The sequence below is a fragment of the Amycolatopsis halotolerans genome, assembly GCF_042647905.1.
Classification (GTDB): domain Bacteria; phylum Actinomycetota; class Actinomycetes; order Mycobacteriales; family Pseudonocardiaceae; genus Amycolatopsis; species Amycolatopsis halotolerans.
Window position 1 is genome coordinate 1 of record NZ_JBHRWI010000016.1, and the last position, 52127, is coordinate 52127.

81 protein-coding genes and 1 tRNA gene (1 of these 82 running past the window's edge) are annotated in these 52127 nt (G+C 68.2%); 69 read left to right on the plus strand and 13 right to left on the minus strand.

Translation table 11 applies throughout. The features are described from left to right. Positions 1–109: 109 nt before the first annotated feature. The gene (locus tag ACFORO_RS12170; RefSeq protein WP_377870047.1) at positions 110–1522 is read right to left on the minus strand and encodes an amidase; all 1413 of its coding nucleotides are present in this window, start codon (positions 1520–1522) and stop codon (positions 110–112) included. A gap of 111 nt (positions 1523–1633) precedes the next feature. Between ACFORO_RS12170 and ACFORO_RS12175 the strand changes: the two genes are divergently transcribed. Further along, complete coding sequence (locus ACFORO_RS12175) at positions 1634–2599, plus strand: Lrp/AsnC family transcriptional regulator (RefSeq protein ID WP_377870046.1); 966 nt, start codon at positions 1634–1636, stop codon at positions 2597–2599. A 3-nt stretch (positions 2600–2602) separates the two neighbouring features. Here the strand turns inward: ACFORO_RS12175 and helR are convergent, their stop codons facing one another. Further along, positions 2603–4783 carry an RNA polymerase recycling motor ATPase HelR gene (gene helR / locus ACFORO_RS12180; protein WP_377870045.1) on the minus strand — a complete coding sequence of 727 codons (2181 nt, stop codon included), beginning with the start codon at positions 4781–4783 and terminating at the stop codon, positions 2603–2605. A 254-nt stretch (positions 4784–5037) separates the two neighbouring features. Between helR and ACFORO_RS12185 the strand changes: the two genes are divergently transcribed. Next, complete coding sequence (locus ACFORO_RS12185; protein WP_377896551.1) at positions 5038–5340, plus strand: hypothetical protein; 303 nt, start codon at positions 5038–5040, stop codon at positions 5338–5340. 412 nt (positions 5341–5752) lie between these two features. Here ACFORO_RS12185 and ACFORO_RS12190 read toward each other — a convergent pair whose 3' ends face one another. Continuing rightward, entirely contained in the window at positions 5753–6853 is a 1101-nt protein-coding gene (locus tag ACFORO_RS12190; RefSeq protein WP_377870043.1) for an aldo/keto reductase, read from the minus strand. 427 nt (positions 6854–7280) lie between these two features. Here ACFORO_RS12190 and ACFORO_RS12195 point away from each other — a divergent pair, with 427 nt between their 5' ends. Then, a complete protein-coding gene (locus ACFORO_RS12195) occupies positions 7281–9533 on the plus strand; it encodes an ATP-binding cassette domain-containing protein (RefSeq protein WP_377870042.1) in 2253 nt (750 codons plus the stop codon). A gap of 249 nt (positions 9534–9782) precedes the next feature. On the opposite strand, the gene soxR is transcribed toward ACFORO_RS12195, so the two are convergent. Further along, on the minus strand, positions 9783–10235 hold the full coding sequence (gene soxR / locus ACFORO_RS12200; protein ID WP_344284167.1) for a redox-sensitive transcriptional activator SoxR: 453 nt from the start codon (positions 10233–10235) through the stop codon (positions 9783–9785). A 17-nt stretch (positions 10236–10252) separates the two neighbouring features. Here soxR and ACFORO_RS12205 point away from each other — a divergent pair, with 17 nt between their 5' ends. The 3 genes from ACFORO_RS12205 (at position 10253) to infA (ending at position 12022) form a co-directional block, all read left to right on the plus strand. After that, entirely contained in the window at positions 10253–10897 is a 645-nt protein-coding gene (locus ACFORO_RS12205) for a DsbA family oxidoreductase (RefSeq protein WP_377870041.1), read from the plus strand. A gap of 131 nt (positions 10898–11028) precedes the next feature. Beyond that, positions 11029–11811, plus strand: coding sequence for a GNAT family N-acetyltransferase (locus tag ACFORO_RS12210; RefSeq protein WP_377870040.1), 783 nt, complete (start codon positions 11029–11031; stop codon positions 11809–11811). Further along, a complete protein-coding gene (infA, locus tag ACFORO_RS12215) occupies positions 11801–12022 on the plus strand; it encodes a translation initiation factor IF-1 (protein ID WP_116202922.1) in 222 nt (73 codons plus the stop codon). Before ACFORO_RS12210 ends, infA begins: the two co-directional genes overlap by 11 nt. Before the next feature lie 42 nt (positions 12023–12064). Here the strand turns inward: infA and ACFORO_RS12220 are convergent, their stop codons facing one another. Beyond that, positions 12065–12514, minus strand: a complete 450-nt coding sequence (locus tag ACFORO_RS12220) for an SRPBCC family protein (RefSeq protein WP_377870039.1) — start codon at positions 12512–12514, stop codon at positions 12065–12067. 45 nt (positions 12515–12559) lie between these two features. Here ACFORO_RS12220 and ACFORO_RS12225 point away from each other — a divergent pair, with 45 nt between their 5' ends. Continuing rightward, complete coding sequence (locus ACFORO_RS12225) at positions 12560–13150, plus strand: TetR/AcrR family transcriptional regulator (RefSeq protein ID WP_377870038.1); 591 nt, start codon at positions 12560–12562, stop codon at positions 13148–13150. Positions 13151–13181: 31 nt separating this feature from the next. Here the strand turns inward: ACFORO_RS12225 and ACFORO_RS12230 are convergent, their stop codons facing one another. Beyond that, positions 13182–13442: a hypothetical protein gene (locus ACFORO_RS12230; RefSeq protein WP_377870037.1), complete on the minus strand. Its 261-nt coding sequence runs from the start codon at positions 13440–13442 to the stop codon at positions 13182–13184. A 154-nt stretch (positions 13443–13596) separates the two neighbouring features. Between ACFORO_RS12230 and ACFORO_RS12235 the strand changes: the two genes are divergently transcribed. Together ACFORO_RS12235 and ACFORO_RS12240 are read left to right on the plus strand one after the other, a co-directional pair. After that, positions 13597–13670: transfer RNA gene (locus tag ACFORO_RS12235), tRNA-Ile, on the plus strand. Beyond that, the gene (locus tag ACFORO_RS12240; protein WP_377870036.1) at positions 13640–14707 is read left to right on the plus strand and encodes a tyrosine-type recombinase/integrase; all 1068 of its coding nucleotides are present in this window, start codon (positions 13640–13642) and stop codon (positions 14705–14707) included. The genes ACFORO_RS12235 and ACFORO_RS12240 overlap by 31 nt, the downstream gene beginning before the upstream one ends. A 107-nt stretch (positions 14708–14814) precedes the next feature. Here the strand turns inward: ACFORO_RS12240 and ACFORO_RS12245 are convergent, their stop codons facing one another. Both ACFORO_RS12245 and ACFORO_RS12250 read right to left on the minus strand, forming a co-directional pair. Continuing rightward, complete coding sequence (locus tag ACFORO_RS12245; RefSeq protein WP_377870035.1) at positions 14815–15510, minus strand: hypothetical protein; 696 nt, start codon at positions 15508–15510, stop codon at positions 14815–14817. Between the two features lie 83 nt (positions 15511–15593). Then, positions 15594–16040 (minus strand): hypothetical protein, encoded by a 447-nt coding sequence (locus ACFORO_RS12250; protein ID WP_377870033.1) that lies wholly within the window; start codon positions 16038–16040, stop codon positions 15594–15596. A 188-nt stretch (positions 16041–16228) separates the two neighbouring features. Here ACFORO_RS12250 and ACFORO_RS12255 point away from each other — a divergent pair, with 188 nt between their 5' ends. The 38 genes from ACFORO_RS12255 to ACFORO_RS12440 all read left to right on the plus strand — a co-directional run bounded on the left by ACFORO_RS12255 (position 16229) and on the right by ACFORO_RS12440 (position 34476). Continuing rightward, positions 16229–16552, plus strand: coding sequence for a helix-turn-helix transcriptional regulator (locus ACFORO_RS12255; protein WP_377870031.1), 324 nt, complete (start codon positions 16229–16231; stop codon positions 16550–16552). Then, positions 16549–16800, plus strand: coding sequence for a hypothetical protein (locus ACFORO_RS12260; protein WP_377870030.1), 252 nt, complete (start codon positions 16549–16551; stop codon positions 16798–16800). The genes ACFORO_RS12255 and ACFORO_RS12260 overlap by 4 nt, the downstream gene beginning before the upstream one ends. Positions 16801–16871: 71 nt before the next feature. Then, positions 16872–17456: a hypothetical protein gene (locus tag ACFORO_RS12265; protein ID WP_377870029.1), complete on the plus strand. Its 585-nt coding sequence runs from the start codon at positions 16872–16874 to the stop codon at positions 17454–17456. Continuing rightward, the gene (locus ACFORO_RS12270; protein ID WP_377870028.1) at positions 17453–17821 is read left to right on the plus strand and encodes a hypothetical protein; all 369 of its coding nucleotides are present in this window, start codon (positions 17453–17455) and stop codon (positions 17819–17821) included. Before ACFORO_RS12265 ends, ACFORO_RS12270 begins: the two co-directional genes overlap by 4 nt. Next, complete coding sequence (locus tag ACFORO_RS12275; RefSeq protein WP_377870026.1) at positions 17821–18108, plus strand: hypothetical protein; 288 nt, start codon at positions 17821–17823, stop codon at positions 18106–18108. Before ACFORO_RS12270 ends, ACFORO_RS12275 begins: the two co-directional genes overlap by 1 nt. Next, the gene (locus ACFORO_RS12280) at positions 18105–18572 is read left to right on the plus strand and encodes a hypothetical protein (RefSeq protein ID WP_377870025.1); all 468 of its coding nucleotides are present in this window, start codon (positions 18105–18107) and stop codon (positions 18570–18572) included. Before ACFORO_RS12275 ends, ACFORO_RS12280 begins: the two co-directional genes overlap by 4 nt. Continuing rightward, positions 18569–19249, plus strand: coding sequence for a lambda exonuclease family protein (locus ACFORO_RS12285; RefSeq protein ID WP_377870024.1), 681 nt, complete (start codon positions 18569–18571; stop codon positions 19247–19249). The genes ACFORO_RS12280 and ACFORO_RS12285 overlap by 4 nt, the downstream gene beginning before the upstream one ends. Continuing rightward, complete coding sequence (locus ACFORO_RS12290; protein ID WP_377870023.1) at positions 19249–19875, plus strand: hypothetical protein; 627 nt, start codon at positions 19249–19251, stop codon at positions 19873–19875. The genes ACFORO_RS12285 and ACFORO_RS12290 overlap by 1 nt, the downstream gene beginning before the upstream one ends. Further along, positions 19872–20576, plus strand: coding sequence for a 3'-5' exonuclease (locus tag ACFORO_RS12295; RefSeq protein WP_377870022.1), 705 nt, complete (start codon positions 19872–19874; stop codon positions 20574–20576). The genes ACFORO_RS12290 and ACFORO_RS12295 overlap by 4 nt, the downstream gene beginning before the upstream one ends. Then, a complete protein-coding gene (locus ACFORO_RS12300; RefSeq protein ID WP_377870021.1) occupies positions 20573–20956 on the plus strand; it encodes an SsgA family sporulation/cell division regulator in 384 nt (127 codons plus the stop codon). Before ACFORO_RS12295 ends, ACFORO_RS12300 begins: the two co-directional genes overlap by 4 nt. Then, a complete protein-coding gene (locus ACFORO_RS12305) occupies positions 20953–21150 on the plus strand; it encodes a hypothetical protein (protein ID WP_377870020.1) in 198 nt (65 codons plus the stop codon). The genes ACFORO_RS12300 and ACFORO_RS12305 overlap by 4 nt, the downstream gene beginning before the upstream one ends. After that, positions 21147–21338 carry a hypothetical protein gene (locus ACFORO_RS12310; protein WP_377870019.1) on the plus strand — a complete coding sequence of 64 codons (192 nt, stop codon included), beginning with the start codon at positions 21147–21149 and terminating at the stop codon, positions 21336–21338. Before ACFORO_RS12305 ends, ACFORO_RS12310 begins: the two co-directional genes overlap by 4 nt. Continuing rightward, a complete protein-coding gene (locus ACFORO_RS12315; RefSeq protein WP_377870018.1) occupies positions 21338–21991 on the plus strand; it encodes a hypothetical protein in 654 nt (217 codons plus the stop codon). The genes ACFORO_RS12310 and ACFORO_RS12315 overlap by 1 nt, the downstream gene beginning before the upstream one ends. Beyond that, the gene (locus ACFORO_RS12320) at positions 21988–22344 is read left to right on the plus strand and encodes a response regulator transcription factor (RefSeq protein WP_377870017.1); all 357 of its coding nucleotides are present in this window, start codon (positions 21988–21990) and stop codon (positions 22342–22344) included. The genes ACFORO_RS12315 and ACFORO_RS12320 overlap by 4 nt, the downstream gene beginning before the upstream one ends. Continuing rightward, entirely contained in the window at positions 22341–23330 is a 990-nt protein-coding gene (locus tag ACFORO_RS12325) for a DUF6011 domain-containing protein (RefSeq protein ID WP_377870016.1), read from the plus strand. The genes ACFORO_RS12320 and ACFORO_RS12325 overlap by 4 nt, the downstream gene beginning before the upstream one ends. Continuing rightward, positions 23327–23650, plus strand: coding sequence for a hypothetical protein (locus tag ACFORO_RS12330; protein ID WP_377870015.1), 324 nt, complete (start codon positions 23327–23329; stop codon positions 23648–23650). The genes ACFORO_RS12325 and ACFORO_RS12330 overlap by 4 nt, the downstream gene beginning before the upstream one ends. 84 nt (positions 23651–23734) lie before the next feature. Beyond that, positions 23735–24058, plus strand: coding sequence for a hypothetical protein (locus tag ACFORO_RS12335; RefSeq protein WP_377870014.1), 324 nt, complete (start codon positions 23735–23737; stop codon positions 24056–24058). Positions 24059–24132: 74 nt separating this feature from the next. After that, positions 24133–24927 (plus strand): hypothetical protein, encoded by a 795-nt coding sequence (locus ACFORO_RS12340; protein ID WP_377870013.1) that lies wholly within the window; start codon positions 24133–24135, stop codon positions 24925–24927. After that, positions 24927–25262 (plus strand): hypothetical protein, encoded by a 336-nt coding sequence (locus ACFORO_RS12345; protein WP_377870012.1) that lies wholly within the window; start codon positions 24927–24929, stop codon positions 25260–25262. The genes ACFORO_RS12340 and ACFORO_RS12345 overlap by 1 nt, the downstream gene beginning before the upstream one ends. Then, positions 25259–25777: a hypothetical protein gene (locus ACFORO_RS12350; RefSeq protein WP_377870011.1), complete on the plus strand. Its 519-nt coding sequence runs from the start codon at positions 25259–25261 to the stop codon at positions 25775–25777. Before ACFORO_RS12345 ends, ACFORO_RS12350 begins: the two co-directional genes overlap by 4 nt. Next, positions 25770–27476 (plus strand): hypothetical protein, encoded by a 1707-nt coding sequence (locus tag ACFORO_RS12355; protein WP_377870010.1) that lies wholly within the window; start codon positions 25770–25772, stop codon positions 27474–27476. Before ACFORO_RS12350 ends, ACFORO_RS12355 begins: the two co-directional genes overlap by 8 nt. Next, the gene (locus tag ACFORO_RS12360) at positions 27473–27661 is read left to right on the plus strand and encodes a hypothetical protein (RefSeq protein WP_377870009.1); all 189 of its coding nucleotides are present in this window, start codon (positions 27473–27475) and stop codon (positions 27659–27661) included. Before ACFORO_RS12355 ends, ACFORO_RS12360 begins: the two co-directional genes overlap by 4 nt. After that, on the plus strand, positions 27658–28359 hold the full coding sequence (locus tag ACFORO_RS12365) for a DNA methyltransferase (RefSeq protein ID WP_377870008.1): 702 nt from the start codon (positions 27658–27660) through the stop codon (positions 28357–28359). Before ACFORO_RS12360 ends, ACFORO_RS12365 begins: the two co-directional genes overlap by 4 nt. Further along, positions 28356–29468, plus strand: a complete 1113-nt coding sequence (locus ACFORO_RS12370) for a hypothetical protein (RefSeq protein ID WP_377870007.1) — start codon at positions 28356–28358, stop codon at positions 29466–29468. Before ACFORO_RS12365 ends, ACFORO_RS12370 begins: the two co-directional genes overlap by 4 nt. Then, positions 29465–29629 (plus strand): hypothetical protein, encoded by a 165-nt coding sequence (locus ACFORO_RS12375; protein ID WP_377870006.1) that lies wholly within the window; start codon positions 29465–29467, stop codon positions 29627–29629. Before ACFORO_RS12370 ends, ACFORO_RS12375 begins: the two co-directional genes overlap by 4 nt. Continuing rightward, positions 29622–29894, plus strand: coding sequence for a hypothetical protein (locus tag ACFORO_RS12380; RefSeq protein ID WP_377870005.1), 273 nt, complete (start codon positions 29622–29624; stop codon positions 29892–29894). Before ACFORO_RS12375 ends, ACFORO_RS12380 begins: the two co-directional genes overlap by 8 nt. Further along, a complete protein-coding gene (locus ACFORO_RS12385; RefSeq protein ID WP_377870004.1) occupies positions 29887–30270 on the plus strand; it encodes a hypothetical protein in 384 nt (127 codons plus the stop codon). The genes ACFORO_RS12380 and ACFORO_RS12385 overlap by 8 nt, the downstream gene beginning before the upstream one ends. Before the next feature lie 2 nt (positions 30271–30272). Then, positions 30273–30521 (plus strand): hypothetical protein, encoded by a 249-nt coding sequence (locus ACFORO_RS12390; protein ID WP_377870003.1) that lies wholly within the window; start codon positions 30273–30275, stop codon positions 30519–30521. 2 nt (positions 30522–30523) lie between these two features. Further along, positions 30524–30748 (plus strand): hypothetical protein, encoded by a 225-nt coding sequence (locus ACFORO_RS12395; RefSeq protein ID WP_377870002.1) that lies wholly within the window; start codon positions 30524–30526, stop codon positions 30746–30748. Next, positions 30748–31104, plus strand: coding sequence for a hypothetical protein (locus tag ACFORO_RS12400; RefSeq protein WP_377870001.1), 357 nt, complete (start codon positions 30748–30750; stop codon positions 31102–31104). The genes ACFORO_RS12395 and ACFORO_RS12400 overlap by 1 nt, the downstream gene beginning before the upstream one ends. After that, on the plus strand, positions 31101–31280 hold the full coding sequence (locus ACFORO_RS12405; RefSeq protein WP_377870000.1) for a hypothetical protein: 180 nt from the start codon (positions 31101–31103) through the stop codon (positions 31278–31280). The genes ACFORO_RS12400 and ACFORO_RS12405 overlap by 4 nt, the downstream gene beginning before the upstream one ends. Before the next feature lie 75 nt (positions 31281–31355). After that, a complete protein-coding gene (locus tag ACFORO_RS12410; protein WP_377869999.1) occupies positions 31356–31589 on the plus strand; it encodes a hypothetical protein in 234 nt (77 codons plus the stop codon). Further along, positions 31586–32110: a hypothetical protein gene (locus tag ACFORO_RS12415; RefSeq protein WP_377869998.1), complete on the plus strand. Its 525-nt coding sequence runs from the start codon at positions 31586–31588 to the stop codon at positions 32108–32110. The genes ACFORO_RS12410 and ACFORO_RS12415 overlap by 4 nt, the downstream gene beginning before the upstream one ends. Beyond that, positions 32107–32544, plus strand: coding sequence for a hypothetical protein (locus ACFORO_RS12420; RefSeq protein WP_377869997.1), 438 nt, complete (start codon positions 32107–32109; stop codon positions 32542–32544). Before ACFORO_RS12415 ends, ACFORO_RS12420 begins: the two co-directional genes overlap by 4 nt. Before the next feature lie 106 nt (positions 32545–32650). Beyond that, positions 32651–32860 (plus strand): hypothetical protein, encoded by a 210-nt coding sequence (locus tag ACFORO_RS12425; RefSeq protein ID WP_377869996.1) that lies wholly within the window; start codon positions 32651–32653, stop codon positions 32858–32860. Next, on the plus strand, positions 32857–33726 hold the full coding sequence (locus tag ACFORO_RS12430) for a hypothetical protein (RefSeq protein WP_377869995.1): 870 nt from the start codon (positions 32857–32859) through the stop codon (positions 33724–33726). The genes ACFORO_RS12425 and ACFORO_RS12430 overlap by 4 nt, the downstream gene beginning before the upstream one ends. A 5-nt stretch (positions 33727–33731) precedes the next feature. Beyond that, positions 33732–34061, plus strand: a complete 330-nt coding sequence (locus ACFORO_RS12435; RefSeq protein WP_377869994.1) for a hypothetical protein — start codon at positions 33732–33734, stop codon at positions 34059–34061. Next, positions 34054–34476, plus strand: a complete 423-nt coding sequence (locus tag ACFORO_RS12440) for a DUF6221 family protein (protein ID WP_377869993.1) — start codon at positions 34054–34056, stop codon at positions 34474–34476. Before ACFORO_RS12435 ends, ACFORO_RS12440 begins: the two co-directional genes overlap by 8 nt. Before the next feature lie 86 nt (positions 34477–34562). Here the strand turns inward: ACFORO_RS12440 and ACFORO_RS12445 are convergent, their stop codons facing one another. The 4 genes from ACFORO_RS12445 to ACFORO_RS12460 form a co-directional block, all read right to left on the minus strand. After that, the gene (locus ACFORO_RS12445) at positions 34563–34715 is read right to left on the minus strand and encodes a hypothetical protein (RefSeq protein WP_377869992.1); all 153 of its coding nucleotides are present in this window, start codon (positions 34713–34715) and stop codon (positions 34563–34565) included. A 65-nt stretch (positions 34716–34780) separates the two neighbouring features. Continuing rightward, positions 34781–34963: a hypothetical protein gene (locus ACFORO_RS12450; RefSeq protein WP_377869991.1), complete on the minus strand. Its 183-nt coding sequence runs from the start codon at positions 34961–34963 to the stop codon at positions 34781–34783. A 112-nt stretch (positions 34964–35075) separates the two neighbouring features. Continuing rightward, positions 35076–35294: a helix-turn-helix transcriptional regulator gene (locus ACFORO_RS12455; protein WP_377869990.1), complete on the minus strand. Its 219-nt coding sequence runs from the start codon at positions 35292–35294 to the stop codon at positions 35076–35078. Continuing rightward, entirely contained in the window at positions 35291–35524 is a 234-nt protein-coding gene (locus ACFORO_RS12460; RefSeq protein ID WP_377869989.1) for a hypothetical protein, read from the minus strand. Before ACFORO_RS12460 ends, ACFORO_RS12455 begins: the two co-directional genes overlap by 4 nt. A 664-nt stretch (positions 35525–36188) precedes the next feature. On the opposite strand from ACFORO_RS12460, the gene ACFORO_RS12465 reads away from it, so the two are divergent. From ACFORO_RS12465 to ACFORO_RS12505, 9 genes are all read left to right on the plus strand, one after another. Then, the gene (locus ACFORO_RS12465) at positions 36189–36431 is read left to right on the plus strand and encodes a hypothetical protein (RefSeq protein WP_377869988.1); all 243 of its coding nucleotides are present in this window, start codon (positions 36189–36191) and stop codon (positions 36429–36431) included. A gap of 10 nt (positions 36432–36441) precedes the next feature. Further along, on the plus strand, positions 36442–36819 hold the full coding sequence (locus ACFORO_RS12470; RefSeq protein ID WP_377869987.1) for a hypothetical protein: 378 nt from the start codon (positions 36442–36444) through the stop codon (positions 36817–36819). Continuing rightward, positions 36816–37067, plus strand: a complete 252-nt coding sequence (locus ACFORO_RS12475; protein WP_377869986.1) for a hypothetical protein — start codon at positions 36816–36818, stop codon at positions 37065–37067. The genes ACFORO_RS12470 and ACFORO_RS12475 overlap by 4 nt, the downstream gene beginning before the upstream one ends. Before the next feature lie 2 nt (positions 37068–37069). Next, on the plus strand, positions 37070–37246 hold the full coding sequence (locus ACFORO_RS12480; protein WP_377869985.1) for a hypothetical protein: 177 nt from the start codon (positions 37070–37072) through the stop codon (positions 37244–37246). A gap of 3 nt (positions 37247–37249) precedes the next feature. After that, the gene (locus tag ACFORO_RS12485) at positions 37250–37897 is read left to right on the plus strand and encodes a hypothetical protein (RefSeq protein WP_377869984.1); all 648 of its coding nucleotides are present in this window, start codon (positions 37250–37252) and stop codon (positions 37895–37897) included. Further along, on the plus strand, positions 37854–39449 hold the full coding sequence (locus tag ACFORO_RS12490) for a hypothetical protein (RefSeq protein ID WP_377869983.1): 1596 nt from the start codon (positions 37854–37856) through the stop codon (positions 39447–39449). The genes ACFORO_RS12485 and ACFORO_RS12490 overlap by 44 nt, the downstream gene beginning before the upstream one ends. Continuing rightward, a complete protein-coding gene (locus ACFORO_RS12495; RefSeq protein ID WP_377896552.1) occupies positions 39446–41062 on the plus strand; it encodes a phage portal protein in 1617 nt (538 codons plus the stop codon). The genes ACFORO_RS12490 and ACFORO_RS12495 overlap by 4 nt, the downstream gene beginning before the upstream one ends. Continuing rightward, complete coding sequence (locus tag ACFORO_RS12500) at positions 41062–41343, plus strand: hypothetical protein (RefSeq protein WP_377869980.1); 282 nt, start codon at positions 41062–41064, stop codon at positions 41341–41343. The genes ACFORO_RS12495 and ACFORO_RS12500 overlap by 1 nt, the downstream gene beginning before the upstream one ends. A 71-nt stretch (positions 41344–41414) precedes the next feature. Then, positions 41415–41570: a hypothetical protein gene (locus tag ACFORO_RS12505; RefSeq protein ID WP_377869979.1), complete on the plus strand. Its 156-nt coding sequence runs from the start codon at positions 41415–41417 to the stop codon at positions 41568–41570. Here ACFORO_RS12505 and ACFORO_RS12510 read toward each other — a convergent pair. Then, the gene (locus tag ACFORO_RS12510) at positions 41567–41866 is read right to left on the minus strand and encodes a hypothetical protein (RefSeq protein ID WP_377869978.1); all 300 of its coding nucleotides are present in this window, start codon (positions 41864–41866) and stop codon (positions 41567–41569) included. The genes ACFORO_RS12505 and ACFORO_RS12510 overlap by 4 nt on opposite strands. A 53-nt stretch (positions 41867–41919) precedes the next feature. Here ACFORO_RS12510 and ACFORO_RS12515 point away from each other — a divergent pair, with 53 nt between their 5' ends. From ACFORO_RS12515 to ACFORO_RS12575, 13 genes are all read left to right on the plus strand, one after another. Further along, the gene (locus ACFORO_RS12515; RefSeq protein ID WP_377869977.1) at positions 41920–42921 is read left to right on the plus strand and encodes a hypothetical protein; all 1002 of its coding nucleotides are present in this window, start codon (positions 41920–41922) and stop codon (positions 42919–42921) included. Continuing rightward, positions 42921–44627 (plus strand): DUF6582 domain-containing protein, encoded by a 1707-nt coding sequence (locus ACFORO_RS12520; RefSeq protein ID WP_377869976.1) that lies wholly within the window; start codon positions 42921–42923, stop codon positions 44625–44627. Before ACFORO_RS12515 ends, ACFORO_RS12520 begins: the two co-directional genes overlap by 1 nt. A 73-nt stretch (positions 44628–44700) precedes the next feature. Beyond that, on the plus strand, positions 44701–46104 hold the full coding sequence (locus tag ACFORO_RS12525) for a hypothetical protein (RefSeq protein ID WP_377869975.1): 1404 nt from the start codon (positions 44701–44703) through the stop codon (positions 46102–46104). A 75-nt stretch (positions 46105–46179) separates the two neighbouring features. Further along, positions 46180–46539: a hypothetical protein gene (locus ACFORO_RS12530; protein ID WP_377869974.1), complete on the plus strand. Its 360-nt coding sequence runs from the start codon at positions 46180–46182 to the stop codon at positions 46537–46539. Between the two features lie 4 nt (positions 46540–46543). Beyond that, positions 46544–47206, plus strand: a complete 663-nt coding sequence (locus ACFORO_RS12535; protein ID WP_377869973.1) for a hypothetical protein — start codon at positions 46544–46546, stop codon at positions 47204–47206. 3 nt (positions 47207–47209) lie between these two features. Next, positions 47210–47827 carry an NUMOD3 domain-containing DNA-binding protein gene (locus ACFORO_RS12540; protein ID WP_377869972.1) on the plus strand — a complete coding sequence of 206 codons (618 nt, stop codon included), beginning with the start codon at positions 47210–47212 and terminating at the stop codon, positions 47825–47827. 3 nt (positions 47828–47830) lie between these two features. After that, the gene (locus ACFORO_RS12545; RefSeq protein WP_377869971.1) at positions 47831–48322 is read left to right on the plus strand and encodes a hypothetical protein; all 492 of its coding nucleotides are present in this window, start codon (positions 47831–47833) and stop codon (positions 48320–48322) included. Positions 48323–48331: 9 nt separating this feature from the next. Next, positions 48332–48571 carry a hypothetical protein gene (locus tag ACFORO_RS12550; RefSeq protein WP_377869970.1) on the plus strand — a complete coding sequence of 80 codons (240 nt, stop codon included), beginning with the start codon at positions 48332–48334 and terminating at the stop codon, positions 48569–48571. Further along, the gene (locus ACFORO_RS12555) at positions 48568–49725 is read left to right on the plus strand and encodes a phage tail tube protein (RefSeq protein WP_377869969.1); all 1158 of its coding nucleotides are present in this window, start codon (positions 48568–48570) and stop codon (positions 49723–49725) included. The genes ACFORO_RS12550 and ACFORO_RS12555 overlap by 4 nt, the downstream gene beginning before the upstream one ends. Positions 49726–49732: 7 nt before the next feature. Continuing rightward, complete coding sequence (locus tag ACFORO_RS12560; protein ID WP_377869968.1) at positions 49733–50098, plus strand: hypothetical protein; 366 nt, start codon at positions 49733–49735, stop codon at positions 50096–50098. Positions 50099–50139: 41 nt separating this feature from the next. After that, entirely contained in the window at positions 50140–50340 is a 201-nt protein-coding gene (locus ACFORO_RS12565) for a hypothetical protein (protein WP_377869967.1), read from the plus strand. Then, positions 50330–50824 carry a hypothetical protein gene (locus tag ACFORO_RS12570; RefSeq protein WP_377869966.1) on the plus strand — a complete coding sequence of 165 codons (495 nt, stop codon included), beginning with the start codon at positions 50330–50332 and terminating at the stop codon, positions 50822–50824. Before ACFORO_RS12565 ends, ACFORO_RS12570 begins: the two co-directional genes overlap by 11 nt. Positions 50825–50855: 31 nt before the next feature. Further along, positions 50856–52127 carry the start of a phage tail tape measure protein gene (locus ACFORO_RS12575; RefSeq protein WP_377869965.1) on the plus strand. Its footprint extends 1833 nt past the window's final position, so the window shows 1272 of its 3105 coding nt (coding positions 1–1272); the start codon lies at positions 50856–50858; the stop codon falls past the right edge of the window.

Genomic DNA, 52127 nt, shown 5'->3' on the forward strand with positions numbered 1-52127 from the left:
GCACCGTCAACGACTACGACAGATTTGAGTTACGGATCAATAAGTCCCTGGCATTGGAATCTAATTCCCGGAAGGAGCCCTTCACGGACCTTGGCTCGAGCTGGGCGGCTCAGAAGACCGGCCGCCGATTCCCGTGCCCGGTGGCCTGCTCGAAAGCGTGCGCGGCGCGCAACAGTCCTAGCTCGCCCCGCATTGGCGCGATGATCTGCAGACCGACCGGACGTCCGTCGCCGGTGAACCCCGCGGGCACCGACAGCGCCGGGCAGCCGGTCGCCGAGATCGAATACGCCGAGCGCATCCACTCCAGGTAGTCGTGCATCGGTTGCCCGGCAACGGTTTCCGGATACTCCCACTCCACCGGGAACGACGGCACCTGGCTCACCGGCGCGAGCAGCAGGTCGTACTGGGTGAAGAACTCCTGCATCCCGCTGATGAGCTGCAGCTGCCGTGTCTGTGCGGTCGCGATGTCCGCGCCGGAAAGCGTTGCGCCGAAAGCGATGTTGTCCTTGAGAGTCTGCTTCATCTTGTCGGGATGCTCTTCGAGCAGGCCGCTGAACCCGGCGTGGAAAAGCCATCCTCGCAAGGTGCGGAACACCTCGTCGGCGGAGGCGAGGTCCGGGCAGGCCGGTTCGACGCGGCAGCCGAGATCCGCGAACACCTTCACCGCCGGTTCCAGCACAGCGGTGACCGCGGGGTCGACCGGCAGGCCGCCCAGATCCGGCGACCACGCCACCCGCAGACCCGCGAGGTCGGCGTCGAGCGATCCGGCGAACGGCGCGGCGGGCTGGTCGAGCGAGATCGGGTTGCGCTCGTCGTGCCCGGCGATCACGGACAGCAGCAGCGCGACGTCCGCGACTGTCCGCCCCATCGGCCCCTGCACGCCCAGCGCCTCCCACGGCAGCGTCGCCGGCCAGGTCGGCACGCGTCCCGGTGACGGACGCAGGCCGACGACGTTGCAGAACGACGCCGGATTGCGCAGCGAACCGCCCATGTCGCTGCCCTCGGCGAGCGGCTGCAGGCCCGCGGCCAGCGCCGCCGCCGCGCCGCCACTGCTGCCGCCAGCGGACAGATCCCGCCGATACGGGTTGCGCGTGGCCCCGAAGACCGGGTTCATCGTGTGCGAACCGGCCCCGAACTCCGGCGCGTTCGTCTTGCCGAGCGTGATCGCGCCGGCGTTGCGGATCCGCTCGACGACGAGCGTGTCGCTGTCCGGCACGTGGTCGGCGAAAATGGGGGAGCCGTAGGTGGTGCGGACCCCGGCGACGTCGTGCGTGTCCTTGTGCGCCACCGGAATCCCGTGCAGCGGACCGACCTCCTCGCCGTGCGCGAGACGTTCGTCGGCGGCCGCGGCCTCGCTCTGCGCACGCTCGGCGGTGAGCGTGACGATGGCGTTGATCTGGGGGTTGACCTGCTCGATCCGGTCGAGATGCGCCTGCAGGACCTCGCGGGCGGACACCTCGCGGGTGCGCAGCCGCCGGGCCAGTTCGCGGGCGGGCAGGTAACAGATCTCCTCGGCGCTCACTGGCTTCCCTTCCTGACCCCGGTGTCCGTTCGCGACGTCAGCTTCGCGCGTACTGCCGGGGTCGGACAAGAGCTGCTCGACAAATGACGGAATCAGCCACAGTGTTGGCTGATGACCGCACGGCTGGACCCCCTCGACCGCCGGATCGCCGGTGCGCTGCAAGTCGACGGCCGCGCGTCCTGGCGGCGGATCGCCGAGGTGCTGGACGCGCCGGAGCGCACGGTGGCCCGTCGCGGGACGCACCTGCTGCGCACCGGCGTCGTGACGGTTGTCGCCGTTTCGCCGCACGGCGTGCCGCTGCTGGTCCGCGGCCGTTGCCGGGCCGGGCTCGGCCGTCCGGCGGGCACCGCGCTCGCGGGACGGCCGGAGACGAGCTTCTGCTACCTGATCACCGGACAGGGCGAACTGGTCGCCGAGGTCTTCTGCGACCGCAACCGGCTGCCGACCTTCATGTTCGACGAGATGGCGGCAATCCCCGGCCTGCTCGATCTGACGGCCGATACCGTCACCCGCTACTACCGCACCATCCACGAATGGCAGCCCGGCCTGCTCAGCCCTTCCGAGACGTCGGCGATCTCCTCGCTGCCGCAGCCGACCCCGCAGCCCCGGCAGCCCGACGGCGTCGACTTCAGCAGCGACGAACGCGCCATCGTGCGCGCGCTGCGCGAGGACGGCCGGCGGACCCACGAGGAGCTCGCCCGCGCCGCCGGGATCTCGGAATCGACCGTCCGCCGCCGGCTGGAAGCGTTGCGGCGGGAGGAAAAGGTCTTCATCCGAGCGGTGGTGGAGCCGGCCGTGCTCGGGCTGCCGGTCGAGGCGCTGCTGTGGATCCGGTGCCGCCCGCACGACGTCGACGACATCGGCCGGGCGTTGCTGGCCTCGCCGTACGTGCGGTACGCGGCGGCGATGACGGGCGAGTATCAGCTGCTGGCTGACGTGACCTTGCCCGACATCGCCGCGTTGCACGAGTTCGTCGGCAGCTCCGGATGGTCCCGGCAGGCGGATTCGGTGCATACCGGGGTGGTGCTGAAGGCGTTGAAGCGCAGCAGCGTCCTCGCTCCCGAGCTGCGCTCCTGACGGTTACACCCTCTCCGCCAACCCGTTCAGCACCGACGGCAACGCGCCGCGGTGCAGCACGCCGAGCCGTTGCGTCGCACGGGTAAGCGCGACATACAGCTCGGCCGCGCCGCGCGGACCGTCCGCCAGAATCCGGTCCGGGTCCACGAGAAGCACGGCGTCGTACTCCAGCCCCTTCGTCTCCGACGCCTGCACCGCACCCGGCACGTCGGGCGGCCCGATCACGACGCTGGTCCCTTCCCGGCCTGCCTCGTCGCGGACGAATTCCTCCACCGCGGCAGGCAATTCGCCGTCGGTGACCTTCCTCGACCACGGCCGGACCCCGCACGCGCGAACCGATTCCGGCGGCTCGACCCCCGGCGCGAACTCCGCCAGCACCGCGCCCGCGACGGCCATGATTTCCGCCGGGGTGCGGTAGTTGACGGTGAGCGACCGGTAGGCCCAGCGGCCCGGGACATACGGATCCAGCATCGTGCCCCAGTCCGTCGCCCCCGCCGCCGACCGGCGCTGCGCCAGGTCGCCGACCACGGTGAACGACCGGCTCGGACAGCGCCGCATGAGGACCCGCCAGTCCATTTCGGACAGTTCCTGGGCCTCGTCGACGACGACGTGCCGGTAGGTCCAGTCCCGGTCCGCGGCGGCGCGTTCGGCGAGGTCGCGGGTGTCGTACTCGACGAACCGCTCGGCCAGATCGGTGTCGTAGAGCAGGTGCTCCGCGGACAGGCCGATGTCCTCGTCCATCTCCTCGCGGTCGAGCCGCATGATGTCCAGCACACCGGCCGCGTACTCGGCCTCCGCCTCGCGTTCGGCCTTGTCCTCCTTCTGTTTCGCCCGGTCCGGTGCCTTGCCGAGGAGGTCGATCAGCTCGTCCAGGAGCGGGACGTCCGACACCGTCCAGGCGTCTCCCCGCTCGCGCAGCAGCGCCGGGCTGGCACCGGCCGCGTCGAGCCGGGCGGGGGAGGAATACAGCGTGGCCAGCAGGCTTTCCGGGGTGAGGATCGGCCAGAGCCGGTCGATCGCCTTGACGAACGCCTTGTCGGAGAGAAGTTCCTTGACGAGCGTGGAACGGAGGTCCTCCCACTCCTCCTTGTCGTCGCGAGTGAGCCAACCGCGCCCGATGCGGGCCATGGCGCGTTCGGTGAGCACGTACGTGACGATCTCGACGAACACCGCCCGCACCTCGTTGTGCGGCCGTCCGCTCTGCCTCGCCTCGTCGCGAGCCCACTCGGCCGTTGCCGCGTCAATCCGGACCGTGGTGTCGCGAAGTTCGATCAGGATCGGCTCCGGCGGCAGCTCCTGCCGGTCCGCGACCGCCGCGTTGAGGACGTCGAGCATCCGCAGAGACCCCTTGAACTGCGCGATTTCCGGCTCGTCCTCGACGTGCGTTCGCAGCCCCGGAAGCAGCCCGCCCGGAGTGGTGAACACCACGTCGGACTCGCCGAGCGACGGCAGCACGCGGCCGATGTGGTTCAGGAACGACGGATTCGGCCCGAGAACGAGGACGCCGTGGCGCTCCATCCGCTCGCGCTGCGTGTAGAGCAGATACGCGACGCGGTGGAGCGCCACGACCGTTTTCCCGGTTCCCGGCCCTCCCTCGATGACCAGGACGCCGGGATGGTCGAGCCGGATGATGCGGTCCTGCTCGGCCTGGATCGTCGCGACGATGTCCCGCATCCCCTCGCCGCGGGGCGCGTTGACCGCGGCGAGCAGCGCGGCGTCGGCGTCGTTCTCCTCGTCGCTGCCGGGCCGCCCGAAGACCTCGTCGGTGAAAGACGTGACTTGGCGGCCATGCGTGTGGAACTGCCTCCGCCGCCGCATGTCCTCGGGCGTGGCGGCGGTAGCGGTGTAAAACGCGCTCGACGCCGGAGCGCGCCAGTCGAGAAGAACGGGTTTGTACTCGTCGTCCTGATCGAAAAGCCCGACCCGGCCGATGTAGGAATGGCCGCCTCCGAGCGAGTCGAGTCGCCCGAAACACAACCCGGAGTCGGCGAACGCCAACCGCCGCTTTTCGCGCGTAAGGGCGCGCACCTCGACCTCGCGCTCGCCCGGAGTCCCGTCGTTTCGCTTGAGGGCAGCGGTGTAACGCCCATCGGCCCGCTCGCGCTCGTCGTCGAGCCGCCGGTACAGCCCGGCGACGTAGTCCTGTTCGGACCGCAGTTCTTCTTCGTACCCCTGAGTTGACACGTGCCCCTCGCTGCTGTTATTCTGAACCCAGATTCGGCGCGAACTTCTGATTTCCTGGTGAAGACGCGTCGATTTTTTATTGTCCACCTTCTGTCAAGTGGCGTGGTGGGCTGGTTGCTTTTCCGGCTTTGTCTCGCGGCGGGTTGCGGTGGCTGGTCAAGCCGCTTCGGGTGCACCAGCGTTATGAAGCGACTGAAGGAGCTTTGGGCCGCGACGAGCTAAGCATCCAGTTTCGGCGGCCTGGCCCTGGCGTGGTGCTCGCCTGGCGATGGCGGGTCGGGCCATGGCGGGCGGCTTGGGGCACCGCGATCGGGCCAGCCAAGTCGGGCGAGGAGGGGCAGGCGAGCCAGGCCGGGCAGCCGAGCTGGGCCGGGCAGGCGAGCCGAGCTGGGCTGGGCAGGCGAGCCGAGCTGGGCTGGGCAGGCGAGTCGAGCTGGGCTGGGCAGGCGAGTCGAGCTGGGCTGGGCAGGCGAGTCGAGCTGGGCTGGGCAGGCGAGTCGAGCTGGGCTGGGCAGGCGAGCTGGGCTGGGCCGGGCGAGCCGAGCTGGGCCGGGTGAGGCGGCGGAGGCGAGTCGGGCGGAACGAGCTGGGCCAGGTCGAGCCGGGCGGACTCAGCATTGCCGGGAAGGGCTCGCTGCGGCTCCGGCTCGCTTGCGGAGTCGTACGCCAGTCATCGATGGCGTGCGGCCGTGCGGTCACCCCGTTCGGCGCGAGAGTCCTTAAGGAGCCGCGCGAACGCGCCCTCGGCGGTCGCATCGGGCCCATCGCTGCCGACGCGGCTTTCCCGCACACCCCAAGCCCTGAACCTGCCCGCAACAATCGCACGTTCGCTCCCGGCAGCCCGAATTGCATGGTCGAGCAGCGATTCTGCGGCATCCCCCGGGGCTTGCGGCAAGCCCCGGGGTGCGCTATATCTTAGAAAGGGCGAGGGAAATCAATTTTTCACCAGTGCGCGGAATCCCGCGCGGTTCACGGCTGCTTCGCCGGCACCCAGTTGCGCACCACCGGCCGATAGCCATCCGGCTTGTCGCCCACCTTCGCGCCCGGGTTGATCAGCCACGACTGGTAGTCCGGCGTGAACATCCGGTACGGCCCGGCCGGCGGCACCTCGCTCGCGCGGTCCAGGGCGTCGCGCAGGTCGGCGGGCAGGGTGAAGTCGAGCGCGTGCATCGTCGCGTCCAGTTGGCCGGCGCTGCTCGCCCCGACGATCGCCGACGCGATGCCCGGCTGCGTCGCCACCCAGTTGATCGCGACCTGCGCCATCGTCACGTTCAGCTCGTCGGCGACAGTCTCGAGCGTCTTCAGCAGTTCCCACTGTTGCGCGCTCCAAGCCTCGGCCGCACCCGTCAACCGTCCTTCGCCGCTGAGGCCAGCCGATGAGCTGCGGTATTTGCCGCTCAGAAACCCGCTTCCGAGCGGGCTCCACGCGGTGATTCCCAGTCCTAGCTCCTGACCCGCCGGGACGTGCTCGGTCTCGATCGTCCGCTCGATCAGCGAGTACGGCAGCTGAAGACTGATCATCGGCGGCAGCGAATGCGAGTCGGCGAGTGTCTGCGCGCGGCTCGCGTACCACGCGGGCACGTCGGACAGCCCGGCGTACCGGATCTTCCCCGCCCGCACCAGATCGTCGAACGTCCGCAGCACCTCCTCGACCGGCGTGATCCGGTCCCACGTGTGCAGCAGGAACAGGTCGAGATAATCGGTGCCCAGCCGCCGCAGGGACGCCTCCACCGACCGGATCATGTGCTTGCGGCCGTTGCCGCCCGCGTTCGGGTCGCCCGGGTCGACGCTGTTGGTGAACTTCGACGTCAGCACCAGCCGATCCCGCTCGCCCGTCTCGGCGATGAACTTTCCGAGCAGCCGCTCGCTCTCGCCCGCGGTGTAAAAGTCCGCTGTGTCTATGAAATTGCCGCCTTCCTCGACGTACTTGCGGAAGATCGGCCGCGCCTCCTCCTCGGATTTCCCGTAGGCCGCGTGGAACCCGTCGGTGCCGAAATTCATCGTGCCGAGCGCGAGCCTGCTGACCCGCAATCCGGACCGGCCGAGCAGGTAATACTGGTCAAGAGACATCGGGGTCATCGCTCCGTTCCCGAAAACACGCGCGGGCCGTGCCCGCCTGGCTCGGCCAGGGTGCCCTCGGAAAAATGGACCAGCAAGTCCAGAAGCTGGGGGAGTGCCGAGCAGGATGGGGCGGCCAGCGGAGCCCAGCCCGGACCCGCTGAGTCACAAGCGGCCCAGTCGCAGCCCGTCGAGACTGCAACCGGCCGAGCAACGGCCTGCCGACCCCGCCCCGCTCAGCCGCTCCAGCCGCAGCCCGCCGAACTGCAACTCGGTCCGGCAGCGACCGCCGGTCCGCCCAGCCGAGCGTCCCTCTGCCCGCCAGCCGCGAGCCGCCGACCCGTACAGCCGAACTTCGCCAGCCGCAGCCAGGCTCACCCCATCCCGCCCGGCTCAACCCGTCCCACCCGAACCCCCGCCGGGACGTACGCTGCAGTACATGCCGTCGAACATGATCAGCCTCCGCGGTGTGCGCACGCACAACCTCGCCGACGTGGACGTCGACATTCCGAAGCATCAGCTGGTCGCGGTCACCGGTGTTTCCGGGTCCGGCAAGTCGTCGCTGGCGTTCGCGACGCTGGCGGCCGAGTCGCGGCGGCAGCTGTACTCGACGATGCCCGCGTTCGTCCGGACCAAACTGCCGCACGATCCGGCTCCCGAAGCCAGTTCGCTGAGCGGGCTGACCACCGTCGTCGTAGTGGACCAACGGCCGCTCGGCACGAATTCGCGGTCGACGGTCGGCACCGCGACCGAGGTGTGGACGATGCTGCGGATGTTGTTCTCCCGCCTGGGCGAACCGTCCGCGGGGTACTCGCCCGCCTACTCCTTCAACGATCCGTCCGGCATGTGCCCGGCGTGCGCGGGGCTCGGCACGGTCACCGACATCGACGGCGAGCGGATGATCGACCGCGGCCGTTCGCTCAACGACGGCGCGATGGTCTTCCCCAGTTTCGCGATCGACAGCTGGATCTGGAAGCGCTATGTCTACTCGGGATTCTTCGACAACGATCTGCCGTTGCGAGAGTGGCCTGAGGAACTGGTGCAGTTCCTGCTGCACGGACCGACGCAGAAGCCGCCGAATCCGCTGCCCCGCTTCCCGGCCAGCGCGAAATACCAGTCGATGGTGCCGCGGATCCGGCGCCTGCTGGTCGAACGCGAGGCCAAGATGGGGCCGGCGGTGCGGGCGGCGCTGGCCGACGTGACCCGGCAGCGGCCGTGCCCGGACTGCGGCGGCAGCAGGCTCGCCCCGGCCGCTCGGGAGAGCCGGGTCAACGGTCTGTCCATTGTGGACCTCGGATACCGCGACGCGGCCGGACTGCTCGAATTCTGCGCCGGAGTCGAGCACGAGTGGGCGCGTCCGCTGGTGGCGGCGCTGCGGTTGCGGCTGGAATCGATGATCACGCTCGGCCTCGGGCATCTGCACTGTTACCGCGCGACGCCGACGTTGTCCGGCGGCGAATCGCAGCGGCTGAAACTGGTGCGGCACTTGGGATCGAGCCTCACCGACCTCACGTACGTGCTCGACGAACCGACGGACGGGCTGCATCCGGCCGACGTCGCGTCCCTCGTCGACGTACTGCGACGGTTGCGTGATCACGGCAACACAGTGCTCGTGGTGGACCACCACGAAGCGGTGATGGTGGCCGCGGACCACGTGATCGACTTGGGTCCTGGAGCGGGGGAAGCGGGCGGGCGCGTGGTGTTTCACGGTCCGCCGGCGGAATTGCGGAATGCGGACACGACGACCGCGCGGGCGCTGCGCACGGGTGTCCGGCTCAAGGACACGCTGCGGGAACCGACCGGCTGGCTGCCGTTGCGCGGGCTGGGCCGACACACCCTGCGCGACATCGACGTCGATGTGCCGACGGGCGTGCTCACGGTGATCACCGGGGTAGCAGGGTCCGGGAAGTCGACACTGGCGGGCGAGCTCGCCGAGCGGCACCCGCGGTTCACGGTGGTCGACCAGAGCCAGATCGTCGCGACGTCGCGGTCGACGGTCGGCACCTGGCTCGGGCTGGCGGAGCCGGTGCAGCGCGCGTTCGCCGAGGTGAGCGGCGAGTCGCCGAAGCTGTTCAACCCGCGTTCGCAGGGCGGGTGCCCGGCCTGTCGCGGCACCGGTGTCCGGCGGACCGATCTGGCGTTCCTGGAGGACGTCGACACGCCGTGCGAGGAGTGCAACGCGACCGGATTCCGTCCGGAGGCACTGGAAACGCGGCTCGAAGGACGGACTGTGCTGGAGGTCCTGGGCACGCCGGTGTCGGCGCTGGCGCGGTATGTGCCGCATCCGGACGTGGTCCGGCTGGCCGCGCTGCTCGGCGAGCTGGGACTCGGGCACCTGGCGAGCGGCCGCACGCTCGACACCCTCTCCGGCGGCGAGCGGCAGCGACTGAAACTCGCCCGCCAGCTCGACTCGACCAGCGACGACCTGCTCGTCGACGAACCGACCGCGGGCCTGCATCCCAGCGACACCACGCGGATGGTGGCGCTGCTGGACCGGCTCGTCGACGAGGGCCGGACGCTCGTCGTGGTCGAGCATTCGCTGCACGTGGTCGCCGCCGCGGACTGGGTGCTCGACCTCGGCCCCGGCGCGGGCGAGAACGGCGGCCAGGTGCTCTACACCGGCACGCCGAAGGGACTCGCCGAGCACGACGGCGCGACGGGACGGTACTTCCGGGCGGCGCTCGGCGGATAGCGGTGGCCCCTCCGGCGCGCGGGGCCGTTCCACCCGCGCTGCCCGGCTTGCTGATTCCGTGAGGGCCACCTTCACGGCAGTTCGGGTCCGTGAGGGGAACCCGCACGGACTCTGAGTCCCTCAAGGTGGCCCTCACGACCCGCCGACGTCCGTGAGGGCCACCTTCACGGACCAAAGTTCCCCTCACGACCCGCGCTCCGTGAGGCGAGAGGCGCGGGAAGCCGTGCGGCACGGGGAGCGCGCGGGAACCTAATGCGGGAACCGCCGCGCCCCCGCGCCGCCCTGTCCGAGGACGTCGTCCGGATTCGAGTACGGGCAGGATTTCAGCGACAGGCAACCGCAGCCGATGCAGTCGGTGAAGCGGTCGCGCAGCGCGGTCAGCTCCTCGATCCGGGCGGTGAGGCGGTCGTGCCAGCGGCGGGAGATGCGCTCCCAGTCGCGTTTGGTGGGGATGCGCTGGTCCGGCAGTTCGGCGAGCGCGTCCTTGATCTCTTCCAGCGACACCCCGACGCGCTGCGCGGTCCGGATGAACGCGATCATGCGCAGCGTGTCGCGGCGGTACTCGCGCCGGTTGCCGCTCGTGCGCCTGCTCGCGATGAGCCCTCGGCTCTCGTAATAGTGCAGCGTCGGGACGCTCACGCCGGCGCGTTCGGCGATCTGTCCCGGCTTCAGCCAGACGACCTCGCGCGTGATCTGGGGCATGGCAGCTCTTTCCGTGCTTGACATCAAGTCCGCTTGATGAAGTCCACTGTAAGCACCGCCCGGATGGCGGCGGTTGTCCCGGCGAGGTCGCCGCGGTCGAATGGGGGATCAGCGAGGCGGAATGGGGACACCGCCGAGACCGGATCGAGCAGGCGGGGCGCGCGGACGGGCTGACGATTCGCATGGACACCGCCTGGGCGCTCGATTCCCGGCCCGCGCATCGGGTGCTCAAGCTCGCCGTCGCACGGGGACTCGCCGAAACTCTTGCGTGGGAAGCGATGTTCGCCGCGCATCTGCGGGACAACCTCGATCTCGCGGAGTGGAATGTGCTGGCGGACTTGAAGACCGGATTGGAGCGCGACGAGGTGCTCGCGCTCGGCGAGAACGAGGACTGCGCGGCGGAAGTGTTGGCAGATCACGAAGAAGGACAGTCGCGCGGGATCCATTCTGTGCCGACCGTGGTGCATGGCGACCGTCTTCTCGCCGGGGCACGCAGCGTCGCGGAACTGACGGAATTCGTCCGGTCGGCAGCTAAGGCGAAATCGACCGAGCGCCCATCGCGAGGTGGCCGTCGGACACGGTCGCGGCAAGGTGGTGCTGAGGACGAATTAAATCGGTGGACGGGGTCATCAGGCCGCCGTTATGGTTCGCCACGACCGTGACTCGACACCGGGAGGTGAGCCCCATGAACGCTGTTTCGATGTGGGTGCTCCCCGTGTCGTCACGGTCGGGCGACTGACGTAGGGGTTGCCAGGAGCGCCTTGAGCAGAAGGCACTCCGAAAGGTGACCATCATGGACACTGTGCGTTTCACCGAGGGCGAGCCCGCGGTGAGCATCACCCGGGCCGAACCCGGACTGTGGCAGGCGCTGGACGACGGCAGGCTGGCCGGTCGCGGCGAGGCCACCACCCGCCCCGACGGACGGGTTTTCCTGAGCATCGACGCCTGGCACCGCTCCGTCTTCGACCAGCTCGCCCGCGAAATGCTGGCCGCGCTGCCGGGCCCCGTCCACACCGTGGTCGACGAGACCGACCACGAACTGCTGGACGGCTGGCAACAGGCCGGTCTGACGATCCACCGGCGCGAGTGGGAGTACGTCGTGCCCACAGACCCGGGCCCGGTTGTCCCGCCGCCGGGTATCACGTTCGTGCCCGCCGGATCCGCTGAAGAGGGCCTGTTGCGCGAGCTCGACCGCGTCGTCCGCGCCGAGGTCGAGGCGACCGTCGGCTGGTCGGAAATGCCAGCTGAGGTCCTGCCGCACCCGGCTGGCGACACTGTCGTGGATCCGTCGAAGTACGCCGTCGCTGTCGAAGGCGGCGAATACGTGGGTCTGATCCGCGTGGTTCAGGTGACACGCCTGCCCCGGATCGGGCTCATCGCCGTCCGGGCGGATCGGCAACGCCGGGGCATCGCGCGCGGGTTGTTGCTTCACGCACTCGACGTCCTGCACCGAGCAGGGATCAAGACGGCGTCGGCCGAGGTGAACGAGGCGAATGCGGCGGCGACGGCCCTGTTCGAGGGCGTCGGCGCGCGGCGGGCGAACAGCACGGTGGAGCTGATGCGCCATGGCCGGTAAGGGCGGGATCGAAGTCGAGGGAACCGTGGTCGAGTGCCTGCGCGACGCCCGGTTCACCGTCGAGCTGGCGAACGGGCACCACGTGCTGGCCCACATCAGCGGCAAGATCAGGAAGAACTTCATCAAGATCGTGCCGTATGACCGGGTTTTGGTGGAGTTGAGCCCGTACGACCTCGACCGGGGCCGGATCCTGTTCCGGTACCGGAACTAGTCCGGTCCGCCCTTGCGGTCCCGGCTGGGACCGCAAGGGCGGTCAGCTCGTTTTCGCGGTGGCGAGCCGGGTCAGCGCGTCGCATTTCCGGCCGAAGTTCGCCACGACGTCGGCGCCGATGATCCGCACCATCACCGCCCGCAGCGGGGTGTCGAGGACGATGCGCTGGGTCAGCTCGGCCCCGCCGGGGACGGCCGCGACGCTCAGCCGGAGGTCCATCCGCCCGAGCGGGACGGGCTGGCAGAGCGTGAACTCGTGTCCGGGCCGCCAGCTCGTGAAGGTGAAGTCCTTCGCGATCTTCGCGTGCACGCCGCCGCGGAATCCGCCGCTGGGGTAAAGGAATCCGGTCGATCCGGCAGCGACCGGCCCGTGCAGGACGACGCGCGCGACGTCCGGGTCCCAGCGCGGCCAGTTCTCGACGTCGGCGAGGACGTCCCAGAGCGCGGCCGGGTCAACGGCGAGGGTCCGGGTGGAGGTTTTGTCCCAGGTCATGCCCCCGAAGATATACGGAACTGGCAGTCTCGTAAACTGTGCGCTATGACGCACAACCGGCGCGGACGGCCGCGGGAGCAGGGGATCGACGAGGCGGTGCGCGCCGCGGTCAACGAACTGCTGGAGGAGGTCGGCTACCAGCGGTGCACGGTCGACGCGATCGCCGCGCGCGCCGGGGTCGGCAAGGCGGCGCTCTACCGGCGCTGGAAGTCGAAAGCGGAACTCGTGTTCGCGGCCGTCGTGCACGACGACGCACTGGCGCCGCCGCCCGACACCGGCACCCTGCGCGGTGACGTGGCAGGCGTTCTCGCCGACATTCAGTCCGCTTTGGATGGACCGCAAGTGCGAAACGCCTTGCCCGGCTTGCTCGCCGACCTCCGCACCGAAAACGCCCCCACCGCCCGACTCGGCGAACTGTTCCTGATCCGGGAACGTGCCTACCTGGTGGAGGTGCTAGACCGCGCGATCGCCCGCGGCGAACTCGCCCGGCGACCCGAAGTGCCCGCAGTGCACGCGATGCTGCTCGGCTCAGTTTTCGCGTGGCTGCACCTTCTGCGCGAAGCAGTGCCACCGGGCGGCCTCGCCGACGCACTCGCTCCCGGCTTGTACGGTGCCATTGTCGCGCTAGGAAAGTGATTTTCCCCCACGGCCGCAACGGATCCCGCGCTCACCGCCGAGGTCGCGGCGACGGCTTGCGACGGGACAGCTCGTCCGCGATTATCGCGCCCAGGCGGCTGTTCGCACTGCGAAGCGCGCGGTATCCCCGGTATGCCACGACGATTACCGCAGCAACGACGACCGCGGCGATCGACAGGACCGGCCCGTGCGAAATCAGGGTGTCCCGGTAGACGCGAGCGAGATACCCCAGCCCGAGCCCGGCGGCGAGAGCGTCGAGAAGCGCGAGCGGAACCCGTCCTGGGATGGGCATGGCGGTCTCCTCTCGGGACCCGACCCCAGCAATCTAGGCGACCGAAGGCTCTCGCGAGGGCTCCCGACCCGATCGGCCTACACTCCCCGGCCCGCGCGGACCCTGTGCTAAGTTGACGTGAACTGGGGGGATCGACCTGCGGAAGCGAACCCAGGGGCCGGTAGCTCAGTTGGTTAGAGCAGGGGACTCATAATCCCTTGGCCGTCGGTTCGAGCCCGACCCGGCCCACTACCTGCGGTTTCTGCACCAGACTATCCCGTACGTCGCTCAAACAACAAGGGACAAGCGGAGGTTCGCGGCGTACCGTCTCCGCCATGAACGCCCCCGCAGACACCCTCGCGATAGATGACCTCAGAGAGCTGCTCCCGGACTGGAGACGGCATCTCAAGGCCGAAAACAAGTCCAAGAACACGATCGACTCCTACCTTCGGGTCGCCGGAGACTTCATCGACTTTCTCATCGCCAAGGAGATGCCAACCGGCGCGTCGGAGATCGAAAAAGCGCACGTCGAAGAGTTCATCATCGATCTTCAGGAACGCCCGAACAAACGCACCGGGAAACCCCTGTCTGATGCGTACGTCAACAAGTATTTCCGTACGCTGCAACAGCTTTGGCGCTGGCTGGAAGACGTCGAAGGCGAGATCGACGTGTCCCCGATGGCGAAGATGAAGGCCCCCGCCGTGCCGGAGCAGCCCGTCGACATCCTCACCGAGGACCAACTGAAAGCGTTGCTGGACACCACGACAGGCCGCACCTTCGAGAACCTGCGCGACCGCGCCCTCCTGCTGTTCTTCATCGACACCGGCGCCCGCTGCGACGAGGTCGCGTCCCTGGACATCGAAGACTTCGACTTCGATGCCGATGTCGCCCACGTCCTCGGCAAGGGTCGCCGCGGCCGGGCGGTGCCGTTCGGGGCAGCGACCGGTGCCGCGCTCCGCCGCTATCTGCGCGCGCGGGCGCGTCATCCGCACGCGGACCGCACGACGGGGATGTGGCTGGGACGCAAGGGAAGGCTCACCGAGTGGGGGATCCGGCAGCTGTTCAATCGGCGCGCGGACGACGCGAAGGTGCCGCACGTGTACCCGCACCGGTTCCGGCACACGTTCGCGCACCGGTGGCTCGCCGAGGGCGGTCAGGAACAGGATCTGATGCGGCTGGCCGGCTGGCGGTCGCGGGAGATGCTGGGCCGCTACGGGGCGTCGGCGGCGGACGAGCGGGCGGTCGCGGCGCACAAGAAAGCGAATTTGATCAGTCGTTTGACGTGACGGAAAGCGTTGGGGGAGAAGGGGAAAAGAGGCTGAAGAAGCCCCCCCCCCGCAGTTTTACGGGGAACCGTGCGGGGGCTGGGGGAAGCAGCCGCACCGGTTCGGGTTCAGAGCACACACAGGTTGATGATCGGTCGCAGGTTGACGTCGATCCCGCAGGGTGCGGGAGCGGGCGGTTTCGGTGCGGGGGTCGTTGCGGTCGGTTGCGGGGGCGACGTGCCCGGCGGTGCCGGATGCGGCTGCGCGGTGGTCGTCCGGGTGACGACCAGTGCGGGCGGCGGCTCGCCGGTGGCCCGGTCGCTGTTCGCGGCCGATGGTGTCGCGGCCCGTGGCGGCTGAGCTGACATCGTTGTCGACGGCAGCGCTGCAGGCGCCGGGACTGACGTCGTGGCTGGCGGCGGCTGGCTCGGCGTGACAGTGAGCGCGGGCGGAGGCTCCGGCGGTGCAGCCATCGGGCTGCCGGTGTCGGGACCGGCCCCGAAGGGGCTCGACGCCGCCACGAACGCCGTCGTCGCGACTGCCCCGGCCAGTGCGACGAACGCCGCGGCCGGATGTTCTCTCGTCCAGGCGATCGTTACGGCGGCAGCACCGACCACGAGAGTGGCACCGCCTTTGATGACGCGGAGGACGGGTTCTGTCGCGCGACGGCCGCCGCCGTCGTCGTCGGGGGCGCGGCTCAGTTGTTCGAGCCGGGCGCGCGCGTCGAGCCGTCGATGCAGCCGACGCAACGCCAACGCGTTATGGATCATGACGGCCGCGATCACGGCGAGCAGGGCCGTTGCGGCCAGTAGAAGGAATATCACTGCTCCACGAATATTCCTCTGAACGGCGGTTTTCCACCGATTAATCGTTTCGCAACCCTACGAATAACCGGACGGAGCAGTGTTTAGCCTCGCCTAACTCCGGAGTGTTTCTCGTCGTACAGCCGCTTCCGCCGGTCGATGATGTAGGACCACTTCACGTCGTCGGTCTCGCCGCGGATCGCGAGCATCTCGTGCTCGACCTCGCCGCGCGGCTCGCGCTCGTAGACCTCTGGCGGGTAGAGGTCGGCGGCGGTCGGCGTGGTTGCGGGGATTTCGCCGCCTTCAAGGATCGCGACCGGGGTGTCTTCGGTCCAGCCGGGGAGTGCTCTCGCGGCGGCCTCGTAGACGAGTGCTCCGACCGGTTCGCCTTGTTCCAGTTTGATCAGGCTGCGAACGCTGATTTTGGCTTCCTTCGCGAACGACGGCCGCCATTGGTGGCCGGACGCTTCGCGTCCTCGGGTCACCGCGATGCCGAGTTGGATGCGGGCACGTTCCGAGTACTTCCGTGTGTGAGGTCGCGTATCGGCCACCCGTGCACCATAGCGCACCACAGTGCGCGACGCACGGTATCTGACTTGTCGCTGAACGCGCTTACGTCGAACGGCGCAACCGTAGTTAGCTCTCACAAACGCGCAGCGTAGCGCACCATCACGCACCACTTCAAGACGATGCGCGATCATGCGTTGACAAGTAGTGCACCATCGTGCACCATCGAGTCATGCCACGACCGATCGGGAAAACCTGGAGACGCTGCCGCGCCAAGATGGGCATCACGTCCGACCAGGCCGCCCAGATGCTCGGGATCGCCGGCGGCTCGCTTCGGCAGATCGAAACGAACGCCAAGCCGGCTTCCCTCGCCCTCGCCTTCCGCGCGGAAGCTCTCTACGGCGTCCCCGTCGACGACCTGATCGACGAGGCCAAGGACGACCCGGAACCGAAGCCGAAGCCTCAGCCGAAGATCGAGCGCGTCGCGCCGCCCCGTCGACAGGAACGCGAACCGACCAAGGGGCCGAAGCGGGCCACGAACGGGACAGCAGCATGAGCACCCCCGAGCAGCGATCCCGCGCCGCCAAGGTCGCCATCTACAGCCGACTCGCCACAGCGGACCGGAAGCAGATGACCGCGGCCGCGAACCGCGCGAACCGTGACCGGTTCGAGCGCCAGGTGGACCCGGAGGGCGTGCTGGAGCCGGGGGAGCGGGCGCGTCGCGCCGAGTACGCGAGGAAGGCGTACTTCACCGCACTCGCCGCGAAATCCGCTGAAGCCCGCGCCCGACGCCGGGCTGCCTGACCCACAAAAAGAACGCCCGCCTCGTGCGGACACACGAGACGGGCAGCAGCAATCAGAGAAGGGCATTTCTCATGATCACTACGGAACAGTTTCTCACACACCTCACGGAAACCCAGCGGTCGACGCTGGAACTGCTGCTCGCCCGGGACGAGGGCTGCGAGGTTTCGCGCGGCGAGTTCGCGGAGCTGCCGGAGCTGCTCGACCTGGAGCACGTCGGCCTCCTCGGCTACGACGTGCACGGCGGCGAGTACTTGACGGCGAAGGGCCGCGCGCTGGTCGTGAACCTGGCGCACGCGGACGCAGCGCGGGAGAACACCGGCCGGGCGACTGCCCGGCACGCACTGGCGGATGGCGCCGAGTCGACTTTGCCGGGCCTGGGGGTCGTGGTCGTCCACCGGCTGATGGCGCAGCACGAGCTGACCGAGGTGATCCCCGCGGTCTCTCCGCAGGGGTTCGTCGACTCGATGACGGAGGCGCTGGAGGAGCACACCGCTGACCTGCTGGATCTCGTGACGGCGATCAACGCCGCTCAGCGGAGCTGGCCGCGGCGGGTCATCCGCTGGTTCGCGCGGAACCTGACCGGGACGCGGGTCACGGTCATGGCCGGGACGGTCGGGGTTCTGGTGGGCACGGGGATCGGCTGGTGGGTCCGATGACCGCCGCGCCTGAGCGAGTGGTGCTGTCCGGTGCGCCGATCGTGAAGCCGCCGACGGTCTACACCGAGACCGGTTGGGCGCAGATCGAGACGGTGATGCGCACGGCAGCGCTGCAGGAGCCGTGCGTGTGGTGCCAGCTGGAGGGGCACGTCGTGCGGTGGCGGTTCTCGCCGAACCCGGCCGACGTGACGCCGCCGGGCGTGCTGGACGAAGAGGTCGAGGGCTGCCACTGCTGCATCTGGGGTCGTGGCGGTGTCGAGGGCCTGGTGGCGCGCGCGGACCGGGAGTCGTTCAACGGCCGGGAAGTCAAGGTCGAGCACTTGGAGCTCGACGGCTCGTGGAAGCCCTGGAAGCGGTGGTTCTGATGGGGATCGTCCGCAAGCTGCGGGACGGCGCGCGCTGGATCGAGAACGTCGTCGAGTTCGAGGCCCCGCGCCCAGATCCGGAACCGGAACCGACGCCCAAGCCCAAGCCCAAGCCCAAGCCCAAGCCCGAGGCGAAGACGAAGCCGGAAGCCCCGGAGAAGCCGGAGCGCGCCGACATGGCGGACCGCGCTGGTGAGCTGCTCGGTCGGATGTTCAAAGCCTGGGTCGACGACATCAACTCGATTCCCTTCCACCGCAACACTTCCGCCCCGGAGGCGACCCGATGAACGAGAAGACCGTCGCGGAGCGATTGATCGCTGTCGCGTTCCACGTCGTGAAACACGACCTGCTCGCACTGTCTGATGTGGACGTCACCTTCGACACCACGAAAGTCACGCTGTGGACTCGTGACGATTCGGATCTGCTGGTGCCCTTTCTTCAGTGGGTCGACAGTCTCGGCGATGCTGCCGAAATCCTCGGCAGCGTCCACAAGGGTTCCTATCACCTCCGCGTCTTCGGCGTCCTCGTGACCGGTGAACGGGTCGAGGTGATGACGATCCTCAACGACCATGAGTCCGCGGTGATGGTCGAGGAACTCGGCGATCGGACCGGGCGCCGCGCGATCTCCCGCACCCAGCTGGCGAAGATCGCCGACCCGGAACTGCTCGACGACCGGCCGTTCCTGACCGAGGAGCAGCTGGCCGAGGTCGAGCACTGGTCGAAGACGCCAATGCCGGACGTGACCCCGTGAGCCTCATCGAGTTCCCGGACGTGATCCAGGGCTCCGACGAATGGCACGACCAGCGCCGAGGAATCATCACCGCATCGGTCGTCGGCCAGCTCATCACGCCGAAGACCCTGAAGACCGCAGCCAACGACAAGAGCCGAAGCATCGTCTCGCAACTCGTCGCCGAACGCATCACCGGCCACACCGACCCCCCCTACGTCGGGGACGACATGCTGCGCGGCATCGAGGACGAGCTCCGGGCGCGCGACCTGTACGCCGAGGTCTACGACCACCCCATCCGCGAGGTCGGTTTCCTTCTCCGCAAAGAAGAATCGTGGCAGCTCGGCTACTCGCCCGACGGTCTCGTCGGCGACGACGGACTGATCGAGGTGAAGTCGCGCCGCTCGAAGCTCCACCTGCTGACGATCCTCTCCGGCGAGGTACCCGCCGAGTACATGGCGCAGTGTCAAGCCGGGCTGCTCGTGTCCGGCCGCGCCTGGCTCGACTTCATCAGCTACTCGGGCGGGATGCCGATGTGGCACAAGCGCGTGTACCCGGACCCGTTGTGGCACAAGGCGATCATCACTGCCGCCGAGCAATTCGAGGCCACCGCTGCGGAAATGACCGCGGACTACCTGGCCAAAACCGAAGGACTTCCCGCCACCGAGCGGACGCCCGACTTCATGGAGATGACGATCTGATGGACCTCACCGACACCATCGCACCCACGAGCGACCAGCTCGACGCGGTCGACCTTATCGGCGGACCGCGGACGTTCACGATCGACGCTATCGGCGCAGGGAACGCCGAGCAGCCCGTCAACATCAAGCTCGTCGAATTCCCCCGCGTCTGGCGGCCCGGTAAGAGCATGCGGCGAGTGCTCGTCGCGTGCTGGGGTGCCGACGGGTCCAAGTACGTCGGTCGCCGTGTCCGCCTCTACTGCGACCCGGAGGTCCGGTTCGGCGGACAGGCCGTGGGCGGAACCCGCATCAGCCACCTGAGCCACCTGGACAAGAAGAAGCAGGTGCCGCTGCTGGTGACGCGCGGCAAGTCCGCGATCTTCGTGGTGCAGCCGCTCGTGGAGACGGTCGAGGACCGGGTTGCCGAGTACAAGCTGGAGTGGCGGACGGCCACGCCGGAGCGGCGCAAGGTCATCAAGGCCGAGGTCGCTGCCCTGACGAACCCTGAAGCCCCGTCGGCTCCGCCGGTCGTCGAGGAGCCGGAGCCGGAGACGACGCCGGGGACCGAGGATTTCGACGCCGACGACGACCCGACCTTTCCGGATGACCCCGACCTCGCACTGCCCGGTGAGGACGGTGACCAGTGACCGGCTGGCACCGCGGCCCGATGGTCGCGTTCGACCTCGAAACCACGTCGGCCGACCCGGAGACGGCGCGGATCGTGACCGCCTCGCTGGTCCGGATCGACCCGATGCAGGGCAGTGTCGACATAGAGAACCACCTCGCCGACCCGGGCGTCGAGATCCCCGCCGAGGCGACCGCAATCCACGGGATCACGACCGAGCAGGCGCGCGCCGAGGGCGAGTACCTGCCGGACGTGGTGCTCGGCGTGTGCGGCGTGCTGGAGTCCGCAATGGACGCCGGGCAGCCGCTCGTCGCCTACAACGCGTCGTTCGATTTCACGGTGCTGGCGCGGGAACTGGGCCGGATCGGTGCGCCCGCGCTGGTCCCGTTCCCGGTGGTGGACCCGTACGTGATCGACAAGCACGTCGACCGCTACCGCAAGGGAAAGCGGACGCTGACCGCATCGTGCGAGCACTACGGGGTGAAGCTCGACCAGGCGCACGACTCCGACTCGGACGCGCTCGCTGCCGCCCGGCTCGCGTGGATGCTCGCGAACCGGTACCCGCAGATCGGGGAGAAGTCGTTGCGGGAGTTGCATGTCGCGCAGTTCGGCTGGTACCGGGAGCAGCAACTCGGGCTCGCCGACTATTTCGCCCGGCAGGGCAAGCAGGAGACCGTCAACACCGAGTGGCCTGTCCGGACCGGGATCGAGGCTGTGGCATGAAGATCACGTGGCTTGCGGAGCCGACGGTGAAAACCGGGGCTGTGTCGTACCGGCTCCCGGTGCGGATGGAGTGCGACCCGGCGTACGACCCGTATGCGGTCGCGTTGCGGTTCCTGCCAGCGGGTCGGGTAGTGACGTGGCTGGTTGCCCGGGATCTGTTGCGGGACGGGCTTTCGTGGGTGGCCGGTGAGGGCGACGTCCGGGTCACCCCGGGCGCGGTCACGGTCGGCGTGCACCTGTGCTCCGACGCCGGGGAAGTGCTGGCCGTGTTCGCCCGTGACGACGTGACCCAGTTCCTGCGCTCCACCTACATCGAGGTCCCGGACGGCCGCGAGTCCGCGCGCATCAACTGGGACGACCTCCCGGAGGTGCTGGCATGAACCTCGACCCGATGCGTATCGCGAACTTGGACGACAGTCTGCGGGCGGCCCGCAATCGAGCGGATGCGGCGGAAGCGAAGCTGACCGAGATCCACGACGCGGTCAAGGGCTACTACCGGGGCGAGCACCTGGACAAGCTCAGTGCGTTCGACGCCATCGCGGCAGTCTTCGCGCGCGAAGGCGGTGCCTCGTGAACCCGCACTCGAAGTACGCGCCCCCGACCGAGCAAGGCCGCACCGTCGTCGGCCGCACCCACCCGCGCGACGACACCGCACGACAGCGCGAGCAGAAACGAGCCGCCGCGTTCGTGCGCAGCCGCGGATTCTCCGCCGAAGACACGGCGGAACTGCTCGACATGCTCGGACTCGGGGAGGTGGCGTGATGCAGTGGCAGATCGAGCCGATGCCCCGCTGGCCCTATCCCGAAACCGTGTCGCGGCGGTGGAATCCGTTCAGGGCGAAGTTCGACGCGACTCTCGAACTGCTCGCCGACGAACTCGACCACCTCAAGGTGTCTGGTGCGGTCGCGGTCAGGGTCGTCGCCGCCGAGGCCGACGTCCGACGCGACGGGATGCTCCGCGCCCGCGCCGAAGTCCGGCACCCCGGTGTCGCGGTTTCCTTCGCATCGGCGAAGTTCGGCCCGCTCACCTACCCGTGCGACGCATTCAAAGGCCGCTACTACGGGGACCCCGACTGGCAAGTCAACCTCCGTGCCATCGCCCTCGGCCTGCAGCACCTGCGCGCGTTGGACCGGTACGGCGTCGCGGCCCGCGGTGAGCAGTACGCCGGCTGGCGCGCGATCGAAGCAGCCGCGCCCGTCGGGTTCGATTCCGTGGATGCCGCGCTGCGGTGGCTGGGCGACTTCACCGAGATGCCTACCGCAGGCCACGCCAACGGCGCGGTCCGGGAAGCGGCGTCACTGATGCTCCGGCGCGCTGCGCAGAAGGCGCACCCGGACGTCGGCGGCGACCCGACCGATTGGGACCGGGTCGACGCCGCGCGGCAGTTGCTGCAGAAGGCCCGGGTGATCGCATGACCATCCGCGAGTTCATCGTCTCCGCCGACCCGGCGACCGTGCACCGAGTCGCCGCCGACCTCGCCAAACAAGGCATCGGCACCCGCATCATCCCCACCGAAACCCTCGGCACCCCCCAGCCCCCGATCATCCACCAACCCCCCGACCTCGGCCTCACCCCGCTCCGGATCGCGATCCTCCAACGAATCGCCGAAGGCTGCACCGACGCCGAAATCGCTGCCCGGCACGGCGTCAGCGAAGCCACCACCAAACGCACCGTCCAGTTGATCTACCGGAAAATCGGTGCCAACGGCCGCGCCCACGCCGTCCTCATCGCCTGCCGCGCCGGACTCATCCGGGACGGTGCCACGTGACGAAGCCACTCGTGATCGACGGGTTCGCCTGTGCCGGCGGCGCCGGGCGCGGCTTCGCGGACGCCGGGTTCGAGGTCGTCGGGGTGGAACTCAACCCGTCGCCCCGCTACCCGTATCCGCTGCTGGCCGGGAACGCGTTCAAGCATGTAGTCCGGCTTGTTCGTCGTGTGCGGCTCGCCGCTCCGGATCGAAGAATCCACGTGCACATTTCGCCGCCGTGCCAAGGACAGATCGCCATCACGCAAGGGAATCGGAGCCGGGACGGTTGGGCTGACGACCACGTAAACCTTCTGCCAGCCGGGCGGACGATGCTTGCGCAACTCCGCGCCCGATACGACGTCACCACAAGCATGGAGAACGGCCCTTCGGAGCACATTCGTTCGGATCTCCGGCTGTGTGGGCTGCAGTTCCGGCTTCCGACGTTCCGGCACCGGGACTTCGAGTTGGGCGGGTTCACGGTCGCTCCGCCGCGACCGCGCCAACAACTGTCCCGGCACCGGACAGAAACCGGAGGCGGACGCATGACGGATCGTTGCCTGGCCCCGAAATGCGGCCGCCGGTTGAAGACCGACGAGTCGAAGCAGCGCGGCTACGGCCCGGTGTGCTGGAGCCGCATCAACCCGGCCGCGCCTGTCATCCCGGCACCGGCGCATGCCGCCGACCCGAACCAACTGTCCACGGAGGACATCGTGACCAACTACGAGCGCGTCATCCTCGAAAGCGACACGCGCGGCCGGATCCTCATCGCTGCCGAGAACGCCGAGGGCTACAGCCAGAACTACCGGCTCGCTGGCCCGGAATACCTGTTCGACAACGGTTACGAAACTCTCGCGCGCGTCGAGCTGGACCAGCGCGCCGTCGAGAAGATCCGCCAGTACCTCGCGATCTGGGACGAGATCCACGCTGCGAAGCAGGCCGCCGATGCGGCGTCCGCAAAAGCCGACAGTCACCCTGACGCCACCGTCCAGGAAGGACAGAACAGATGACCCTGACTCCTGAGCAGCGCAGTCTGCGAGCAAGCATCGCCGCCAATGCTCGGCACGCTGCGGGCGGAACCGACACTGCACCTGCCCGCGCCGCGTTCGAGGCTCGTTTCGAGCGGCAGGTCGACCCGGACGGCGTTCTGCCGCCGGAGGAGCGCGCTCGCCGCGCAGCAAACGCCCGCAAGGCGTACTTCGGCACGCTCGCGCTCAAGTCGTCGATCGCCCGCAGCAAGGCGAAGAAGCTGCTCGCGGAAGCAGAGGAAGCCGATGCAGAGATCGAAGCTGCCGGGGAAGTGAACCCGATGCGCGATCGCGAAGCCTGAGACCTGCCGGCGGGGTCGCGCCGCGTGCCAGCCACGGCCCCGCCGACACACCAAACCCCGACAACCCCACCGAGGAGGTGACCGGTGACAGACCACTTGCGCGACGTCCCCGAACCCATCGCCGAACGCGCCCGCGTCATCATCCAGCTCGCAGAAAACACCGACGCGATACACGTCGCCGACATCCTCGCCCCCTGGGTGCGCGAAGACCCCGAAACGTTCGTGCAGGTCATGATCGCGATCGCGTTGATGGCCGACAAAGACCGGCGCATCAAGCACGCCCACGCCGCCTACGTCCGCGGCGAACGCACCCCCACTGTCGTCAACCTGGAACGCGAATACCAGCGCAACCGGGTCCGCAAAACCCGGGACGTGAAGCGGCACCAGGAAGAGGGCGGTGCTGCCTGATGGCCAGGATCAGGACGATCAAGCCGGAGTTCTTCACGAGCGCGACGATGGCGGACCTGACGCCGGAGCAGCGGTTGACGTTCATCGGGCTGTGGACCCATGTGGACGACGAGGGCCGGTGTGTCGACGACCCGCGGCTCATCAAGGCGGCGGTGTGGCCGTTGGAGGACCGGACGGCGGCCGAGGTCGATCATGACCTGGAGGTTCTGTACCGGTCGGGAACGATCTTGCGGTACACGATCAAAGAGGACTCACGGAGTCCTCACGGAGCTGTCCGTGAGCGCTCATTCATAGCTGTCAGCGGATGGCGTGAGCACCAGAAAATCAACCGCCCGACCGCCTCGAAGCTCCCCGCGCCCGAAAACGGCAATCCTAAGCCTCCTACCAGCGGAAACGACGATTCAGTGAGGACTCACGGAGGGCTCACCGTGGGAAAGGAACAGGGAACAGGGAAAGGAACAGGGAACAGGGATCTAGGGTCGCCTTCCGAATCTCGCTCACCAGCGCACGCGAACGACCGCGCCGCCGCGCTCGCACAGACCGCGCACACCCCCCGATCCCACAAGATCGTCAACGCGTACGCGGACACCTGCACCCGCCGGCCGCCCACGAGCGTCCTCACCCAGCTCGCCGTCGAAGTCGACGCGCTCCTCCTCGACGGCTGGACCCCCGGCGAACTCGCGCCCGTCCTCGAACGCTGGGGCGCCAAGGGCCTGCATCCCAAGACCCTCGCCTCGGTCGCGAACGAAGTCGCCAACGCGAAACCCCGCGCCGCACCCGTCTCGCCGACCGACCAGTTCGCTGCCCAGTTCCTCGCCAACGGCCGCCACGAACCGCCCGCGCTCCGCGCACTCCCAGGAGGTGCCTGATGAACCTCGACACCCGCATCGTTTCCCGTCTCGCCGACCACGAACGCATGGAGACCCGCACCTCCGATGCGATCATCGCCGGAGAGAACGCTGACGCCAGCTTCGCCTACATGACCCGGTTCTTCACCGAAGCCGCTTACCTCGTGGTGCTCCGCCGCGCTGACCCGCGACTCGCACTCGCGATCGCCGAATGGGTCGAGGGAGCACTCGACGACGGTGACACCGCCTGCGAGGTCGCCGATCGTTGGCGCAAAGACGCCGTATCAGGGCGCACCCCATGGCTTCCGGACTCGATCGCATCGCTGCTGCCCGACCTGCCGAGAAGCGCAGCATGACCGGCCTCACCGACGAAGAAATCCGCGCCGTCCTCGCCACCTGCATGGGCTACGACAACCGCCGCCCCGGCGAACTCAACCGCGCCGCCTGGCAAGAAGCCAGCGAAATCGGCCGCTGGACCCTCGGCGAAGCCGTCGAAGCCGTCCACCACCACTACGTCACCCGCACCGACTTCCTCATGCCCGGCCACGTCACCCAACACATCCGCGCCAACCGCCGCACCGCGCCCATGCCCGCCGAACGCCAACTCCCCACCGCACCACCCGCCGAACCCGAACGCGTCCGCGAAGCCGTCACCGCCATCGCCAACGCACTCGGCTGGACCCAACGCGCCACCACCAACGAGGACCCCGAACTCGACCACGTATGCCCCCACGAACGCTGCCGCGCCGGAAAACACCGTCCCTGCGGATACCGGTTGACCCGAGGCACCCACCAAGGCGAATGGCGTCCGATCCACGGCTACCACCACAGCCGCACCCAAGCCGCCCGACAGGAGACCAACCGTGCCTGAGTTCCCCAACAACACCCGCATCGAATGGAACCCCTCACACGGCAACTACTGGATGCCCGGTGTCGTCACCGCACAAGGCAGCACCCCCGACATCATCGCGATCCGCCTTGACGACGAAACCCACCCCCGCGACATCTACGTCTCCACCCGACGCCTCCGTCTGAGCCAAGTCCACCAGGGGAAGACACCAGCCGAATACGGCATCAACCCGTCGAACCCTGAAACCCGTCAAACCCCCTCCCCGGTGTCCTATGTCGAGGGAGGCGAGAACGCCAGCGAGCGGGCCAGCCAGCCGGTTGAAACGGCGAGTCCTGGCGAAGTTGTCCGGTCGTTGGTCGACGGGTTCAACGCCGGATCGGCCGAGATGGGCAAGGAGCTGCGGAAGATCCTGCGCGGCTCCGGTCTCATCGGACCCGAGTTCCCCGCCAGCGAGCGGCCGAATGCGGGCCAGGAAACGGCACAACTGACGCTCGGTGCGGTTCCGTCGGTGATCCACGCGCTCCGCGTCGAACTCGAACGCGAAACCGCCCGCGCCGATGCCGCGGAGGCGAAGCTCGCCGCCTCGAAGACCGTTCGGGAAGCGTACGTCGCCGAGATGCGCCGACTTGCTGCCGAGCGTGACCTGGCCCTGTGGTTGCACGCTGAAGCGAAGTGGCGGCACGCCAACGAGCACGCCGCCAACACGACGCTGGGCTTCGGCCTGCTCCAGCTCGAACGCGAGCGTGACGAGGCCCTGTCGACGCTCGACCAGATCCGCGACTTGGCGGGCGGTTTCCACGCGTTCATGCTCGGCCCGGGCCGCTGCAACCCGGACCAGGTGCGCACCCGCGCGGTCGCCGCGTTGGACGGCATCCGGAAGGCGTTCGAGGGTGCCACCGACCGCCAGCCCACGACGGTCGACCAGGTCCGCAGCAGCTTCGAGACCTACCTGAGTCGGCTCCACGCGGAGCTGGACGAGTGGGCTGAGCGAGACGAGCGCTTCCGCCCGTTGATCGAGAGCGTCCGCGCTATCACCGTGCCCGTCACGGACCGCGAGGAACCGGCGCAGGAGAACGACCTAGGCTGCGACGCCTGCGGGCAGACGAAGAACCGCCACGGCAGCGGGCACAGCTTCCGGCCGCGCGGAGGCTGCGACGCCGAGGACTGCCCCGACGGAGCCTGCTCTTGCGAGGAACCGGCGAGCGTCTGGGACGTCGAAGCGGACACGCACCGCATCAGCGAAGACCACGAGGAACCGGCGAAGGAAGCCGAGCCACAGGCAACCGGGAGTTCGAGCGAGCGTGCCCGCTTCTGGCAGCTAGTCGCGAAGCACGGGTTCTGCCAGTGCCCGGCGGACGGATCCGTTTGCCTCGACGCATGCTGCCGTCTGTGCTCGCGTCTCGATCCCGAATGCCCGTGCGTGATGGACCCGGAAGCCGACTACCTCGACGGGTACGACGGGGCAGTTGTCCGCGAGGAACCGGCCGGCGAGACGAAGCCGCGCGTATTCCTGCCCGGCGACACCATCCCGGCGCGGGTCGCGGTGCTCGACAACTTCGGTGATACCCAACGCCGACCGACGGCCTGGTCCATCGGCTACGGCACCGCCGTCGAGATCCTGCTCCCGACAACCGCCGATTGGGACGACGCCGTCTGGGCTGAACGGGAATCGCGCGGCCAGGCCGTCGAGCGCCAGGCGGACAGCGAGGCACAGCGATGAGCGAGTGGGCCGAGCGGATGCTGAACGCCGCGAACGACGCGCTCGGCAACGACACCGGCAATGTCCTCGACTGCTCGACAGCGAAGGCGCTCGCCGCCGCGCTGGCGGAGATGGCGGAGCGCCCGGACAAGTGGTGGCACCAGGAAGAGATCGACGAGCTGGTTGCGGAATTGGAGCAGCGATGACCGACGCCGACACCCCGCGCGTCTGCGAGCCGTACTACCGAGACGACCACGTCACCCTCTACCACGGGGACTGCCGAGACATCACCGAATGGCTCGATGCCGACATCCTAGTTTCCGATCCGCCCTATGGCATCGGATGGAAGCGGGGTGCCAAAAAAGGACGCTGGGATACAGGAAGCGCAGGTATCGCGAACGATGACGACACCTCATGTCGAGATACCGCACTGGAACTCTGGGGAGACCGCCCAGCCGCCGTGTTCGGATCCTTCTACGCGCCCGAAGTGCGAGGAAAGAAACACGTCCTGGTTTTCCGCAAGCCGCCTGACTCCGGCGTGGTGGGAAGCGCAACCGGCTGGCGGCGAGACCTTGAACCGATCTTCCTCACCGGTCGTTGGCCTCGCCGCGCGGCGCATTCCAGCAGCCTCATCACGACTGGATTGCGAGCAGCAGGCAATCCATCATCTCCTGCGGGCCGGTTCCAGCATCCGCACGCCAAGCCGCTCGACGTGATGGAAACCCTGATCCGGGCCTGCCCGCCCGGTGTGATCGCCGACCCATTCTCCGGATCGGGCTCGACGCTCGTCGCCGCGAAGCTCCAGGGTCGCAAGGCGATCGGTGTCGAGCTGGAGGAACGCTACTGCGAGATCGCCGCTCGACGACTTGCCCAAGACGCATTGCCTTTCGGAGGCGCAGCATGACCGACGCCGACACCCCGCGCGTGCCAGACCTGTGGTGGCACCCCGAACACGGCTACATTGCCCAAGTCCCGGAAGGACGATTGGGCGAGGGTCGCTGGCACAAGGTCGACGTCGCCAGCGGCCGGTACATCACCAACTTCGGTGAGCCGCGCCCCGCCGACGCCGTGAAGCTCGGGGACGTCGAAGCCCTGCGCCGCGAGTTGAGCGAGATGACCGATTTCGCGGGGCAGCAGTCCAACGCACGCCGGGAATCGGATCGACGGCTCGACAAGCTGCGCGCGGACCTCCGCGCCGTGCTGGACAGCTACGACCTCGAAGGATTCATCGACCGCGGAATAGGTGCCCCCGACGCGGTCGACCGCATCCGCGCCCGCCTCGACCGCGAGCCGGGCCGCGAGGAGCCGACCGAGGCAACGTCGGCGCAGGCGGTGCGCGCCGAGCTGGACGCGGTCGGCGAGGCTCTCTGGGCCGCTGTCGGCTCGGACCCGGGCTACATGCGCGGCTACACCCTCGTGGACCTGGTCGGCGTTCTCAAAGCCCGCGCGGACTCGTGGCAGGAACAGGTTCGCGAGCCCTCGGCCGAACCCGCGCCGCGCGAAGGGGAGGTGTTCGAGCGCTTGCCCGATGAGGGATCGCTGCCTCAGTACCGGCTGCGCAAGCCGGGCCGCGAGGAGCTGTGCAAGCCCTGCGGGGAAAGCGGAAACTGCCAGCGCCCCGAAGCGGCGGACTGCATCCAGAAGCCCGTGCTGCACGGCTTTACTGTGCCACCGCACATCCGGCTGACCGCTCGCCCCGGCGGGGTCGACGTCGCCTGCCTCCATCTCGACCACGCTGGCGGATTCCCCGGCTACATCATCCGCGACGGCGAGGACGAACGATTCGCGGAAGTACTCCGGGACCACGCTCACGGCCACGCGGTGGAGCACCAGCCGACCGACGTCGAGTGGCATTGCGCGCGGTGCGGCTCAGACCGATGGGTCGGCTGGCGCGCGGGACCCGAGCACGAGGGCTATCCGCGCAAGGCGCAGTGCGTCCCGTGCGGACACGTGCAGGATCTCCCGCCTGTTTCCGTGGTGGAGCCTCAGCCGGACACCGAGGAGCAGCCATGACCCAGTCGCAAGGAGTTGCTGTCGTCCTCGGCGTCGTGTTCCTGACCGTGGCGATCGCTGAGGCGCGACCGATCGCCGAGTTCGTCCTGGCGTGCGTCGTGGACGCGGTCATGGGCCGGAAAGCACGCAAGCGCGCAGCGAAGGAGGCTGACCGTGGCTGACAACCCGAACCTCTGGTGGTCCCCGACTCTCGGCGCGATCCTCAAGGACCCCGACGGCAGCTTCCGTGTCCTCGGCGGCGGCACCACCAACGCCTGGGGCTGGTTCATTCCCGCGGAATGGCCAGCCGACGCGGAACGGTATCTGCCGGAGAAAACCCCGCCTGACCGATCCGGCCGCTGGGTCGACGAGCAACTCGTCCCGTTCGGGCCGCGCGACCTCGACGGCTGGCAGCCCACCCACCCCGAGGCGGTCGCCGGTGACTGACCCCATCGAAATCGACGTGCCCCTGCACAAGGGAAAACCGCCGCTCACGCACAACCTGCGCCTACACCGCCAGGAAGAAGCACGCCGCGCCAAGAAGATCCGGGAATCCGTCGGGTGGAAAGCGAAGGCGATGCTGCTCGGCCACCACCGGCACATCACCGTCCAACTCCACTACCTGCCCGGCGACAACAAACGCCGCGACGCACCCAACCTCACCGCCACGTCCAAGCCCGCCATCGACGGGCTCGTCGACGCGGGACTCGTCCGCGACGACAACGACGACTACGTCACCGAAATCATGCCGATCATCCACCGCGGCCAAGGCCAACCCCGTCGGCTCTGGCTCGCCATCACGATCACCGAGGAGAACCAGTAACAGTGAGCATCCAAGAAGAAGCCGACCGACTCCGCAACATCGCCCTGCCGTTCGGGGAGATCCAGCACGCGATGCAGGTTCTCGCGGACGCGCAGGCCCAAGTGCAGACGATCCTCGGCGACACCCAGCGCAACCGGGAAGTGCAGGGAGCGCTCGAATCCGCGAAAGCCTCGCTGGACAACTCGTACGGGGTCGTGCAGGAAGCCGAACGCCAGATCACCGAAGCCGCCAACCACCACGCGAACGGATGACCATGAGCGAGCAGAAACCTCAGGCCCAGTACGTCGAATTGCGCGCGGACTCGCTGCTCTGGCTAATCAACCGGACCGTGTTCCATCCGCGCGGCTATGCACTCGCCCAGAACACCGAGACGGGCGCGTTCACGCTCCTCGGCGACGGCACCGAACCGTGGGTGTTCGGCGGCGACGGCAGCGACGAAGTCCACCACCTCGCCCGGATCAAGGAGCTGATGCCGTGATGACCGACCCGCGCGAACTCCTCGACCAGTACCGGAACGGTTTCGCAAAACGAGCACGCGCCGCGCTGCGCGCCGTCCTCGACCTCCACAAGCCGGAGCCGTTGGCCGCGTTCGTGGATGACGACGGAACCTGTTCGTACTGCAAGCACGGGGAACCGACCCGGACGTTCGAGCAAGAGTTCAACGTTCCCGGCGGCCCGGTGAAGATGCTCATGCACGAACACCCAGACCCCGAACCGCAGTGCACGGAATGCCAAGCGGTGGATGAAAGCGAACCTGAACCGCTCGCGACGTCGGTGCCCTGGCCCTGCCCGACCGTCCAAGCCATCACGAAAGCGTTGGGAGGCAGCGAATGAACGGCTACAGGGTGGCTGCGGTCTGCGCAGTGCTTCTCGCCGTCGTCATCGCAATGTTCGTGTCGAAGCTGTGGCTCGACGACCCGGGTATCGGCCTGCTGCTCGGTGTCGCCCTCGGCGGGATCGGCGCGAACGTCGCCATTCACCTGTGGATCAAGGGAGAGAACCGTGCCTGACCCGGAAGACGACCGCACCGACGAAGAGGTGCTGGAAGAACTGATCAAACGCGACGGACCGCCGAGGAGGCAGAAGTGAGCAGATTTCCCGGCCACATGAGCGGCGACGAACCGTTCGAGATGCCGAAAATACCGCCCGGTCCCGCGATGGGCTCACCCCGTGTCGAGCCGCGCAGCGATCTCCGCCAGGCCGCTGCCGGGTTGATGGAGATGTTCGTGGCCCTCAAGGACGCCGGGTTCACCGAACACCAAGCCCTGATCATCATCGGGCACATGATGTCCGGCGGCCAGAAAGGCGGAGGGGAATGAGCCCAGCACGCTGGTCCGACATTGTCGCCAAGATCGAAGCCGACGGCGGCCCCATCACCCCGCACCCCGACGCGGAAACCGCGCGGCGGCTCGCGGAGAACCCGCCGAAACACCGGTCGCCTGTCCTCGCACCCAAGGACACCTTCCACGAGGCACCCCTCCAGGTCGACGAGGAACTGCCCGCGCCGATCGCCGCACAGCCGTACCCGGCCGAATCAACGGAAACCCGCGAAACCGTTCAAACCCCGGCTGAAAATGAAAGCCCGCGTGAAGCCGCGCCCGGGCATCGCAACGGCTGCCAAGGGTGCGAACACGAAGAGGCCGCGATCCCCGGATGCTGGTCGGACGAAGACTGCGAAGCCTGGTACCGGTTCCTGGCCGAGCCTCCGCTCCGCACCATATCGGCCGACGAGGCCCGCACCGCCCTCGGACTCCCGCCCCTCTCCGAGACCAAGCCCGTACTCCTGCCGAACCCGCCGTCCCGCCGAGGCTGGTTCAAGATCTTCCGGAGGATGGCGTGACCGTCGACTGGCGCGGCATCTCAACCCCCAACCAAGTCCGCGACGAGTTAGGACTCGCACCCATGGGAACCAACTACTTCCTCCAGCCCGCGCCGCCGAAATGCGACGGATGCGGGCGACCGTACGAAGACCAGGCACCTGACCGAATCCACATCGGCAAGTCCTCCATGGGATGGGTGTGGACCTGGCGCGGCTACCCGCCGGGCGAGGCACGAGACGACGCACCCGCCCTCGACAACTCGCTCGCCTGGTACGAATTCCTGGCAGCCGAAACCGCCATCGGCGGAGAGATCTACGACGAGTACCAACGGACGCACACGCTGCTTAACTTCATCAGCCTCGTGGTGAGCAAACGCGGCAACAAACGCCACGACGGCCAGGACAAGTACCTGCTGCCGCTCCTCGACGACGTGGTCTTCGGCGAATTCTCCTGACACAGGAAGCGGGTCGCCGCTGCGAACGACGACCCGCTGCATCCCTTTGCACGACCGCCCACGCGCGATCCACATCGGACTTTACCGCACCAGCCCGGGAGAGATCGTGAACGACGTCTATCTGCTGTTCAGCACCGACATCGACGGTAGTGACTTCATCTCAGCGCACGCCACCCTCGAATCCGCGCAAGCAGCCAAACCCGGGCAATGGAACGAGAAGTCCGACTCCAGCGGCCCGTACTGGGAATGCGCCATCGAGAAAGAACCCGGCTGGCGCTGCTACTTCTTCATCGTTCGTGCCGAGGTGAAGCCGTGAGCGACGTCCGCGCCTGCCTCCTCGGGTGCCGCACCCCGGACGGCTACGCCCGTCGCGCCGCACCCGGCAGCAACGTGTGCCCGCCCTGCAGCGAAGCACTCCGCGGCGTCCTCGCGAAACTCGCGCTCACCTACCGGGCCGTCACCGAACTCGACGAGCTGATCCCCGGAGGCAGGCCGGGTGACGGCGTCCGCCGCGTCCCCGGACCAAGATCACCAGCTGTGGACGGGATCCTCGCCCACACCGACCCCCGCAGCCGCGACGAAAACAGCGCCCTCGCCGTCGTCGAATCCTGGGCCCGTTGGGTGCGTGCCGAACGGTCGATCGACGTCGACCCCGGGCAGATGCTTGCCACCGTCCCCGCCGGACGCGTCACCATGGAACGCGAACTTGCCACGCTCCGATTCAACTGGGACTGGATCATGGGCAGCCCCGAAGTCCCCTGGTTCGCCCAAGACATGCGCGGCGTCGCCCTCGCGCTCCGGCAAGTCCGCGGCGAACTCGACCGAGTCACCAGGGTAGGGAAGTGCCCGACTGTGGTGGTCGCCGGCCAGGTCCTCGGGATCCCGATCGACCTGGCGTGTGGCGCGTCGCTGCGGGTCCGTCCCGGCGCGACCAAGATCGTGTGCCGGAATTGCGGTGGTGAATGGGAACGCGACCGCTGGCACGAGCTCGGCGACGCCCGCGCCGACTATGCCACGTTCGCCGAACAGTTCAACGTCCCCGTCGGCACGTTGCGCCGGTGGGCCAACGAAGACCACTGGGACAAAACCGGAACCCGAGGCCGCGCCCTCTGGCTGCGCGCGGAAGTTTTCGCCTCGTACGTGCGCAGGCGCGGAGACCTCACCTTCGACCAGGCAGGATGAACGACATGGACGAGACCTGGCAGCAAATCCGCGACGCCGCCCGTGAACTCGACGAGATCACCGAGCGCTGGTTCCAGACCGGGAAGAACCCGGAGGACGCGCTGCTCGACATCAGGCGCGTCGTGCGCGAACAGCTGCTTCCCCTGATTGAGGAAGGGGCAGAGGACGAGCACGGGCTGCTCATGTCCGGCGGGGGCGTGCACGTCCGTCCGGACGGCATCGAGCACGTCTACCCGCTGGCCAGCTGGATCGAAAACCAGCAGCGCAACGGCTCGCACGTGATGCACCGCCGCGTGATCGTCGTCGAGGACTGGAGCGAGGTGCCCCGTGGATGACTTGATCGCGTTCCTCCGCGCACAGATCGACCTCGACGAGCAGCGGGCACAAGCTTGCTGCCCCGTTCGGTGGGTGGTTGGCCCGTTCGGTGTCCAGGTTGATCCGGCAGAGATCCGAGACAACAAGCTGGCCTACGGGAACCTCGGCTACGTCGCAGGCTCAGATCCGAACGAGTTGGGACTCGCGTACCGCGAGCACATTGCCCGCCATGACCCGGCCCGCGTGCTCGCCGAGGTCGACGCCAAGCGGAAGATCATCGCCGAATATGAACGCTTTGCCGCTGAGCGTCGCCGAATGATGGGCGGGTGGGACCCCGGCGATGTCTCGCCAATCCTCGCTGCGCTCGCCCTGCCGTACGCCGACCACCCGGACTACCGACAGGAGTGGCGGCCGGACCACGGGCAGGAAAGTTAGTTAGGGCAAGGAAACGACTTGGCCCCCACCCAGCCGGGCAGGGGCCAAGATCACTCAGCGAGAGCGCGCGGAGGACAGGCGGGTGGTTAGCGGTTCTCGCGGTCGTGCTTCAGCATCCGGATTGCCTGGGCGACACCGCACTTGTCCATCTGCGTGGGCTGTCCGAACAGGACGTCCTCAGCCCATTGCTCGATCTCTTCCTGGATCTTCTGGCGAGTTTTCGGGTCAAGCTTCAGCATGTTTGGCCTCCTAGTTGCGTAGGCGGGGGGCTGTTGGCCCCCGGCCGGAGCCGGGGGCCTGTCCCTCAGGCCGCGTGGCCGTAGTAGCGGAGCCAGTGCTCCAGGCCGAACTTCTTGTCGATCTTGCGGATGATGTTTTCGCGGGGGGCGCGGGCGGCTCCGACGAAGCCCATTTCGAGAAGGGTGTCGCGCATGTCCTCGACGGCCCGGTCGGTGACGGTGATCTCGGTGGCGGTCTGGTCGGTCATGGTGTCCTCCGGGGAAGTAACTCTGTCTTTGATATGTACAAAGTTACTCCTCCCCGGAAACCTTGTCAACGTATTAGACAAAGAATCTTTGAGTCCGGGAACCATTGCCGCGTCACGACTTCGGCGGGCGACCCCCGCCTACGCCCTGCCCCGCACGCGACGCCTCCCATGCCTCGATCTCCGCCCGCCGCTCAGGCAGCCAGCCCGCCACAGACCCCGTCATCGCATCCGGCTCCGGGAAATCCGTATACCGGCCCCGCCACTGCGTCACAGTCGCGGCCTTCACGCCGAACCACTCGGCGATGTCCGAAGTGGACAGGTATTCGATCACTTGGCGGTCTCCTCGATGGCGGCGATCAGCTGGCGGGGGTCGGTTCCGGCGGAGAGGGTCGCGCCGGCGATGTTCGCGAAGGAGCGGGCGGGGCCGGGGTTGACGTCGGCGTCTTCGCCGTTGAGGCCGCTGATGGTGCGGACGACCTCGATGATCTCGTCGGTGTCGAGGCCTTTGGCGGTGCCGTGCTGGAGGAGCTTGGCGGCTTCGGCGGTGAGGTTGGCGGTCATCTCGGGCTCCCGGTGGAGTGTTTGTCTTCGATATAGGCAAAGTTACCCTCCCCGGGGAACGTTGTCAATACTATGGACAAAGAAAAGCCCGGTCCCTTGACGGGAATCCGGGCTCGCGGCGGCCGACCGGTCCGGCTCAGCCCTGCAGGGCGAAGACGATCCCGGCGGCGACGATGGCGAGCGCGAGGAGAAGGGTGCCGGTGGTGACGATGATCTCGGTGAGGTCGAAGTTCTTGCTCATGATGTCCTCCGGGGCCTTGGAACCTTGTCTCTGGTAGGTGCAAAGTTACGCCTGCCGGAAAACCCTGTCAATAGTGCGGACAAAGAATCTTGGAGGAGGTCGCGCCACGCCGCAAACAGGCCCCTCATTGCCGTGACCAGCAGCGAACGCTAATCTGATCACGTTGGAGCATTGTCTCCAGCGCGAAGCGGGATGGCCCCGGTGGACGGGGAAGCCGGTCGCCGTCAACCGACGGAGTGGAATCCGGTACCGGGAGAATACCCGGCCAAGTCTCCAGTTCGACTCTGGTTCCCGCTCCTGGACGCCCGGCAGGTACCGCTGCCGGGCGTTTTCCGTACCCGGGGCTGCCGGACGGAGCCCGGCAGAGCCACCGGCCCAGGCCCGTTCACGGGCAGGACGCGGGTGGCACCCGGGGGAGGCGCGATGGACGGCACCGTGCCCTGGTCATGCTGGCTGGCCGGCACCCTCACCGCGTTCTCGATCTTGGAGGCGCGGGCGCTCAAAGCCCGTCAACCCGGGAAACCGTCCGGCACCCTGACCGCGACGATGCGGCGCTGGCTCGGGTTGAAGCCCCGCCGCGTCCGCCGCTACCTGCTCGCCCCACTGTTCGCCGGGTTCCTCGGCTACCTGTGGCTGCACTTCCTCCACGGACGACTCGGAGCATGAGGAGACGATCTTGAGCACTGTCGATATGCGCGTATCCGCGCGACTGCTCCAGGCCATGTTCAAGCTCCCGGAGGGGGCGTTCAAGGTCTCCAACGCCAGTTACAACCCGGAGACCGACACGGTCGTGTTCTCCCTGAAGACGGACCTTGCCCCGGACGGTGCGAGCGAGATGGAACCGGTGTACCACCGGGACCACACCATCCCCGACCCCGTCGAGCTGACCAGTATCGAGTGGAAGCCGGGTTGCGCGGCCTGCCGTCGCTCGGGGATCTGCGGGTGCGTCAACAACGGCCCGAAGGTGACGTGCGTCGTCGAGAACACCGCGAACCTGACCGATGCGCAGATCAACGACGCGTTTCGCCGAGGCGTGATGAGGAGTCGATCTTGAACGGCTGGTCTTGGTATTGGACGGGCTGGTTCTTCGCGATGTTCGTCGCGTTCGCGGTCCCCGAGTTCTGGGCCCTCGCGACCCACCACCCCGAGAACACGCTGTCCGAGAACTTCTGGCGGCTCGAACAGCAGCTGCCCGGCCAGGACTTCATGCACTGGACCGCGCTCCACTACCTCCTCGGCGTGATCCTCGCCGTGCTGCTGCTGTGGTTGATCGGGCACCTCGTGTTCGGGATCTGGCGGTAGCCGTGTCCGCGCCTGTCGCCACCCCGGAACAGATCGCCGAACCGGACACCGGCGCGATCCGCATCGCCCGCCGAATGGTCGACGCGGCACTCGACTACGGCAACCGTCGCGAATTCTACCGGCACGCCGCACATCTCAAAGTCCTCAAGGCCGCCGCGCGCCGCCGCATCCGGAGGTGAACCGTGCCGCCCCGGAAACCCCCCAACCCGATGTGCACCGGCAGCGTCTCGCTCAAGGGCGACGACGGGCAGATGCTTCGCGACGAGAACGGCAAGGTCATCACCCGGCCGTGCGGCAAGCACGCCATCGACGGCGCGACCGTGTGCCCGAGCCACGGCGCGAACGCGCCTCAAGTCAAGGCGAAAGCCGCGGTGCGCGCGGAGATCCAGCGGATGGGCCTTGAGGACGTCAACGTCGACCCGGGCGAGACACTGCTCATGCTGATCAAGCAATCGAAGGCCCGCGTCGAGATGCTCGCGATGGAGCTGGAAGACCTGATCGAACAGAGCGGCGGACTTACCAAGGCGATGGTCGGCGACACCCTCGTCCTCGACCGCGACGGCAACGAAGTCAAGGTCGGCGAGTACACCCGCGGCCTCTACGCCGAGGAAGCCCGCGAGCGCGACCGGTGCGCGAACTACTGCGTCAAGGGCATCGCCGCCGGTCTCGCCGAGCGTCAAGTCCGACTGGCTGAGAAGCAGGGCGAGCAGGCCGCACTGTTGCTCAAGGCGGTGTTCGGCGACCTGGACTTGAACCTTACGCCGGAGCAGCGGAAGGCGGTGCCGAATGTCATCCGGCGGCACCTCTCCCTTGTCTCCGGGCAAGGATGACTTCTGGCTCCGGGTCATTGACGAGGCGTTCCCCCTGCCGCCGGACGTGTTCGCGGAGTTGGGGTTCGAGCCGGTGTGCAAGCCTCGTGTGCTGGCCCGCAACGACGGTGTCCCCGAGGACGAGCTGCCGGAGCCGTGCGGCCAGTGCCCGCAGGAACGGTTCTTCGCAGTCCCCGACGCGAACGTCGACGTCCTGTACGGCGGGGCTGGCGGCGGCGGGAAGTCGTGGTCACTGCTCGCCTATGCGATCCGCACCTGCATCCGCTATCCGGGGCTGCAGGCATTCTGGTTCCGGCGCTCGTTCCCGGAGCTGAACCAATCGGTCCTGAGGACGCTGGCCCGCTACGGCTACGCGAAGCAGCTCGGCGCCCGCTGGGACGGCTCGAAGTACGAGCTGCGGTTCCCCGAGGGCAGCGTGCTGACGTTCGCGCACGCCAAGAACATGCAGGAAGCTGCGGCGCTGTCGTCGGCGGAAATCAACCTGTTGATCTTGGATGAGCGGACCACGATCGACCCGGCGGTCGTCGACTTCCTGTACACCCGCGTCCGGTCCGGCGTGGACGGCGTCCCGTGCCTCGGCGTCCGGTCCGCGTCGAACCCGGGACACGTCGGGCACGGTGTCGTCAAGGCCGCCTACGTGGACGCCACCGACTACGGCGCGAAAACGATCGTCGACGACGCGGGCCGGGAACGGATCTTCATCCCAGCGAAGGCGACCGACAACCCGTACGTCGGCGATTACAGTAAGACTCTCGCCGGGATTGCAGATCCAGAGTTGCGTGCCCGGATCCGGGACGGCGACTGGTCCGCGATGCCGGACGCCGCGTTCCCGGACTGGAAACCGGACCGGATCGTGGTGCCCGCATTCGAGCTACCCGGGTCGTGGGCGCGTTACGGCGGCATGGACTACGGCTGGGCGGCACCGTCCGTCTATCTTGCCGCGGCGCGCGACGGGGACGGTCGGCTGTGGTTCTACCGCGAGTTGACGATGGTGCAAACCGTCGAAGTCGAGCAGGCACGCCGCATCCTCGAAGCCAACACGGGTGTCCGGATGTCCGTGATCGCGGCGGACCCGGCGATGTGGGGCAAGTCCGGTTCGGCATTGCCGCCCGCTGAACAGATGGCGCTCGAAGGGCTCGCGCTTGAGCCCGCGGACAATGACCGTCTGGGCGGCAAGTCCCGTATTCACAGTTACCTCGCGGAAGGCCCGGCGTGCCCGGTCCACCGTGCTGAGGGTTGGGCAACTTGCCCGATGCTGCACATCCTCGCCGGCGCGTGCCCGGAGTTCGTGCGCACGATGGGAAACCTGCCGCGCGACCCGAAACGGCCCGAGGACGTTGACACCAAGGCACCTGACCACTGGTACGACGCCGGACGTTACCTCGTGATGGCGATCGGCACCGCGCCGCAATTCCACTTCCCGTCCGGCGACGCCGCACCGGCCACCCTGGACCCGAACGCCGTCAACCCCAACCCCGAATCGTCCACGCTGCAGGTCGCCACCATCGGCGGATTCCCGATCCTGACAGGGGGTGACCCGTGGGCGCAGTGAGCCGCATCCGATCCTGGTTCACCGGCCGCCCCGTCACCGAAGCCACGCCCGCGGCGGGCATGGAGGGCGCGAACGCCGCCCCGCGCCGCGGCTACGAATACGGTGCCGCCGCGCTCTCCGCGACGAACAGCCAGCAGGCCGTTTCGGAGTCGCAGGAACGGCTGCAGATCCTCACCCAGCTCCACCAGGCGTACCTGACGTGCCCGTGGGTGTCCGCACCGGTCGACCTGATCGCGCGCACCGTGACCGCGGGCGGCCTGCAGATCGTGTACCAGACGGAGGAGGCCGGGAAGAAGGTCCCGGCGGAGCCGCCGCCGGTGCAGCGGCTGCGCCGGCTGATGCGGTGGGTGAACCCGCGCGAGGACATGGTGCAGCTGCTCCGGCAGACGATCATCGACTTGAAGCTGTTCGGGGATGCCTACATCGAGGTCGTGCGGATCGCCGGCGAGCCGGTCGCGCTGTACACGCTGGACGCGACGACGATGAGCGTGATCTGCGACCAGCACGGCGAGGTCACCGGGTATGTGCAGCAGTTGGACGGGATCCGGAAGGTCGAGTTCGAGCCGGACGAGGTCATCCACATCAGCCTGGATGCGCCGCGCGGCGGGATCTACGGGGTTTCCCCGGCACAGAAAGCTCTTCTTCCGGTTACCGCCTGGCTGTTCACCGAGGCGACGATCAAGGAGAACTTCCGGCAGGGGGACCCGCCGCGCGTCCATGTCGATCTTGGTTCGGCGCAGGACACCGAGGTTCAGCAGTGGCGCGAGCAGTACCGGGTGAACAACCTCGGCCCGAAAGCCGTGGGAACGCCGGTGATCACGACCCGCAAGGGCGAGGTCAACATCCTCGACCCGCGCAAGGTCATGGACTACCTCGCCGCGTCGAAGCAGCTGCGGGACGAGATCATCGCGACGTTCGGTGTCCCGCCGGCGAAGCTCGGGATCATCGAGTCCGGGAACTTGGGCGGCGGCACGGGTGAGGCGCAGGACAAAACGTTCCGCGTCGACACGATCATCCCGGTCAAGGCGCTGGTCCTGGAGAAGCTGAACTACCACATCGTGATGCTCGGCTTCCAAATCATGGACTGGGCGTGGGAGTTCGGCGAGATCGACTACCGGGACTCGAAGGTGGTCGAGGAGATCCGGGACATGCGGTTGCGCAACGGGTCGATGACCCGCAACCAGTACGCGGACGAGATCGGGAACCCGCCGGTCGACGGCGGCGACGTCGCGGTGCTCGTGGACCGGCAGAACATTGTGCTGTGGAACGACATGGCCGCCATGTCCAAGGCGATGATCGCCGCGAAAACCAAGGGCTCGAACCTGGAACTCGACCCGGAAGCCGACCCGGAGGAACCCACCGAGTTCCAGAAGGCGGAGAAACCCGCGCCCCCGCAGATGATCGCCCCGCCGGCCGCGCCCGGCGACGACGGCACCGACCCGAACCTGTCGCCCGACGACCGGCCCGGCGGCAAGAACGACGCCACCCAAGGCACCCCGCCGAAGGAATCCGTGTACGGGCGCGACGTCCGGAAGCTGAACGAGTCGTGGGAACGCGCCTACCGGGTCCGGCGCCGCCAAGCCCTGAACGAACTGCCGAAGGTGGGTCCGTGATGTCCGAAGCCAAGACGTTCCGCAAGAAGCCCGTCGAGATCCAGGCGATCCAGTTCACCGGCGAGCCGAACAACTTCGATGAGGTGTGCCGCTTCCTCGGCGAGCAGCAGCACGGCCACCGGGAGGAGCAGTACGGGCCTGAGGCGCACATCCTGATCTACACCCTCGAAGGCACCGTGCGCGCCGACCCCGGCGACTGGATCATCCGAGACGTCACAGGTGAGTTCTACCCGTGCCAGCCAGACATCTTCGAGCAAAACTACGAGCCGGTGGACCAGTGAACCCCGGGCATCCGACGCGCGCGGTCGACGTGTGGCCGCTCATCTCGAAGCAGATCGGATAGGGGTTGATCATGGGTACCGCTGTGGGTCTCATCGCGATCGCCGTCGCCTGCCTCGGTGTCGCCGCGCTCCCCGCGCCGTCGAGCGGCCCGCGTTGGGCTGGTGCGGTCGGCGCGATCGTGTGCGGCATCATCGCCGCCCTGTTCGCGTTCGCGATCGTCGCCTAGTTCTTTTCGTTGAGCAGGTCGTAGACGGTCTGCCGGGCGAGGCCAGACTCGCGGATGATCGCCTGCGGCCTGATCCGCTCGCCGTCCTCTTCAAACTGTCCGGCAGCCTTCACCGCGGCACTCAGGTAGCGCATGGAGTGCTTGACCTGTTCGCGGGCGCTGCGGAGGTTTTCTGAGAGGGCTTGCAGCATCCGTAGCGCGTCGACCTCGGTTTTGAAGTCGAATACGGGGTCGCTGACCCAGTCGACTAGCTGCTCGTCGTCGATGTGGACGATGCGGGGTTCGAGGTTCGTCATGTGTCTAATGGTAGACGGCCTCCAAGAATGTGTCTAGCGGTAGACACTTGGGGGTGACCGTGCACCCGATCGCACCGTACGCGAGAACGATGTTCGCGCAAGGCTGGGCGATCTCCGGCGGCCCCATGACCGACCGCGTCAAAGCCGGATGCCTGGCCGCCGTCGAGCACGCCTGCGAACATGCCGACGACCCTGCCGTCCTCGAAACCACGCTCCGGCTCGGGCATCTCGAAGGCACGTGGGCGAAGGTGTACGAGCGGCGGACCGCGCTGCACGACGACCTCCTCGCCACCGTGCTCGCATCGTGGCGAGCGTTGGTGCGGCAGCTCGACGTCGGCCCGCTCGTCCGCTGGTACCGTGCCGGAGAAGGCCTGACAGAGGCGTACACGGACGACCCGAACATCGCCCGCGCCACCGACGCCGCCCGCGTCCTCCTCCACGCCCTCCCCGAAGCCGACGGCTGGCAGCAGATCCGGCAAGAACTCCGCGACGGCATCATCGCCGCCCAAACCGAAGGCCAAGTCGGAGCCCTCGCCATCGCCGCCGACACCCTCAACCTGCCCGGCTTCAACTTCGACACCGCCTACGACCACATCCACTCGGCACTGTCCCAACTCGACACCACGTGGGCCGATGCTGACGCCTGGCTCCGGCAGATCGTGCAAGGCAACGCCGGAGACCTCGGCCGCCGGCTCGCGTCGCTCGTCAAGGCCGACGCCGACTACGACGACATGGTCGACGCCGCACACGACATCCTCGGCACCGGCAGCGAAGACGTCCGCGCCGTCTCCACCGTCGTCGACCTCGCCGTGCACCAGTCCCTCACGACCGGCGCGATGAACCTGTGGGGCCGCGAGGGCGTGCAGCAGGTCGACTTCATTACGGCGGGGGATTCGCGAGTGTGCCCGGTGTGCGACCGCGCCGAGGGCGGCGGCCCGTACGACCTGAACAACGACCCGCCGCGGCCGCCGTTGCATCCGTTGTGCCGGTGCACGTTGACCGCCACGAACCCGATCTCGCCGTTGACTCTTTCGCCGTTTCTGGAGGCTGTCTGATGATCGCCACCCTCACCGGCACCATGCTGGCGCCGGGCGTGTCGAAGAACGGCAGGTTGTACACGCCGGAGCTGATCGAGAAAGCCGTCAGCCGCATGCAGGCCCGGATCTCGGACCCGGACGGGCGTCCGATCGTGATGCGCACCCACCACGACGCCGGAGACGACACCGGCCGCATCGTCGGGCACCTCACGGGCGTCAAGCTCGCTGACGACGGCAGCGCGAAGTACGAGGCCGTCCTCAACGGATCGGCTGCCGCGCGGGACACGCTCGCCGCAGCCGGGGACGACGCCCGGTCACTGCGGAACGTCTCCATCTACGGCTGGTGGCTCGGCCGCCCGCGCACCGCGCGCAAGGACGGGCAGCCCGTCGAGACCGCCGACGACCTCGAAATCGACGCCGTCGACTTCACCGCGTTTCCCGGGGTCGACGGCGCGCGCATCGACACTGTCACCCCGGCCAAGGCCGGGAAGGCGGGGGAGTCCGTCGCGGGCGGGCGGCACATCGTCACCGAGTCCGTGGACGCCGAGGTGTCCTTCGTGGACGAAGCCGACAAGGCCCCGTACGGCGACGTCAAGTACGCCGATCCCGGCTATCAGAAGGACAAGGTCAAGCGGTACCCGCTCGACACCAAGGACCACGCGAAAGCGGCCTGGTCCTACATCAACCAGGCGAAGAACGCCGCGCTGTACAACGCGACCCAGCTCAAGGCCGTCCGCTCGCGCATCAAGGGTGCGCTCAAGAAGTTCGGAGTCACCGTGTCCAAGGAATCCACTGTGCACCCGGCGAAGCTGCTCGGCGAAACCGCGATCGGCGAATGCATCTGCTGCGACGACGACCGAGGCGCCGGGTTCAGCATCTCCGCCAACAACGGGCCCATCCACGTCAACATCTCCGCGTGGGACGGGATCGACCCCGCCGAGCTCGAGGTGATCGCCGCCGCGGCGATGCAGGCCGCGTGCGACGCGCTCAAGGCCCTGGACCCGGACATGGACGCCGACATCGACGTCGCCGGCGCGCCGAAGGCCGACAGCGACGGCGACATGGGCGAAGGCAAGGACGACAACATGGAGTCCGCGCTCCCGCCCGTCACTGCGACCCCGAAGGACATGGCCGCGTTCCTCGCCCGCAAGAAGGCCACCGCCAGCGAGACGACCCAGACCCCCGCGCCGACCGAGGCCGGGCAGACCACAGAGGAGGCCGTCGTGAGCGACGGAACCCAGGCTGTCGCCCCGGCGGCCACCACCGAAACCGTCCCCGCGCGCAACCTGACCGACGGCGACATCGCCGCCCTGGCCGGCGCGCTCAAAGAAGCCCTCACCCCGCCCCCGTCGGCCACCCCGGCCGCATCCGAAACTCCGGCTGCCGCGCCCGCGGCCACCGCAACCGAAACGACCGCTCCGCCCGCGCCTGCCCAGGAGAACGCTGAGACCACCCCGGCCGCGACCACCGCCGAGACCACCACGAAGGCGGACGTGACCGAGATGCAGAAGGCCGTCCAGGCAGCCGTCCGCGAGCACATCCCCAACCTGCTGGCCGAATACGGGCTCCCGCGCCGCAAGGGCCTCGCCCGCGAGACCAGCGCTCCGGAGACCCCGCAGACCGGCGAGCAGCTGTGGGAACAGCGTACCCAGGTGTGGGACCAGTTCCTGCCCGGCGGCACCCCCGCCGCACCCGTCCCGCCCGCCGCGCCCACGGCCGACTGAGGCCAACCACCCCGTTCTTTCAAGCCCCGGACCGTTCCACGGTGCCGGGGCTTTGTCGTGAGGAGACAAAGCTGTGCCTACCGAACTCCAGGAGGCCTTGACCGCGGCAGCGTCGGTCACGCCCCTCATCCAGAAGCAGATCGACCCGCTCCTGCTCGAATACCAGCGCCGCTACGCGCCGCTGCTCCGCGCCATCCCGAGCAAGCAGTGGGGCTCCACCCAGTACTTCTTCAACCGTCGCACCAACCGGCCCGATGCGGGCGGCGTGGTCGACGGCGGCGCCCGGCCGATCGGCAACTCGACCTACGAACAGGCCGTGTTCAACATCCGCCTGTTCCAGGCAGTCGGTTCGGTCACCGGGTTCGCGCAGACCGTGACCCGCGACCTGGTCGGCGACCTGCGCCAGCTGGAAATCGACGGCACCGTCCAGTCGATGCTGTGGTCCGTCGAGAACAGCTTCGTGTGGGGCAACGACGGCGCCACCGCCAACGGGGTCTACCCGATTTGCTCCGGCCTCGACTACCTGGTCGCGAACTTCTCCGGCGGCACCGGCAGCAACAACTTCGTCAACGCCCTGGAGTTCGCCCCGTCCGGTGTCGGCACCACGTTCGCGCTCAAGTACCTCGACGAGATCATCGACCTCGTCGAAACCAACGCCGGTATGCCGATCGGCTCCGACTGGATGTTCGTCATGTCCCCGCGCATGCAGTCCGCGGTCGGCCAGGTGCTGACCAACCAGCAAAGGTTCATGGCCCCGACGGTGGAGATCGCCGCCGGTCTCAACGTCCCGTCCTACCGCGACGTCCCGATCGTCAAGTCGAGCTTCCTGTCGCCGCGGACCACGCAGATGGGCACCGTGACCCCGTCGACCGCGACCACCGGCGGCACCCTCGCCGCCGCGACCTACCGGTACTCGGTGTCCGCGGTCGTGGCCCGGTTCGGGGAGACCGGCGCGTCGGTCGAGGTCACCCAGACCACGACCGGCTCGACCTCGACGGTGTCGCTGGCGTTCGCGACGCCGACGAACTTCCCCGACGGCCTCTCTCCGATCATGTACAAGGTGTACCGGTCCGCCGCCGGTGCCGGGACCGCGCAGTTCATCGGCTGCGTGGACGCGTTCGACACCACCGGTACGCCGGTCACCACGATCGTCGACACCGGTACGAACCTGCTCACCAACAGCGCGCCGAACACGGGCCCGGCCGCCTACCAGGGCGTCGGGCTCGGCGGCGTCACCGGCAGCATGTTCGCGCGGATCCCCGGCGGCAGCAACAGCATCGTCGAGGACATCTACCTGGTGCCGCGCACCGCGGACTTCATGGTGCGCCCGTACACGCGGGACTGCCAGACGATCCCGCTCGCGCCGACCGTCACCAGCCCGGACACGTTGCCGTTCGCGCTCGTCACCGACACCACGCTCGCGGTCCGCGCCCCGAAGTACGTCGGCCGCGCCCACGGGCTGATCTCGTCCATCTGATCCCCGACCTCGCGGGCGCCCGGCGGTGGGCACGCACCCCGGGCGTCCGCGAGCCCCACACCCCCGGAGGGGTTCATGTTGCTGCGCAAGCACACCGGCGGTTGCACGGTCGGCGGCCACGAATGGGCCGAAGACGGCGACGTCGTCGAGGTCCCGTACGAACTCGGTGCCGAACTGCTCGCGATCGCGCCCGGCGACTACGAGCATGTCCTCGACGCCGAACCGGCCGACGAATCCGGCCAGGACAGCGACCAGGACAGCGACGACGTCGGATCGTCCGAAGAGGACGTGAAGCAGCCGAACAAGGCCGCGTCCGCCGAGGAGTGGAACGCGTACGCGCTCGCCCAGGGCCTGCCCGAAGAGGTCGTCGCCAACGCGACCCGCAAGGCGATCGTGGACCACTTCAACGACGGCCCCTCGCTGACCGAGGCGTGACCCGATGCCAGCGGACCAGCCCACGACGCTGTGCTCGTGGGCGCAGTTGAGCGAGGGCCCGTTCGCGAACCTCATGCAGGCCTACAACGACTCGTCAACGGCACAGAACGATCTCCTGTACGAGGCGACCCGCATGTGCGAGGACGCGTGCGACCGGCGATTCGTGACGGCGACGGTGACCGAGACACAGCGCGCGGACGCGCTCGACGTCGAGGACGCGCTGGACGCGTACGTGCCGTTGGACCCGACGAGTCAGCTCGGGTTTTCGCGTGCCATGTCGCTGGGGTCGACTCTGTTGACCCGGCACTTCTGGGTGCGGCAGTTCCCGGCCCGCTACCCGGAACTGTGGTCGGCGACGATCAACTCAATCACGTTGCGGCGCAGCTTCTCCGGCACCCAGAACGTCGACACCTCGCAGATCCAGTTCGAGCCCGACACCGGGCACGTGCGTTTCCAGCTAGGGACGTTCGTGCCGCCCGGCACGACGATCGTGTGCAGCTACACCGCCGGCTATGCGACGTTCCCCGCGTCGCTGGTGCGGGCCTGCAAATACATGGCCGCGTCGATCGCGGTCAGGGAGCTGGACCCGACGCAGCAAGGCGGGCATGACCCGGATCTGCTCCGGACGGACGCTCTCGACTGCCTCGCACCGTTCGTGAGGCAGTAGACGATGGCCAGGTCGCGGTTCCGCACCCACTACGGCCGGGCCCGCCACCACCCGATGGTGACCCGGCGCGCGGTGCACCACCACGGGTTCCTCACCCGATTCCACCGGCCCGTCACCGGCGGCGTCCGCAAGAACAAGCGGCACGACCTGCTGCCGCGCGAACACAAAGTCCGGCGCATCCGGTCCGTCCACCCCGGACACGTCATCACGCACCGGGCGAAGAAAACCTCCGCCGCACGGAAAACCAAGGCGCACGCCAGCCGGACACGCCTGTCGCATACGAAAGTCACCGGCGGCCGGAAGGTCTCCACCGCGCGGCACCGGCCCGCAGTCCACGCCACCGGCCACAAGCCCGCCAAGCACACCGGACCCCGCCACCAGACCGCCGCCACCCGAGCGAAGATCTCGCACACCCTCGCCGGGAAACACCACCCGCACCGCGGCCACACCCTCTCCGCAGAGGCCCGGCGAAAGATCGCGGCCGCCGTGTCCGCGCGGCTCAAAGGCAGGCCGCACCCGCATCGCGGACACGCGATGTCGAACGCCGCGCGGGAGAAGATCTCCCGCGCGCTCAAAGCGAAAGCCCACACCCGGCACACCACGCGGAGAAAGCGGAGGTGACCGGTGTCGACCGCTGACGCACCCGCGCGTGAGGCCGCCTGGCTGGCCGACTACAACCCCGCCGACGGGCTCCCCGCGCTCCTGCAGGCGAACGGCGGCCCCTGGCAGGTCGTCCAGGCGTACTGGCCGAGGACCCCGGACCGGATGGGGAAGTCCGTGTTCGTGATGCGCCACTCGATCAAGAACGAGCGGTTCGCGAACGTCCAGAAGATCAGCAAGTACGTGTTCCGGTTGATCTGCTGGTGGCCGATGGTCAGCCCGACCGGCGCGGCCGAACAATCCCAAGGCGACTTCGACACGGCACTCGACCTTCTCGTGCAACGGATCGTCGGCCCGCTCATGGACAAAACCCACGGCGGCCGGTTCCTGTCCGTCGCCGAAGACCCGTCCGCGATCGAGATCACCTACCACGACCCGGTGCAAACCCTCGCGTCCGGCAACTTCTTGGCCGCCGAGATCACCTACACCGCCGACGACCCCAACTACAACGCCTAGGAGCCTGTTGTGCTGCAACGGAACATCACCGGATACGCGCTGACGGTGCAGCCGCCCGACGGCTCCCACCGCGACCCGTTCGACCTCGCCCCCGACGAAGAGATCGACTACCCCGACCCGATCGCCGGCTGCGCCGCGATCCCGCCCGGCCCGGACCCCGAACCCGAGCCGGACCCGAAGCCCGCGGCGAAACCGGCCGCGAAAACCAGCAAGCCCGCCGCGACCGCTGATGGAGGCGACCCCGCATGACGTTCCTCTCCCGCCTCGCAACCCTCGGGATCGCGAAGGAAACCACCCAAGGCACCTACGTCACCCCCAGCGTGTCGATCCCGTTCACGAAAGCGTCCTTCGTGGACGACATCGCCCAGATCAAAGACGAGTCCGTCCGCGGCAACGACACCGTCCTGCAGGGCATCTACCAGGGTGTCTGGCACTCGTCGTGGGACATCGAAACGTGGGCGTACCCGGACATCGCCGGGCACTTCCTCCGCGCCATGATCGGCCCGGACACGGTGACCCCGGGCGTGTCGACCACGATGTCCGCGTCCAGCATCGTCGGCGCGACCACGATCTCGACCGCGGCGTCGATCGCCGCGAACACCTACGTCCAGGTCGACACCGCCGCGAACCTCGAATACGCGAAAGTCACCGCCGTGTCCGGCACCGGCCCATACACGCTGACCGTCACCGGCGGGACCGGCACCGGGTTGACGCTGGCGCACGCGTCCGGCGTCACCGTTGTCGCGCAGACGACGCACTCGTTCAAGCAGAACCGGACGTTCTCCACGGTGTGGCCGACGTACAGCATCACCGTCAACGACGGTGTGGAGACCCGTGGCTACCCGGGTTGTGTCGCCTCCGACGTCCAGATCAAGATCGACCCGAAGGGCGCGGTCACGCTCGGCACGAAACTCATCGGCTGGCCGGGCGCGACCCAGTCCTCGTGGACGTACGGTGCGTCGAAGGTCGCGCCGATGCTCGGCTGGCAGTGGGGCATGACCAACGCGGGCGGCAGCAGCACGCGCGGCCTGTCGCTGGACTACAACCTCAAACGCGCCACCGAACCCATCCACGCCTCGATGGCGCAGCAGGGGCCGCGCGAGGTGTTCCCGGGCGCGATCGACGTGTCCGGCTCGTACAAGGCGATCTACGAGAACCAGACCGACCTCAACCTGTACCTGAACGCGACCCAGTCCCCGACGACGGCGACCGTGACGCAGCCGATCGCGGCGGGCGGCCAGTCCCTGACGATCACCACGTCGCAGTCCGGCTACACCAAGGGATCCGTCGACCTCGGCGGCACCTACATCCAGGCCGCGTTCGACCTCGCCGGGATCAACAACGCCACCGACACGGGCGCGCTCGCTGCGACCCTCCTCAACTTTCAGAGCACCGCGTATTGAGAAAGGGGTGAGCCCCGTGCCGGGCTACCTGAACCGCTTCATCGACATCGACCTCTCCGAGTTCGGCGAAGGCTGTTTCGTCCGCATGCTGAACCCGAAGGTCGTGCCCCAGAGCATGATCGAACCGACGCATCGGCTCGAAGTCGACGCCAACGGGAAACCCGTCGACCAGGACGCCGCGAAGATCGCGAACGACGAGATCCTGTGCCGCGTCATCAAGGACTGGAAGGTGTACGACGCCACCGACTTCGACTCTGAAGAGCCGCCGCCGCTCACCCTGCCGGTGACGCCTGAACAGCTCGCCAAGGTGCCGCTCGGGATCATGATGCAGATCCAGAAGACGTTCTCGGACAACATGCCGTCCCCAAAATAGAACCGGGGGACCCGTACTACGAGGACGTCTACCTGCCGGTGATGTCCATCGTGGACGGGACGTGGGGCAGCGGGGCCGCACCCCAGGAATTCGTCGCGTGGCTCCTGATGCGCGAGATGCACTGGTCCTGGGACGACTACCAGAAGACGCCGCCCTACGTGCGCCGGTTCGCGTTCGACTTCATCCAGCTCGAATTCGACGAACAAGAACGACGACAAGCGGAGGCCCAGCATGGCGGGTGAGCTCGAACCTGGCGTCCTCGCCCAGGTGTTCCTCCGCATGTCCGCGCAAGCCGAAGCCCGCGGCCGCCGTGTCCTCGAACCGTTGGCGATCGCCATCGAAAACCAGGCGAAAACCAACGCGTCCACCGGGTCGCACCCGTACGGCACGAAAACCCCCGCCCGGCCCGGCGCAGGCCCCGCCATCGTCTCCGGCAGCCTGCGCCGCGCCATCACCCACACCGCGCCCGTCCCCGCCGCCGGAGGCTGGACCGCGACCGTCGGCGTCGCCGGCGGCGTCTACCCGCCGCGGCGACCCAACGCCGGGAAACGCGGCGGCCGATCGAAACCGACCGCCGTGTCGAAGTACGCCCAATACCTCGAAGAGGGCCTGCGCAACGGCGAGAAATACCCGTTCTTGCTGCCTGCGTTCAGGTTCGGCGTCACCGTCGCCGCACCCACCATCTACACCGCGGTCTTCGGGGCCGGCTGGACCACCGCCGCCTGACCTGCTCGACCTTTGAACTGGGGAGGTGCCGGTGGCTGAGTCCGTCATCGCCGACCTGATGGTCGTCCTCTCCACCAAGGGCGACGCCGCCACCAGAGGGTTCGCCGAAGTGTCCGCGGCGAGCGAGGAAATGTCGACGAAGGTCGCTGCAGCGACCGCGTCGGTGTCGGCCGAGACGGACCGGATGGCCGAATCGGTGGCGGCGGCCGGCGCGACCGTCGACACGACCGCCGCCGCCATGGGCACCCAACTCCGCGACGCGCAAGGCAAGTTTGTCGCCGCGGGCGCGTCGGCCCAGGAATTCGGTGCCCAGACCACGACCGCGTCCGAAGAGGTCACCGCGTCGACAACCCGCATGGCCGGTGCGCTCGAGAAGGTCGGGATCGCTTCGGAGACCGCGGCGACGGAGAACAAGCTCGCTGCCGAGCAGATGGCGGCCCAGACGGCGGCGCTGTCGGCGAAAATGGAGCTGGCGGCGAAAAAAGCCGAGGAGAGCAACGCCGCTGTCGGCGCGTCGTTCAAGAAGGCCGAGGAGGACTCGGCAGCGGCGTCGACCGGCCAGGCGAAGAACCTGGGCTTGGCCGCGGCGGCGACGGCCGCGGTGGGTGTGGTCGCGCTCGACATGGCGGGGAAGTACGAGCAGTCGACGAACAAGCTCGTGACGAGCGCGGGGGAGTCGAAGGGCGCGATCGACCAGGTCCGGCAGGGGATGCTGTCGATGGCCGGCGAGGTCGGCGTGTCCGCGGACAGCCTGTCGGACGCCATGTACAAGGTGGAGTCGGCCGGCTATCACGGCGCGGCCGGACTCGGGTTGTTGAAGGCGGCGGAGCAGGGCGCGAAGGCGGAGGGCGCGGACGGCGCCCGGGTCGCTGACGCGCTGTCGAGCGCGATGCGGGACTACTACCCGCACGCCCAGTCGGCGGCGGACGTCACGAAGTATTCGACGGACGTCATGAGCAAGCTGATCGGCGCGACGTCGGCCGGGAAGATGACGTTTGACGAGCTTTCCGGGTCGCTGAACTCGATCCTGCCGGTGGCGTCGGCGGCGCACATCAGCCTCGACGACGTGCTCGGTGTGCTGTCGTCGATGACGGTGCACGGGATCAGCGCCGAGCAGGCGACGCAGAACATGGCGGACGCGATCCGGCATCTGCAGGCCCCGACTCAGGTGATGTCGAAGGCCATGGCGGCGTTCGGGATCGACTCCCAGGACGTGGCGGCGAAGCTCGGCCAGCGCGGCTTGTCCGGGACGATGCAGTACCTGTCGGACGCGGTGAAGAAAGCGATGCCGCCCGGTTCCGAC

Excerpts from the sequence above, each read along its gene's own strand:
- ACFORO_RS12175 (WP_377870046.1), top strand. The coding sequence starts at position 1,634 with ATGACCGCACGGCTGGACCCCCTCGACCGCCGGATCGCCGGTGCGCTG.
- ACFORO_RS12565 (WP_377869967.1), top strand. The coding sequence starts at position 50,140 with ATGTCCATCGTGGACGGGACGTGGGGCAGCGGGGCCGCACCCCAGGAA.
- ACFORO_RS12375 (WP_377870006.1), top strand. The coding sequence starts at position 29,465 with ATGACCCAGTCGCAAGGAGTTGCTGTCGTCCTCGGCGTCGTGTTCCTG.
- ACFORO_RS12320 (WP_377870017.1), top strand. The coding sequence starts at position 21,988 with ATGACCATCCGCGAGTTCATCGTCTCCGCCGACCCGGCGACCGTGCAC.
- ACFORO_RS12230 (WP_377870037.1), bottom strand. The coding sequence starts at position 13,442 with ATGCCCATCCCAGGACGGGTTCCGCTCGCGCTTCTCGACGCTCTCGCC.
- ACFORO_RS12220 (WP_377870039.1), bottom strand. The coding sequence starts at position 12,514 with ATGACCTGGGACAAAACCTCCACCCGGACCCTCGCCGTTGACCCGGCC.
- ACFORO_RS12555 (WP_377869969.1), top strand. The coding sequence starts at position 48,568 with ATGACGTTCCTCTCCCGCCTCGCAACCCTCGGGATCGCGAAGGAAACC.
- soxR (WP_344284167.1), bottom strand. The coding sequence starts at position 10,235 with ATGCCCCAGATCACGCGCGAGGTCGTCTGGCTGAAGCCGGGACAGATC.
- ACFORO_RS12225 (WP_377870038.1), top strand. The coding sequence starts at position 12,560 with ATGACGCACAACCGGCGCGGACGGCCGCGGGAGCAGGGGATCGACGAG.
- ACFORO_RS12460 (WP_377869989.1), bottom strand. The coding sequence starts at position 35,524 with ATGACCGCCAACCTCACCGCCGAAGCCGCCAAGCTCCTCCAGCACGGC.
- ACFORO_RS12265 (WP_377870029.1), top strand. The coding sequence starts at position 16,872 with ATGATCACTACGGAACAGTTTCTCACACACCTCACGGAAACCCAGCGG.
- ACFORO_RS12465 (WP_377869988.1), top strand. The coding sequence starts at position 36,189 with ATGGACGGCACCGTGCCCTGGTCATGCTGGCTGGCCGGCACCCTCACC.
- ACFORO_RS12510 (WP_377869978.1), bottom strand. The coding sequence starts at position 41,866 with ATGACGAACCTCGAACCCCGCATCGTCCACATCGACGACGAGCAGCTA.
- ACFORO_RS12445 (WP_377869992.1), bottom strand. The coding sequence starts at position 34,715 with ATGCTGAAGCTTGACCCGAAAACTCGCCAGAAGATCCAGGAAGAGATC.
- ACFORO_RS12365 (WP_377870008.1), top strand. The coding sequence starts at position 27,658 with ATGACCGACGCCGACACCCCGCGCGTCTGCGAGCCGTACTACCGAGAC.
- ACFORO_RS12305 (WP_377870020.1), top strand. The coding sequence starts at position 20,953 with ATGAACCTCGACCCGATGCGTATCGCGAACTTGGACGACAGTCTGCGG.
- ACFORO_RS12415 (WP_377869998.1), top strand. The coding sequence starts at position 31,586 with ATGAGCCCAGCACGCTGGTCCGACATTGTCGCCAAGATCGAAGCCGAC.
- ACFORO_RS12520 (WP_377869976.1), top strand. The coding sequence starts at position 42,921 with ATGATCGCCACCCTCACCGGCACCATGCTGGCGCCGGGCGTGTCGAAG.
- ACFORO_RS12280 (WP_377870025.1), top strand. The coding sequence starts at position 18,105 with ATGAACGAGAAGACCGTCGCGGAGCGATTGATCGCTGTCGCGTTCCAC.
- infA (WP_116202922.1), top strand. The coding sequence starts at position 11,801 with ATGGCCGGTAAGGGCGGGATCGAAGTCGAGGGAACCGTGGTCGAGTGC.
- ACFORO_RS12400 (WP_377870001.1), top strand. The coding sequence starts at position 30,748 with ATGACCGACCCGCGCGAACTCCTCGACCAGTACCGGAACGGTTTCGCA.
- ACFORO_RS12350 (WP_377870011.1), top strand. The coding sequence starts at position 25,259 with ATGACCGGCCTCACCGACGAAGAAATCCGCGCCGTCCTCGCCACCTGC.
- ACFORO_RS12270 (WP_377870028.1), top strand. The coding sequence starts at position 17,453 with ATGACCGCCGCGCCTGAGCGAGTGGTGCTGTCCGGTGCGCCGATCGTG.
- ACFORO_RS12275 (WP_377870026.1), top strand. The coding sequence starts at position 17,821 with ATGGGGATCGTCCGCAAGCTGCGGGACGGCGCGCGCTGGATCGAGAAC.
- ACFORO_RS12490 (WP_377869983.1), top strand. The coding sequence starts at position 37,854 with ATGTCATCCGGCGGCACCTCTCCCTTGTCTCCGGGCAAGGATGACTTC.
- ACFORO_RS12500 (WP_377869980.1), top strand. The coding sequence starts at position 41,062 with ATGTCCGAAGCCAAGACGTTCCGCAAGAAGCCCGTCGAGATCCAGGCG.
- ACFORO_RS12315 (WP_377870018.1), top strand. The coding sequence starts at position 21,338 with ATGCAGTGGCAGATCGAGCCGATGCCCCGCTGGCCCTATCCCGAAACC.
- ACFORO_RS12505 (WP_377869979.1), top strand. The coding sequence starts at position 41,415 with ATGGGTACCGCTGTGGGTCTCATCGCGATCGCCGTCGCCTGCCTCGGT.
- ACFORO_RS12395 (WP_377870002.1), top strand. The coding sequence starts at position 30,524 with ATGAGCGAGCAGAAACCTCAGGCCCAGTACGTCGAATTGCGCGCGGAC.
- ACFORO_RS12300 (WP_377870021.1), top strand. The coding sequence starts at position 20,573 with ATGAAGATCACGTGGCTTGCGGAGCCGACGGTGAAAACCGGGGCTGTG.
- ACFORO_RS12405 (WP_377870000.1), top strand. The coding sequence starts at position 31,101 with ATGAACGGCTACAGGGTGGCTGCGGTCTGCGCAGTGCTTCTCGCCGTC.
- ACFORO_RS12330 (WP_377870015.1), top strand. The coding sequence starts at position 23,327 with ATGACCCTGACTCCTGAGCAGCGCAGTCTGCGAGCAAGCATCGCCGCC.
- ACFORO_RS12370 (WP_377870007.1), top strand. The coding sequence starts at position 28,356 with ATGACCGACGCCGACACCCCGCGCGTGCCAGACCTGTGGTGGCACCCC.
- ACFORO_RS12260 (WP_377870030.1), top strand. The coding sequence starts at position 16,549 with ATGAGCACCCCCGAGCAGCGATCCCGCGCCGCCAAGGTCGCCATCTAC.
- ACFORO_RS12570 (WP_377869966.1), top strand. The coding sequence starts at position 50,330 with ATGGCGGGTGAGCTCGAACCTGGCGTCCTCGCCCAGGTGTTCCTCCGC.
- ACFORO_RS12540 (WP_377869972.1), top strand. The coding sequence starts at position 47,210 with ATGGCCAGGTCGCGGTTCCGCACCCACTACGGCCGGGCCCGCCACCAC.
- ACFORO_RS12255 (WP_377870031.1), top strand. The coding sequence starts at position 16,229 with ATGCCACGACCGATCGGGAAAACCTGGAGACGCTGCCGCGCCAAGATG.
- ACFORO_RS12210 (WP_377870040.1), top strand. The coding sequence starts at position 11,029 with ATGGACACTGTGCGTTTCACCGAGGGCGAGCCCGCGGTGAGCATCACC.
- ACFORO_RS12535 (WP_377869973.1), top strand. The coding sequence starts at position 46,544 with ATGCCAGCGGACCAGCCCACGACGCTGTGCTCGTGGGCGCAGTTGAGC.
- ACFORO_RS12345 (WP_377870012.1), top strand. The coding sequence starts at position 24,927 with ATGAACCTCGACACCCGCATCGTTTCCCGTCTCGCCGACCACGAACGC.
- ACFORO_RS12435 (WP_377869994.1), top strand. The coding sequence starts at position 33,732 with ATGGACGAGACCTGGCAGCAAATCCGCGACGCCGCCCGTGAACTCGAC.
- ACFORO_RS12290 (WP_377870023.1), top strand. The coding sequence starts at position 19,249 with ATGGACCTCACCGACACCATCGCACCCACGAGCGACCAGCTCGACGCG.
- ACFORO_RS12450 (WP_377869991.1), bottom strand. The coding sequence starts at position 34,963 with ATGACCGACCAGACCGCCACCGAGATCACCGTCACCGACCGGGCCGTC.
- ACFORO_RS12530 (WP_377869974.1), top strand. The coding sequence starts at position 46,180 with ATGTTGCTGCGCAAGCACACCGGCGGTTGCACGGTCGGCGGCCACGAA.
- ACFORO_RS12195 (WP_377870042.1), top strand. The coding sequence starts at position 7,281 with ATGCCGTCGAACATGATCAGCCTCCGCGGTGTGCGCACGCACAACCTC.
- ACFORO_RS12360 (WP_377870009.1), top strand. The coding sequence starts at position 27,473 with ATGAGCGAGTGGGCCGAGCGGATGCTGAACGCCGCGAACGACGCGCTC.
- ACFORO_RS12190 (WP_377870043.1), bottom strand. The coding sequence starts at position 6,853 with ATGTCTCTTGACCAGTATTACCTGCTCGGCCGGTCCGGATTGCGGGTC.